A 57671-nucleotide genomic window follows, 5' to 3' on the forward strand; every position below is an offset into this window, starting at 1 on the left:
TTGCTCGCTTTAGTGGCCTTTGATGCCCTCCAGCCATAAAAAGCCTGAAAGACACGCCACTTTAAAATCAGAAAATAATCCCAATCACGGCCAACGGTACTGGTATATACGACTTGCGAGGCATTAGCCGAAGTATGAAGTATATACAGGGTTAGAGATTGTGTATTTTTATTTCATTGTATTCCATCCACCTGTTGACAGACTGAATCCAGAACTTCAGGAATTCTTGGCTTAGAAATTGGTTCGAGAAGTCATTGAACCGTTGAATGTGAATTCCAGTATAATGTAGCCAAATTGCCAAACCACCATATGGAATTAGCCTTTTTTCTTCTTCTGAAATAGATATAATTGACTCATAGCCTTGATAAAAGCTAGCCATTTTAGATTCAAAATTTCCCTTATTCGGCTCATTTCTAAACAGCGTTGTAAGGCTAAATGCAATATCTAAGAACAACCACCCATTCCCACAGTTATCAAAGTCAAAAACCGTGATTTGAGATTCGTTCTTAACTTTCATGTTCTCATACCAAAGGTCAAGATGAACTATGCCGCGCCTTAAGTTATTGGTATCTGCATTGTTGAATTCAGAAGAAATTATAGAATTCGCTCGTTGGAAATACTCCATCTCAATGGATGGTTCTGTAAAATGTTTCTTTGCAGACTGAAATGCCCAATTAACAAGCGTATTTGCGTTGTAATCTTTTCTTTTAACACTTCTATTAATTGTCAGTTGGTGCATTTTTGCCATTGTGACACCCAGACTATAGATAACACCTTCTGATGGAGTTCTAATAGATTCACCTTCGGCGTATGAAAATAAAACGGCAAATCGTTCTCCTTCTAAGGCGGGTATTCGATTGATATACTTCCCGTTGCAATCTTTTATCGGATATGACACTAAAATGTCATTGTCTCTCAGATAGTCTAAGAGCTGTAATTCTTCTATTATCTCACTTTCTTTTCGCCAATCATAATAATATACTCTGAGTACATACTTCTTGTCAGAAGTGGCTATCAAGTAACTGTGGTTGATACCAGTTTTTAATATTCGGCATGTTGTTTTTCCATCGAAACCATAGTGCTTAATAACAAATTCTGCCAGATACTCTGGTGAAAGAATTGAGCTTATTGCTGGAGCGTAGGTCATTTTATATTGTCTCTAACTAGAGTATACTAGGAATAAACATCCCGTTTTTTGTCGATTTCAACAGATAACCGGAATCGGATTACCGAATATACTATATAGTAACTAAACTATACCTATAGCCTTATCCCATGAACAAGGCTATAGGTATAGCACTTAACATTTATGAATTCCTACAAAGCCGCAATGCAGGAAATCTCCACATTCACATCCTTTGGCAGGCGGCTTACCTCCACGGTCTCGCGGGCTGGTGGGTTGGCGGTGAAGTAGCTGCCGTATACCTCGTTTATTTTAGCGAAGTTGCCCAGGTCTTTCACGAAGATGGAGCACTTGAGCACATTGTCGAAGCCCATTCCTGCCTCCTGCAGTATGGCAAACAGGTTCTTCATGACCTGGTGCGTTTCCTCCTCAATGGTGCCGCTTACTAGTTCGCCGCTTTTTGGGTCCAGCGGAATTTGCCCTGAAACATACATGGTGCCATTGTGAAGTGTGGCCTGGCTGTAAGGACCTATAGCGGCTGGTGCATTGGCGGATGTGATGATGTTGTGCGTCATAGTCTGATTAGTTTTAATATGTATCTTTACCAATCAAAAGTACAGAAATATGCACATACTTGTTTTGTCTGGCGATGAAATGGCCGCTGAGTTTAGACAGAAATTTCCGGAAGGAGCAAACAGCAACACCTATACCTTCCTGCACAGCCGCCACCTCACCGACGATCAGCTGAAGCCAGATGATGTGGTGTTTGACTTCCTGCTGCACGAAGAACCGGAGCGTCTGAGCGATTATGCCCCGCACCAAGTCGTATTCTGCCAGGCCGTAACGAAACAACTGGCTGCACTGGTGCACAAGTCGGGTCTGGAAAACACCTGCACGTTGTTCGGCTTCAATGGATTGCCGACTTTGTTCAACCGGCCTGTGCTGGAAGTAAGTGTATACAAGCAAAGTGACGCCGAAAAACTGCACCAGGTATGTGAGCAGTTGGGCTCAGAGTACCAGCTGGTAGCAGATCGCGCAGGTATGGCCACGCCCCGCATCCTGTGCATGATCATCAACGAAGCCTGCTATACCTTGCAGGAAGGCACCGCCTCCATTCAGGACATAGACTTAGGCATGAAGCTCGGCACCAACTACCCGTACGGACCCTTCGAGTGGGCCAATGCCATAGGTATAGCCAACGTATACCACGTGTTGGAGGCCATGTACGAAGATACTAAAGAAGAACGCTATAAAATTTGCCCGCTGCTCAAGACAAAGTACCTGAAAGGGGAGACGTTTGAGCTGTAAACAAAAAATGGGAAGCCGACCGGCTTCCCATTTTCTTTTATACTTATAATCGATTACTCAACCGTTACAGACTTCGCCAGGTTACGCGGCTGGTCTACGTTGCAACCACGCATTACTGCAATGTGGTAAGATAGCAATTGCAGCGGAATAACCGACAGCAACGGCACCAGGTGCTCGCTCGTCTCCGGAATCTCAATCACGTGGTCTGCCATAGCCGGTATAGTCGTGTCGCCTTCCGTTACAACAGCGATGATCTTACCTTTGCGGGCCTTCACCTCCTGTATGTTCGACACGATCTTCTCGTACGAGCTGTCTTTGGTAGCAATTACCACCACTGGCATCTGCGCATCAATCAGGGCGATCGGGCCGTGCTTCATTTCAGCGGCAGGGTACCCCTCAGCGTGGATGTAAGAAATCTCTTTCAGCTTCAGGGCGCCTTCCAATGCAACCGGGAAGTTGTAACCACGACCCAGGTATAGGAAGTTCGTAGCGTCTTTGTACTGCTCAGAGATACGCACGATCTGGTCGTTCAGCTCCAGCGCCTTCTCTACTTTGGCTGGGATACTCTCCAACTCTACCATTAGCTGGCGCAACTTAGTTGTCTCCAGAGTACCACGCTTGCTACCCAGGATCATGGCGATCAGCGACAGCACCGTTACCTGTGCGGTAAAGGCCTTAGTAGACGCTACGCCGATCTCAGGACCAGCGTGAGTATAAGCGCCAGCGTCAGTAGCACGGGCGATAGAAGAACCTACCACGTTGCAGATACCGAAGATGGTAGCGCCCTTTGACTTCGCCAGTTCCAGCGCCGCCAACGTATCGGCAGTCTCACCAGACTGAGAAATCGCCACCACAATGTCGCGCTCGCTCAGGATCGGGTTGCGGTAACGGAACTCAGAAGCGTATTCTACTTCCACAGGTATGCGGGCGAGGTCTTCGATCAGGTATTCGGCTACAAGGCCAGCGTGCCAGGAAGTACCGCATGCCACGATGATAATGCGCTCTGCATTCACAAATTTGTTTTCGAACTCACGGATGCCGCCCATCATCATGTGATCGCTCTCCGCGATCATACGACCGCGCATGCTGTCGAGGATAGAGCGTGGCTGCTCAAAAATTTCCTTCAGCATGAAGTGCGGGTAGCCACCTTTCTCGATCGACTCGAGGGCCATCTCAAGGCGCTGTACGTAAGGTGTTTGCACTACGTCCTCTTTGGTACGGATCTCCAGCTCACCGTTTTTGATCACCACCAATTCGTAGTCGTTCACATACACTACATCGTTGGTGTATTCAATGATAGGTGTTGCATCAGAAGCCAGGAAGTATTCGCCTTCGCCTATACCTACCACCAGCGGGCTGCCTTTGCGGGCGGCGATCAGCTGGTTCTGGTCATCTTTTGAAAGCACAACAATAGCGTAAGCACCTACTACTTCGTGCAGGGCCAGACGCACCGCTTCAGCTAGTGAGCAGTTGCTGTTCTGCTTGATGTCTTCGATCAGGTTGATGAAAACCTCCGAGTCCGTTTCAGACTGGAAAGTATGGCCTTTTTCGATCAGGAGCTGCTTCAGGGAAGCATAGTTCTCGATAATACCATTGTGGATGATGGCAATGTTCTTAGAGCTAGAGTAGTGTGGGTGCGCATTTACATCGTTCGGCTCGCCGTGGGTAGCCCAGCGGGTGTGGCCCATGCCGATGTTGCCGTGCACATCTTTGTCTGCAATAAACTCTTCAAGGTCGCTTACCTTGCCTTTTCTTTTGAAGACGTTCAGTCCTCCGTTCATCAGAGCTATGCCTGCGCTGTCATAGCCTCTGTATTCAAGTCGTTTCAAGCCTTTAAGGACAATAGGGCAAGCTTCTCTGTGCCCTACATATGCTACAATTCCGCACATACAGTATAAAATTTCATTTAAAAAATAAAGGGTACCTGCAAAGGTACCCTTTTCTATAATATGTATAAAACTTCTTACTAATATTTAATACCCGCTTACTGCAACTTTGAATAGTATATGAGCAGCCTAACCGGGTTTGCCTCGTTATTGGTGACAATGGCGCGGTATGGGCGCAATTCGGGGCGAATAGTTACTGTCCTGTCTGAATTAGAGGCGGATGTTACAGCACCCAGCATAAGGCCATTGTTCGACTTCATGCCCATCATTACGCCCTGCAGGTAACTGGTTACGTTCATGGTATAATAATCGATGCCATTTTTGCGGCTGCTAGTCACCAGAGCCGGAAAACTAGCGGCCAGTGGATTAACGCCGTCCTGCTGCACCGCGCGCACCGTGCCTGCAATGTCTCTCAAAAACTGGTTCGCACTATTAGTTTCATACAAAACCAGTTGCGGAGGTCTTGACAGGTTGTTAGACGAAGAAGCTGCTTTAACAGGTATAATCAGTTCTGCCCGGTTGATGATCAGATTACCCGGAAGATCCTTTAGTTTGTCCAGGTAGGGGAAGTCGATCCTGCTGAGCAATTGCGTGCCTGCCTGTACATAAGAGTCGCCACCTGTCTCAGAGGCAGGTGCATAATTTCCGCTGGACTGCAGCGCTTCAACGGCAGTGCCAGTGCGATCAGATGTTAGCTGAGTAAAATAATTGTCCGTACCCAGCAAAAAGTTATGCTGTCTAGCCGTACCATCGGCTGTTGTGTAATGCAGCGCTAGGTTGGAGTTAGTGCTGCTCAGAGTCAAGCCTACTATGCTTGCATTCTCGTCTTCAGGCACCGTTAGCGCAAGCCCTTTGAAAAAGTTCTTAAAGCCAGCCTGATCAGCCAAACCCGCCAGGCCAGATTGGGCCATAAACTCGTTTGCCAACTCGTTGCTCAGTTTTATCTTGAGCAACCTTGTGGTTTTAGTGGTCGCCCCGTTAACTGTCTCGGTATCTATGCGAGGCAAGAAGGTCTTCGAACCAACAGGATCAGAATTATAAGCAAAAGGAGTGGTCGTGAAGTAAGATGTTCTCTCATCAAAAGTCCCTGTAACACGGTGCACGTTTACCTGCATCGCTTTCAGGGTGTCCGCATACTTAAACGAGTAGTCCAGCGTGAGTACCAGCGAGTCTGCTCTGGCGCCTGTGCCAAAGTTCAGGCTGGTTCCGTTCAGCGTTACCTCCGTAATCGTACTGGCACGCACCTTGCCTAGTACCGGGTCAATGTACTGACCCAGCAGGGGCGGCTGCGAACGGAAGGAAGGAATGGAGTCTCCCTGGAATACCGTTCCGGTTTCGATGGTGAGGGTGTCGGTAAACTCTGTGCCTATCAGGTTTTCATCCTGAAGTTCGAGTCCGATGTCTTTTGGGTCTTCGCAGGCTGTAAGAGCGGCAAATGAAAAGAAGAAAAAGAATAATCTTCTAACGGCTGAGTTCATTATATAGGTTGTAGTATGAATCACACAGGTTGTCGTCGGCACTGATGGTATTGATGCATTTGTTTGTTTCTACAAACTCATTGAACAGGGCATTGATGTTCTCACCGAAGTTCTCATTGGTTTTGATCACCGAGTCAGCGTACTCCATGCCCACCTTGATAAAGCTGTCCAGGTCCGCTTCCTGCAAAGAGGCCAGCATGCTGTTGTCGATATCAAGCATTTTTACTTTTTCGAGCAGGTCGCCGTCAAACTTGTGCTTGTACTCGTGGTTGTAAACCGTAAAGATAGACTTCGAGTCCTTAAAGATCGGGTCTTTCTTGTAAGTAGTTTTCAGGTACATTGGGATCAGGCCGGTCATCCAGTCGTTGCAATGCACGATATCCGGCTGCCAACCCAGTTTCTTCACTGTTTCGAGCACGCCCTTACAGAAGAAGATGGCACGCTCGTCGTTGTCTTGGTGGAAGTTGTTGTTCTTATCCACAAAAACGGACTTGCGCTGGAAATAGTCTTCGTTATCGATAAAATATACCTGCAACTTGGCATTCGGGATGGAAGCTACCTTGATAACAAGTGGCTTTTCGTCATCACCCACGGCGATGTTGATGCCCGACAGGCGAACTACCTCATGCAAACGGTTCTTACGCTCGTTTATTATACCAAATTTGGGTACAAAGATGCGGATCTCCATACCTCTTTCCTGCATGCTCTGCGGTAGCGTGTTCAGAAATTCTGCTACTTTAGTGGTTTGAAGGAAAGGAAGGATTTCGGTGGCGGCGTACAGGATTCGCAATTTAGACATGGGTATGTAATTAAAAATTTATTAAGCAACAGTAATGGGACGTGCAAAATTAGCATTTTTTATTCTAATTTTCAATTTAATGTTCTATAACCTACTTTTGCCAGCTTTCAGCAATTGCATCATTTATACCTATTAATATGGAAGTTATAGAGCAGGTGTCAGCCCTCAGGGCCATTGTGACGGCGCTGCGCTGCGGCGGCAAACGCATTGGTTTTGTGCCCACCATGGGCGCCCTGCACGAGGGGCACCTGCAACTCCTGCGCGCCTCGGCCCGGGAGAATGACGTTACGGTCTGTAGTGTGTTCGTGAATCCGACTCAATTCAACAACGCCTCTGATTATAAATTATACCCCCGCACACTCGAGCAGGACATCAGCCTGTTGCAAACGGTTGGTTGCGACTACCTGTTCGCGCCCAATGCGGAGGAGGTATACCCACAACAGTCTGTGTTACAGTTTAGTTTCGGTGCGTTGGAAGCCGTGATGGAGGGCGAGCACCGCCCGGGACACTTTAATGGGGTGGCTACTGTGGTAAGCAAATTGTTTCATATCGTGCAGCCGCACAAGGCCTATTTCGGGCAGAAGGATTTGCAGCAGGTGGCCATCGTGCGGCAACTGGTGCAGTCCCTGAGCTTCGACCTGGAACTGGTATGCTACCCCACGGTGCGCGAAGCCGACGGGCTGGCCATGTCGTCGCGCAACAAGCGCCTGAGCGAGGCGCAGCGGCAGCTGGCCCCGCAGTTGTACAAAGCGCTGCAAACGGCGGCGGCTGACCTGCAGCAGAAGCCTGTCGAAACCATCAAAAACGAAGTGGCACAGCAGTTGCACCAATCAAGCGACATCAGGCTGGAATACTTCGAAGTAGTGGATGCCCTGACTCTGCAGCCACTTAATGATGTTACCGGGCAGGATGAAGTGGCGCTTTGCATTGCCGCTTATGTGGGAGAGGTGCGCCTGATCGACAACATGCTCGTGAATCTAAAATAAGGCTGATTTGTTTAGGAGGATAAAGGCTTAACAAGATGCTGAGAAGCTGGTAGTTTATCTGCAGCTAAATGCATAACTTTGCGCCCTATTACAAAAATAAACCATGTATATTGAGGTTTTAAAATCAAAGATCCACCGTTGTCGGGTTACACAGGCGGAGTTGCACTATGTAGGAAGCATCACCATTGATGAAGACCTGATGGATGCCGCCAACGTAGTGGAGAATGAGAAAGTACAGATCGTCAACATTAACAACGGCGAGCGCTTCGAGACTTATGTGATTAAGGGCGAGCGTGGTACCGGCACGGTTTGCCTCAACGGACCGGCCGCTCGCAAAGTACAAGTGGGCGATATCGTGATCGTGATCTCTTACTGTTCTATTAAGTTCGAAGACGCCAAAAGTCACCAGCCGACGCTCGTGTTCCCGGATCAGCACAATCGATTGGTGTAACGCCATTGCATGAGAAAACTGCTCTCTTTTCTGAAGTACAGCCTGCTTCTGGGGCTTTCCGCATTCCTGATGTGGTATGCCCTCAAAGAACTCGACTTCGAAAAACTATGGGCAGAGCTTCAGAACATCGACTACAGCTGGCTGGCGCTCTCATTAGTCATGGGCCTGGCCGCCTACATGAGCCGGGCATACCGCTGGTACATGCAAATACGGCCTACAGGCTATACCCCTTCCTTTAGAAATACTTACAACGCCATGATGGTGGGCTATGTGGCCAACCTCGTGCTGCCCCGTATGGGCGAGGTGGTGCGCTGCAGCATGCTCCGCCGCAGCGATGGCATACCTGTTAACAAGGCGTTCGGCACGGTCATCGCCGAGCGCATCATCGACATGGTCATGCTGCTCCTTTTCCTGGGGCTCACCTTTCTGCTGGAGGTCAACCGCCTCCGCGATTTCCTCTTCGGTCTTTTCACGGATAAGTACGCCAGTCTGGAGCAGAGCTTCGGGTCGCTATACCTGCTGGTCGCGCTCGTCATGGCGGTCAGCATTGTCTTTCTGGTGCTGGGGTTGCTTTACCTGAACAGGCTGCGCCAAAACACCTTCTTCAGAAAGACCGTCACCTTTGTGCGCGGCATGCTGCAGGGCGTGTTCAGCATCACTAAAATCGAGAACCAGGTCGCCTTTTGGGGCCATACCTTATTTGTGTGGGCTATGTATTATGGCATGAGCCTGGTCGTGTTCTATGCTATACCTGCCACATCCGGGCTGACGCCGGTAGCCGGGCTCTCGGTGCTCGTGATCGGGACGCTGGGAATGGCAGCGCCCGTGCAGGGTGGCGTCGGCGTGTACCACCTGCTGGTGCAAACTGTGCTGCTGCTCTACGGTGTGCCGAAAGAAGCTGGAATGGCCTATGCCCTGGTAGCGCATACTTCGCAAACACTTTTGGTAGTTGCCATGGGAGTGCTTAGTTTTATGACAGGAATGTTGCAAAAGCCAGCCGTAGCAGATGAGCTTGCGGAGGCAAACCCACCTATACATGAACTCGAAAGATAAGATCCTATCCTTGCCCGACCTGCAGGTGCAGGTGCAGGCATGGCACAACCAGGGGCAGAAGATCGTTTTCACCAACGGCTGTTTTGATATCCTGCACCTTGGCCATGTCGACTACCTGGAAAAAGCACGACAACTTGGCGATAAATTGGTGCTCGGACTCAACACGGATGCGTCAATAAGCCGTATAAAAGGTCCAAGTCGCCCGCTACAGGACGAAATGTCACGCGCGCGGGTTATGGCATCTCTTTTGTTCGTGGATGCCGTAGTATTCTTCGATGAAGATACGCCGCTCGAACTGATCAAGGCTGTGCAGCCGGATATTTTGGTGAAGGGCGACGATTACACCATCGAAAATATAGTGGGGCAGGATGTCGTTACAGCAAGAGGAGGCGAGGTGAAAACCGTGCCGCTCGTGAAGGGCTACTCCACCACAAATGTTGTTAAAAAAATAGAGAACCAAAACAAGTTATAATTAGGAGAAAGCTATGGCTGGAATATATTTAATAGGTATCCTCTTCATGGGCCTCAGCATGTGGGTAAGCTGGAGACTGAAGAGCAAGTTTAAGAAGTACTCGGAAATTCCGTTGCAATCGGGCTACACTGGCCGCGAGATTGCCCAAATGATGCTGGCCGATAACGGTATACACGATGTGAAAGTGATATCGGTAGCTGGCCGTCTGACAGACCACTACAACCCGGCTGACAAGACAGTAAACCTGAGTGAGTATGTGTACGAAGCACGCAGCGCGGCTGCGGCAGCGGTAGCAGCGCACGAATGCGGTCACGCCGTGCAGCACGCCAAAGCCTACAGCTTCCTGAAGTTCCGCTCGGCCATGGTGCCGGCGCTGAGCATTGCCTCGCGCTACATGCAGTGGATCATCCTGATCGGTATCCTGATGCTGCAGACGACGCCAATTCCGCTGACGATCGGTGTGGCGCTGTTTGGCCTTACCACTATCTTCAGCTTTGTAACACTGCCTGTTGAGTTTGACGCCAGTAAGCGCGCGCTTGCCTGGATCAGCTCCAATAACATTGTGACGCAGCAAGAGCTGGCCATGTCAAAAGACGCGTTGAAGTGGGCAGCCCTGACCTATGTGGTCGCTGCACTTGGTTCACTGGCTACGCTATTGTACTATGTGTCGCTGCTGATGGGTCGCCGAGACTAAGCTGGTTACGATGCAACTTATCCATTAAATAAAGCGCCATCCGTTCGTTCAGAGCGGATGGCGCTTTTGTGTTATTGCACTAATTAAAACAGCTGCCTAACAAATATTAGTTAGGAGGGTTATATAAATATTACCAAATTTCATAGTTTTGTACTATAGTCTATTAATAGCAGTCCTTTTATATATAAAAGCATGAATTTTCAATTAACTGAAGAACATTTAGCGGTGCAGGCCGCTGCCCGTGAGTTTGCACAAACAGAGTTACTGCCTGGCGTAATCGAGCGTGATGAACACCAGAAGTTCCCTGCTGAGCAGATCAAGAAAATGGGAGAGCTTGGCTTCATGGGTATGATGGTGGACCCGAAATACAATGGTGGTGGCATGGATACCATCTCTTATGTGCTGGCCATGGAAGAGATCTCTAAAGTAGATGCTTCTGCTTCTGTCGTGATGTCAGTGAACAACTCGCTGGTATGCTGGGGCCTGGAGAAATACGGCACGGAAGAGCAAAAGCAAAAATACCTCACCCGTCTGGCAACAGGCGAGATCATCGGTGCTTTCTGTCTTTCTGAGCCAGAGGCCGGTTCTGACGCCACCTCGCAGCGCACCACCGCCGAAGATAAAGGCGACTATTACCTGCTGAACGGCACCAAAAACTGGATCACAAACGGTAGCACGGCTTCTGTATACCTGGTGATCGCACAGACAGACCCAGAGAAGAAACACCGTGGTATCAACGCGTTTATCGTTGAGCGCGGCATGGAAGGCTTCCAGGTAGGCCTGAAGGAAAACAAGCTGGGCATCCGCGGCTCTGACACCCACTCTCTGATGTTCACGGACGTGAAAGTGCCAAAAGAGAACCGCATTGGCGAAGACGGCTTCGGCTTTAAGTTCGCAATGTCCACGCTGGCGGGCGGCCGTATTGGTATCGCTTCGCAGGCATTGGGTATAGCTTCTGGCGCTTACGAGCTGGCGGTGAAGTACTCAAAAGAGCGCAAGGCATTCGGTGTGGAAATTTCGAAGCACCAGGCAATACAGTTCAAGCTGGCTGACATGGCCACCAACATTGAGGCCGCCCGCATGCTTTGCCTAAAGGCTGCTTACCACAAAGATACGCACCAGGATTACGGCATGTCCGGTGCAATGGCGAAGCTGTTCGCATCCAAAGTTGCGATGGATACAACTGTAGAAGCAGTGCAGGTACATGGCGGATACGGTTTCGTGAAAGAGTACCATGTGGAGCGTTTGATGCGTGATGCTAAAATCACACAAATCTATGAGGGTACTTCTGAGATCCAGAAAATAGTAATTTCAAGAGAATTACTAAAGTAATTTGGCACTTAAACCTTTGTTCCTGTGTTATTTAGGCTAAGGATATGGTTTATTGAATTAAAATTAAATATTTAAAATATTTTGAATTTTATAAAGATTAGCCTAGCTTTAGGACAAAATTAAAGGGTTTATAGTATAAAAGTTAGTTGGTAACACACATGGAAGATTACAATAAGATTATTGAGTCGCTTGGGGTGCGATTCATTAAAGCGAAAAATCTGGTGTTGCAGCAGCCGTTCTCGGTTCGCAACTACTACGACGTAGGCAACAACCTGATTCTGCTTCATAAGGGTACAATTTTCTTTGGTGAAGAGGAACAGATGGTAGAAGAGGGCGAACTGCTCTTTATACCGGGTGGACGCAGCACAAAGGTAACCTATGGTTCCACTGACGGCCGCTCCATCACAAATGATGATCTGATCACCAACAGAGAAAAGTTCTTTAAGAGCAACAACGACCTCGACCTGATCGGCGACGCCGAAGAGAGCCACAGCTATGTGAGCTTCGAAGCGAAAGTGTTTGATTCTGTTAACTTCTTTGCATCGCTTGACCTGCCTGCCTTCCTGATCTCAGGAAACAACAAGCTGGCTAACCTGGTGATCAAAGTGGTGGAAGAGAACATCCAGGACCTGCCTGGCAAGGAACGTCTGATCAGCATCTACACCGAGAACATCGTGGTAGAGATTGTTCGCCACATTCTGCGCAACAAAATGTTTGTGGAGCAATTGGCTACGAACAGCACGTACTTCAAAGACCCTCGTCTCATCGACCTGTTCAACTACATTAAGGAGAACCTGGGTGGCGACCTGTCTAACAAAGTGCTTTCCAACGTTGCCAACGTTTCTGAGGACTATGTAGGTCAGTACTTCAAAATGCTGACAGGCATCAACCCACAGGACTACATTGAATACCAGCGTATGGAGCGCGCCGTGTTCCTGCTTCGTACTACGAAGAAGAGCATCCGCGAAATCGGGAAAGACGTGGGTTACAAAGACACAGCTTACTTCTGCCGTCGCTTCAAGATGATGTTCGGTATACCTGCCGGTAAGATGCGCCGTCGCGAATCAGCGATGAACATCTAAGGCTAGATTATAAGAAGCTATTGTATGAGAAACCTCGGCCAGAAAGCCGGGGTTTTTTTCTATGTGGTTGCCAACCACTATCACGTCGGCTCCAGCCTCCAGGGCTGCTTTTGCTTTGGCTGCTGTGTCGATGCCTCCTCCCACAATAATGGGCACCTCTACCGACTGGCGCACCGCTTTGATCATGTCAGCGCTGACAGGTTGCAACGCGCCGCTGCCGCCATCCAGGTATATGTAGCGCAAGCCGAGCAACTCACCGGCCATGGCGGTGCAGGCAGCAATAGCTGGCTTGTCGTAAGGTATAGGCATGGTGCCGCTCATGTATGAAGCGGTGGTCTGACGGCCGGTGTCAACGAGGACGTAGCCGGTTGGGTATACCTGCAGTGCGCTGGCCTTGAGGATAGGAGCCGAAAGCACATGCTGGCCGATCAGGAAGTCAGGGTTGCGGCCCGAGATAAGGGAAAGAAGCAGAATGCCGTCGGCCTGTTTGTCGATGTGCAGGCTGTTGCTTGGGAAAAGGATAACCGGAATGCTGCTGTTCTCTTTGATGAGCCGGATGATACCGGCCTGGTTGTCGGTGGTGATGAGGCTGCCGCCGACAAAGAAAAAATCTACCTGGTGGGTTTCGCTTAAAGAGAGCAGGTTCAGGCAGGAAGCTTCGTCCAGGTTATCGGGGTCGATCAGGACGGCAAAGTGCTTTCTGCCTGGCTCATGCTGCTGTCTGTTACAAAGGTTGTTGAATGGCATCCTCTTCTGGAATGGTATAAGCAATGGTCTCTATTTCAGTCACCTCGATAGGTGCTGCTGCAATATCGCTATTTTTAGAAACAGTGCTTAAGTATTCCTCTACCTTTTTCGTAAGGTATACAAGGAGCAAGGCCATTACCTGCTGACTAATGACATGCATTAGCTCAGAATTAACGAAGCTCCTGGAGATGCCGGTTTGTTGCTGCGGCTTATGCTGCGCATACGGCATGCGCTCAGAAGATAAGGTATACGCATCTTCCTGCTCGTGGACAAAAGAGTCGTATCCGGGCAGGTCTACATTGCTAGCAGTATAGCCGGATTCCTGTTCATACGCATACCTGTTAAAGCCAAGGGCGTCCGTCTGTTTTCTAGCAGCCTTCTTGCTCTTTAGCGTCTTAACTTTTTTTTTACCGCCGCTAAACAGGCTCCTGAGCAGTAGGCCTGCCACCAGTACACCACCCGCAATAGCAAGCTTCTTGCCGATTTGCTGGCCCTGTGTTTTTATCTGGTCCACGTCACCCATTAGCGCCCTTTTATATTCTTCTTTCTGGCGCTCCAGCAGTTCCCGTTCATTGTCGAACAAGGGGTTTGTTATCTCGCTCATATCTGATTTTCTCTTTTATCGGTTTTATAGATGGTATTGTCCAAAGCCTTGTCTGCCATACCTTGAAACACTTTCTTGTCGAGACCTATTAGCAGTATAACAAGCACCACCACATAGAACAGGGCAATAATTCCGAAGCCCCAGAAAGAGCTGTCGAGCAGGTGGTTTAGCAGCAGTCCCAGAAAAATGCTCACAAACAGAAAGCTCATCAGGCCGAAAAAGCCCAGTAACACCCCATGTATAGCACCCACCATGGCTGCCTTCATCTTTTCCTGTATCTCAAGCCGTATAATGTCTATGCGGGTATCGATGTACCCCATCAGGTTCTCGATAAGGTTGGTGCTTTTTTCTCTTGTGCCGTTGTCGTTCATAGTGCCCAGCTTTTTTAGTGCTTTTTCTGTATACGCTAGTATATTAAATTATGTACGGAAGATACAATCCAGTTAAAGTTGTAGTACGGAATTTGCTGTATCTTGTCCGTGTTTACTTAACTTAAGTATTACTTTTTTGTTACATTAGCCTCCTTGGATCATAACTTATATAGCATTCTGGGCGTGAGTCCCATGGCGTCGGCGCAGGAGATCAAACTGGCTTACAAGCAGCTGGCTTTGAAGTATCACCCTGACCGTAACCCGGGCGATGCGCGAGCCGAGGAATTGTTCAAGGTTGTTAACTCTGCTTACCAGACTTTGTCAGATCCGGGCAAACGCGCGCGCTATGACCTGCGCCTGCAGTACCTGCGCGAGCAGCGGCAGGCAATTCGCCAGCACCAGCCCTACCATAATGCCCGCTACCGACAGACCCGGCCGCCTGCTCCCGTATCGGAGCGTCACTACCAGAACATACCCCGCCGCGAAGGCCGCCGCTTTGTGCGCAAGGATCTCTACATCACGCTCGGCTTTTTCGCTTTTATGTTTGTGTTCAGTGTGCTGCTCAAGTCCACCATGGACTACATTACGGGCGAGGACAGGTATAAGACGGCCCTCAGCTACATTGAGCACGGCAAGTATAGCAGTGCGCATAGCCTGCTGAATGATGCCATCTATTTCCGGCCGAAACACGCCGATGCCTACCTGACAAGAGCGAGCATCTCGATGAATGTGTATGAAAATTACCGCGCGGCTGTGGAGGACCTGAACCAGGTGATTGCGCTGCAGGACAGGCCCTCTGCGGAAGTGTTTATGATGCGGGGCAAGAGCCTCGCCAAACTCGAGAAATATCCTGAGGCTGAGAGGGATTTTGGTATAGCCCTTACGCTCGACAGCACACTGCACACGGCGCAGTTGGATAGGGGGGAAGTACGTTTATTTTACCTGCAGAAGTATGAGCCGGCTATAGCCGATTTTACCAGTTTTCTGCGCTATACCTCTAAAGGCGAATCATGGGCAAATGCCTTGACCTTCCGGGGCTTCGGGTACTACAAAACTGGGGACTATGTTGCCTCAGAAGCAGACTATCGAAAGGTACTGCAGGCTGACAACGCCAATGGCCGGGTGTACTACCTGCTCGGTCGCACCGAGCTGGAACAGGCGCAGCCCGACTCCGCCTGCGCACACTTCACCGAGGCCTACCGCCTGGGCTACTCCGCGGCCCTGCTGGAGCTTCGGGTCAATTGTCGCTAGAAGTATTTTAGCAGCTTCTTCTGCATTTTCTCACTGTCCCAGGTCTGCCCTGCCAGGTAAATGTCCTCCACCTCTCCGCGCGGGTTTAATATGTAAGTAGTCGGGTATACCGTTAGTTGCTGATTGGCCAGCGGGGTGTTGGCCTTGAGATAGGTAAAGGCATAAGTCTGTCGGCTACGGAACTTCAACAGTTTCTCCATCTCCTCGTCCGACACGGTAACGACGGCTATCTTATCAGGGTGCAGCTGCTGGAGGCGGTCCATGGAGGGCATTTCTTCGATGCAGGGCTTGCACCAGGTAGCCCACACGTTCAGCAGCAGCACCCTTCCTTTATACTTGTCGATCGATATAGGCTCACCCTGCAGGTTGGTAAGCTGCAGTGCCTGCCAGTTAACACGTTGCGGCACGGTCTGGTTGAGCATGTAAAAGGCAAATACGGCAATAAGGCTCGTTACGGCAAAGCCCACGGCATAGGCAGTCCAAAAGGTTTGGCGGCGGGTCATGGCTTAGACTTGGATATTCTGGATGAAGTACATGTAAATGAGCGCAAGCAGGAGCACGGTACCGATGCCGGCAGACATACCTGCAAAAATAGCGCTCCAGAAAGTTTTTTTCATGGGAGCGAAAGATGTTGTAACAGCTAAGATACTAAAATGCAGGAAGAATTGCAGCCCGAAAACATTTTAGACAACCAGTGGCTTATTATGAAGTATAGTAGGGCAGTAGAAACGAGAAGGGTATAAAAAAGAAAACCCTTACCGGTTAGGGTAAGGGTTTAAGCTGGTGGTGATGATTGGAATCGAACCAACGACACAAGGATTTTCAGTCCTTTGCTCTACCAACTGAGCTACATCACCAGCTCTGTTGTTACCCCGTCTTTCGAAAGAGTATGCAAAAGTAGTAACCAAATTCGAAGACGCAAACTTTCGGGCAAAAATATTTTAAAAAAGTGCCTCTGTATACGTTTGTTCTCACTTTTCTGCTATCTTTATCTATGAATTGGTATGTATAACGAATAATTCACCGTGATTCAACTCGAGAACATTATCTTTCTGATAGTAGCAGCCCTGGGCATTGGCCTGTTTGTGTGGCAGATTCGCAAGATTCGCAAGAACGTTTTGATGGGCCGCGATGTCGACCTGAGCGATAATCCGTCGGAGCGCATCAACAAAACCCTGCTGGTCGCTTTTGGACAGCAGAAGATGTTTAAGCGCATGCTGCCGGCTGTGCTGCACCTTTTCGTGTACGTTGGCTTCCTGGTGATCAACATTGAAGTGATCGAAATCCTGATCGATGGGGTGTTCGGAACGCACCGTGTGCTGGCTTTTCTAGGCCCGCTGTACAGTGCCCTGATGTTCATCAACGAGATACTGGCTGCCTTGGTAATCGTGGCCTGTGTAATATTCCTGTGGCGTCGTAACGTGACCAAACTGCCTCGTCTGGCCACGGGCGTGGAGATGCGCGCCTGGCCAAAGCTGGATGCCAACTTCATTCTGATCACCGAGATCGTGCTGATGCTGGCGCTCTTCACTTTCAACATTGCCGGGCTCAAGCTGGTGCAGCTGGATGGCGGTGAAGTGGCAGGCAGCTACCCGATCAGCCAAATGTTTGTAAACTTCTTCGGTGACAACCCGAACTCGCTGCACATTATAGAGCGTGCCGGCTGGTGGTTCCATATCATCGGTATTCTGGCCTTTATGAACTACCTGCCAAGCTCGAAGCACTTCCACATCATCATGGCCTTCCCGAACGTGTACTACTCCAAGCTGTGGCCGAAGGGTAAGTTCACGACCAACCCGGCCATCACGCACGAGATCAAGGCCATGCTGGACCCAAGCTACCAGCCACCGGCTCCGGAAATGGACGCTGAGGGCAACCCGATCGTGCAGCGCTTCGGCGCCAAGGACGTGGAGGACCTGACTTGGAAGCAGCTGATGGATGCCTATACCTGTACCGAGTGCGGTCGCTGTACCTCGGTGTGCCCGGCCAACATTACCGGTAAGCTCCTGTCGCCACGCAAGATCGTGATGGACACTCGCGACCGCATGGAAGAGAAGGGCGAAAGCCCGGCTATCTTCGCCCCGAACCACTACAAAGAACTGGGCGTGGAGCGCGTGCAAACGACCGATGAGAAAACCTTGCTGCGTGGCTACATCACTCCGGAAGAACTCTGGGCCTGTACCACCTGCAACGCCTGCGTGGAGTCCTGCCCGGTAAACATCGACCAACTGTCCACGATCATGGACCTGCGCCGCTACCTGGTGCTCGAAGAGTCGGCTGCGCCCGCGTCGGTAAATGCCATGTTCACCAACATTGAAAACAATGGCGCACCATGGGCCTTCTCACCATCCGACCGCTTTAACTGGTCGGAAGACCTGTATGTGCCTTCTAAAAACTAATTGCTGAATTGCTAAAAGGTTAAATTGTTGTGCTCACAGGATCTTAACAATTTAACCATTCAACAATTTAGCCATCGAAAATAGCGTAGCAACAGCTACAAAAAATAAGCACTTGAATTACCCTACCAGATGGAAGAAAATAAAAGACTAGTGAAAGTGCCAACCATGGCGGAAATGGCTGCGAACGGTGAAGAGCCGGAAGTGCTGTTCTGGGTTGGTTGTGCCGGTTCGTTTGACGACCGTTACAAGCGCGTAACACGCGCCTTCGTGCAGATATTAGAACATGTAGGCGTGAAGTATGCCGTGCTGGGCACAGAAGAAAGCTGCACGGGCGAACCAGCCAAGCGTGCCGGTAACGAGTTCCTGTTCCAGATGCAGGCGATCACCAACATTGAGGTGCTCAACGCCTATAACATCAAGAAGATCGTGACGGCCTGTCCGCACTGCTTCAACACGATCAAAAACGAATACCCGGACCTGGGCGGTAACTACGAGGTGATTCACCATTCTACGTTCCTGCAGCAACTCATCAACGAGGGCAAGGTGAAGGTACAGGGCGGCGAGGCCTTCAAAGGCAAGCGTATCACCTTCCACGACTCCTGCTACCTGGGCCGGGCCAACGACATCTACGAAGCGCCGCGCGACGTGCTGGCTGCACTCGATGCTGACCTGGTGGAGATGAAGCGCAGCCGCGCCAACGGACTCTGCTGCGGAGCTGGTGGCGCCCAGATGTTCAAAGAGCCGGAGCCGGGTAAAAAAGACATCAACATCGAGCGTACGGAAGAAGCACTGGCAACCCTTGGCACCGGAAACGGTGTGATTGCAACAGCCTGCCCATTCTGCATGGTGATGATGAGCGATGGCGTGAAGAACAAGGAGCAGGAAGAAAGCGTAAAAGTTTTTGACATTGCCGAGCTGATCGCACAGGCAGAGGGGTTGAGTAAGTAAATTGTTACATTGTCAAATTGTTAAATTGTTGTTTTTCATTGGTTGATTGCAGGAACACCTTCTTTTGTTTTGCTAAGCACATCACGTAAGGTATAGCATACAAGCCAATTAACTATTTAACAATTTAGCCATTCAACAATTTAACCATCCAACAATTCAACAATTAAAAAATGTACATTCCTTTTGACCAATTGCCACCGCATGCCCGGCTCTGGATCTACCAGGCTGACAGGGCGTTGACGGCGGCAGAGCAGGAAGAAATAAAGCCAATGCTGGAGCGTTTTGCTACTGAGTGGAGCAGTCATGGTGCGGGCTTGCAGGCGTCGGCCAGTTTGTTGCACGACCGCTTTCTGGTGCTGGCTAACAACGAAGCCGTTACCTCTGCCAGTGGATGTTCTATCGACTCGTCAGTGAGCTTTGTACGGGAGCTGGAGCAGCGCTTTGGCGTTTCTTTCTTCGACCGTACCCGGTTGGCTTTTTTGAAAGACGAGCAGGTGCAGGTGGTGGGTATGAACGAGTTAAAAAATAAAGTGGCCGCCGGCGAGATTGACGGACAGACCTTATATTTTGATACATTGGTAAATAATTATGGAGAGCTGCAGGATGCCTGGCCAAGGCCGGCGCAGCAGAGCTGGCTCTCTAGGTATTTTTAGAACCGCTAATTCAAAACCTACCCTCATGCAGCAGACGCTATCGACCAAGTCAGTGGCCAATTACCTGAAGTTTACAGCAGCCGTTCTGCTGCTGGCAGTGGTGCTCAGCTCCTGCGGCGCAGGCATGTACCTGAGTAAGGCCGACAAGCGCTTCCAGGAAGAGCAGTATGAGCGGGCCATCGAGTTCTACAAGCAGGCACTGAAAGGGGCTAAGAACACCGGCGAGATCAACTACCGCATTGCGGAGTCGTACCGGCTGTCTAACCGACTGGCAGAGGCTGAAACTTACTACAAAGCCGCACTCGACAACAACTATCGCAAGGAAGAGGGCTTCTTCTATTACGGCATGGCCCTGAAGGCCAATGGCAAGTACGAAGCCGCTCTGGGCCAGATGCAGGACTATGCCCGCATCGGCAGCAAGCCGGAGCTCAAGGCTCTCGCCCTGCGCGAAGTAGAGACCCTGAGCCAGTTGAGTGGTATTCTGAAAAAGAACACGGGCTTTGAGATCTATAACCTGGAAGCGCTGAATACCGAGGGCTCTGATTTTGCGCCTTTTGTGCGTGGCAACGAACTGGTTTTCTCGTCCTCCCGCGGACCGGGCAAAACCTACCTGGGCAATGGCGAAGGCTTTCTGAACCTATACGCCACCACGCTCGGCGACACGGCCAACATGGGCGCTGCCGTGCGCAAGCTGGAGGGGGTAAACACCGAAGACCTGCACGATGCGCTGGCTACCTTTGCTGACGAAGGGAACACGATGGTGTTTGCCCGTGGCAACGAAGGCACCAAGAAAGGCCGCCGCAACGTGGACCTGTTCATCTCCTTCTACCGCTCCAACGCCTGGACCGAGCCGAAACTGATTAGCATCAGCGACCCGCGCGCCTGGGATTCTTCTCCGGCTTTCACGCCAGACGGAAGAACACTCTACTTCTCCTCGGATCGCAAAGGGGGACTGGGAGGCAACGACATCTACAAGACCACCATCGATGACAACGGCCGCTTCTCGGCTCCTGAGAATATGGGCCCAAGCATCAACACGCCGGGCAACGAGAGCTATGTGTACGTAGGCCCGGACGGTACGCTCTACATCGCCTCTGATGGTCTGCCAGGGCTGGGCGGACTCGATGTCTTTAAGGTTGAGGATGGCAAACCTGTGAACATGGGTGTGCCGGTTAACTCCAGCGGTGATGATTTCGGCATCTTCTTCCAGGACGCTTTCACGGGGTACATCTCCTCTAACCGCGAAGGTGGCAAAGGAGGCGACGATATCTACGCGATCGCCAGATCGGCGCGCAAACTGGTGAACTTCTTTGTGGACGGTACGGTATACCAGCGCCGCGACAAAGACAAGCAGCAGACGGCGGTACCGAAGACACCGGTGGTGCTGCAGGACAGCAAGGGACAGAAAATAGCCGAAACCAGAGCTGATGCAGAGGGTAAGTTCAGTTTCCCGCTCGACAGCGCAACAGCTTACTCTTTGCTGGCAGAGAAACCCGGCTTCTTCGCTGCCCGGCAGCGCGTGACTACTGTGGGTAAAATGCCACCACAAAACCAGTTGCCGAACGAAGTGAACGAAGTGCGCCTCACCGCTGACCTGCTGCTGACCGAGATCGTGAAAGAGAAGGCCATTGTACTCGAGAACATTTTCTACGACTTCGACAAAGCCGACATCCGACCGGATGCCGCTGAGGAACTCGATAAACTGGTGGAAATACTCGTGGACAACCCGCGCATTTCCATTGAACTGAGCTCACACACCGACTCCCGTGGTGTAGACATCTATAACCAGGACCTGTCGCAGCGCCGTGCCCAGTCTGCCGTGAACTACATCATCTCCAAAGGGATTGATAAGTCGCGCATTACAGCCAAGGGTTATGGCGAGAGCCGCCCGGTAGTGCGCAACGCCAAGACCGAAGACGAGCACCAGCGCAACCGCCGCACCGAATTCAAGGTGGTACGCATACAGGAGTAACAGATAGAAGGCATAGCGTTATACCTTTCCCAAATAAAATCGGCGGCTATAGTCTTGCACTGTAGCCGCCGATACTGTTTCTATACCTGTGCTATACCTAGCGGAAGGTGTATTTCAGGCCTATACTAAGACTACTTACCCGACTAATGTGGTTGTGACTTGGAGCATAAGTCCCGCTGCTGAGCAGCGGTGTGCGATAATCTAGTGAGAGAGCCATTGGCAGCTTTTTGAATTGGTATTCTATACCTACCATCCCGAAAGCAATTGGGCTTATACGGGGTTCGCCCTCATGTTCAAGCGGTGAATTGGTATGGCGCAGTATTCCCGCGCCTGCACCTACATAGGGCCGAAAGCGTTCCGAGAAACCCAGTTTCGGTTGCCAGATATAGCTAAGGGAAGCCAGGTAGTCACGCGAGTAGAAAGGTAGCTTTGTATAGACCTCGAAGGCTGTCTGATCTGTGATGAAGTACTTAGCTGTTAGACCAAGGTCTGTGTAGCCTCCGCCTCCCACTGTGTAACGGAGTCCGATAGTCGCTTTGTAAGATGCTGAAGCTTGTGATTTTGCATCGGGCAAATCCTGTGCATGCACAGCCAGGAAGGTACAAGTGCCGAATAGGGTAAGCAATGTTTTCTTGAGCATAGGTGTGGATTTAGTTTTTGAGCTATTTAAGTTGGAACCGGAGGCCGGTATACCTAGCGGAAGGTGTATTTCAGGCCTATACCTAAATTGCTGGACCTGTAATGGTTCACATAGTTTGGTGTAGTGCGTCCATAGCGCAGGAAGGTCGATCGGTAATCGAGCGAAAGGGCCAGAGGAAGCTTCTTGAAAGAGTATTCAGCGCCGAAAGAAGCAACTCCTACCGGATTAATATAGGAGGCGGGTCCATCGAAGTATGTAGGCGCCGGATTGTTGGTGCGGAGCAAGCCAACACCTATACCTGCATATGGCCTGAGGCGGTTTGATGTAGCGAGTTTTGGCTGCCAGATGTAGCTGAGGGAAGAAAGAAACTGGCGGGATTCAGGATTCACATCGGAGTAAGCCTCTAAGGCAGACTGTTCACCTATGAAATACTTAGCCGTTACGCCCAGGGATAAGCCCGCCGGTCCGGTTGCGTAGCGGAGGCCAACCGCTAGTTTATAAGGTGCCGACACCTGCGGCTTTAACTGCAGCGAATCCTGGGCCTGTACCGATATAAATACGAACAGGCTGAAGCATGAAATCAACAATTTCTTTTTCATATTTTATTTAAGTTTGTTTATATAGAGGAGTCAATATATTGCAGGAAGGTTGCAAGGTATAGGGGTGGCTTTTTCCGAAACGCGCTACTTTATACCTGTTGGATTTGGCTCAGTGAAACGCTGGACCGACCAATAATTGCGGCCACGGCTTTTTTAAAAGCATTTCTTTTTGCCGTATATACAAAGGCCTTTCTTAAATTTGTAAAGCAAGTAAGACCAGCACTATGGAAAATAGATACCTCCGGCGTGGCGTGTCCGCCTCAAAGGAAGACGTGCACAACGCCATCAAGAACATCGACAAAGGACTTTTCCCGAAAGCATTCTGCAAGATCATCCCGGACATCCTCACCGGCGACCCCGAGCACTGCGTGCTCATGCACGCCGACGGCGCGGGCACTAAGTCGGCGCTGGCCTACATGTACTGGAAAGAAACCGGCGACCTGAGCGTGTGGAAAGGTATAGCGCAGGACGCTGTGGTGATGAACACTGACGACCTGCTCTGCGTGGGCGCGATGGATAACATCCTGCTTTCCTCTACCATCGGCCGCAACAAGCACCTGGTTTCGGGCGAGGTGATTGCCGCCATCATCAACGGTACAGAAGAAGTACTGCAAATGCTGCGCGACAACGGCATCGGCATCTACAGCACAGGCGGAGAGACTGCGGACGTGGGCGACCTGGTGCGCACCATCATCGTGGACAGCACCGTGACGGCCCGCATGCGCCGCGACGAAGTGATCTCGAACGACAAAATACAGCCCGGCGACGTGATCGTGGGCTTTGCCTCTTACGGGCAGGCCACTTACGAAGACGAATACAATGGCGGCATGGGCAGCAACGGCCTCACCTCCGCCCGCCACGATGTGTTCCACTCATACCTGTCAGCTTCTTATCCGGAGAGCTACGATCCCGAACTGCCGAAGGACCTGGTGTACTCGGGCAACTACCGCGTGACCGATGTGGAGCCTGAGACAGGTATAGAAGTGGGCAAGCTGGTGCTTTCGCCAACGCGTACCTATGCGCCGATCGTGAAGGAAATCCTCAACCAGCACCGTCCGCACATACACGGCATGGTGCACTGTAGTGGCGGCGCGCAGACCAAAGTGCTGCACTTCACCGACAAGGTACACATCATCAAAGACAACCTCTTCCCGGTACCGCCGCTGTTCCGCATCATTCAGGAGCAGAGCCACACCGACTGGAAAGAGATGTACAAGGTTTTTAACATGGGCCACCGCCTCGAGATCTACCTGCCGGAGCAACACGCCCAAAGCCTGATCGACATTTCGAAGTCCTTCAACGTGGACGCTCAGATTGTTGGCCGCGTAGAAGCCAGCGAACGCAACGAACTCACGATTAAGACGGATAAAGGGGAGTTTTACTACGAAGGATAAGCTTTCGGGTAAGATTTGAAGAGAAACCACAGGTATAGCGCCTGTGGTTTTTTGTTTTACAACGCTAGCGGTAGGTTTCTCATTTAATAGGTTAGAATAAAATTTAGGTATAAGTTAATTCGTTCATAATATAGTTATATATTAAGAATATAATTCTTGTTCTATACTTATATGAAAACAAACATTATCCTTTTATGGAGTTTCTTGCTAGCTCCCTTTTCTGCCATAGCCAGTGAAGGGGATACAGCTAAAGTCAGTTATGATAAACTCTATGGAGGTATAAGCTTTAGCACGGTATCGCATCATATCTATTACAAAGACTCCAAAGCCCAAGATATTATCAGTTCTGGCTACTTTGCTCCACTTTCTTTATACCTGGGCTACAATTTCGGCAGGAACATGCGGGTGCAGGCAGGTTTGGCTTATGGCGGCAGTTCAGAGAAATATACCTTGACGCCAGACAACAAAGTGTTCCATACAGCTTCCTCCCGTACGCATGTTATCGCAATGCCGGTGACGCTGCAACATGTCATGTTTAAATTTTTTAGGCGATTCCCGATGTATGCTACGGGTACACTGATGCCTGCCTACGGTATATCAAAGACAGAATATTCTCAGTCAGAGAACGGAGTCACAGCAGAGGTAAACAAAATTACAGAGAAAGGAATCAACACTTTCGTGACGGCTGGTATTGGGCTTAACTATAAAATAAGCCCGCGCCTTTACGGTCAGGTAGAGTACCATGCCTTGAAGCATAACCTGACTGGTGGAAACTCTTTCTTTCATGACTGGGACCAAGGATTTACAGGGTTTCTGCATTTCTATAAGTCAGTAGGTATAGGTCTGAATTATAAGCTTGGTCTGGAAGATTAATAAACAGCAATCATGAAAACATGCTTAACACTTCTTTTGCCCGTGCTATTCTGTTTCTCAGCTATCGCGCAGCAAGAACCTTCGTACATCGAGAAAGGAAAATTCACTTTAGGGCTTAACCTACAGACAGTCTCCTACCACATCTACTACAAAGAAGGCAAAACGCGGGGACCTGTCCGATCGGGTTATTTCACACCCATTTCTTTAAATACGGGCTATCAGCTTTCAGATAGGGCGAGTGTGCGGATAGGCCTTGGGTTTGGTGGAGACAGAGATAGGCTGACGGAGCAAATACAGGATGTCGAGTACAAGCATGATTCAAGAACTTTTGCCCTCGTAAGCTCGCTTTCCTTTTACCATACCTTCCTTAACCTGTACAGGAAACTGCCGATCTACGGTACTGTCTCGGTTGTGCCGGCCTATGGCTTCACAAGTCTGCAGGCCACCCATAACGGCGCAAATAGCCCTGTTTCGCATACTGTTAAAGAGAATGGCCTCAATGTGTTTGCCATGGCGGGAGTGGGTTTTAACTACCAGATCAGTAACAGGCTATACGGGAATATGGCATACTTCTTTTACAAGAAGAACCTGTCCGGCATGAATTCGTCACATTATGATTGGGACCAAGGGTATGGCTTGAGGAGTATCACCAAGTCATTTGAGCTTGGAGTGAATTATAAACTTGGTGTGGAAAAATAATCAGCTCCTGATGAAAACATACTTGACTTTATTCGCGCTATACCTAACCCTTTCCTTTCCGGCCATAGCTAGTGATGACGACACGGCTAAAGTGAGCGAAAGCAAATTTTACACAGGTATAGGATTAACCACCATCACCTACCACATCTATTACAAAGATTCCTCACCAGCGAGGCACTTGACGTCGGGCTATTTCACCCCCGTTACTTTGCTTGTCGGGTATAAAGTTAATGATAGGGTTCGTTTACAAACAGGAGTAGGCTATGGGGGCAGTAGCGATAAAGCGGAGTGGTCGCGTAATCATCAGGCTACAGATACGGTAAGGTATAGAGCTGCTTCCCGCACCAAGGTGTTGTCTATACCTGTCACGGTTCAGGCAGACCTTTTCAAAGCTTTCAGGCGTGTTCCTTTGTATGGTACGGTGTCAGCTATAACAGCCTACGGGAACACCAAAAGCAGCTTGACGGAAACACTGCATGGAGTGCCCGTCACAGTTTACACAAAGGATAGGGGAGTGAATGTTTTCCTGATGGCGGGCTTAGGAACAAATTTTAAAATAAGTAATCAGTTTAGAGGCTATACAGAGCTATATCTTCTCAAAAGGAACCTGACAGGCAACAACGATTTTGATTATGACTGGGAAGCTTACTCTCCCTGGGGCCGTCGCCTCTTTAAATCGTTTGCTTTTGGGGTGAATTATCAGCTTTAGCTGAGGCAGGCCCTCTTATCAAAAACCACAGCTCCTATTCCTGTGGTTTCTCGTTAATACCTATACCTGCAAACCAAAGAATCCCCGCAGACAAAGCCCGCTCTTCTTTAGTTCCACAAACTGGCACAATAATTGGCTTGGCTGAAGTATACGCTAAAACCTATACTGCCATGAAAAAGCTTCTACTCCCGCTTCTGTTTGTGCTGCTGGCGTTGCCGGCTTTCGCACAACCCACTGTTGTGACCTTTACTACCCACCGGGGCGAACTGTTCCAGATGGCGCTGGATGGGCGCCTGATCAACCGAACGGCTTCCAACTTTGTGCGCATCACGCACCTGCGGCCCGGCAACCACTATGTAGAGTTCCGGATCAGAGGCCGCCATGGCATTTACAGAACAGGTATAAACGTGCTGGCCCGCGCCGGATACGAAACGAATTATTCTGTGCGGGTATCGGGTAGAAAAGTAGCCCTGCATGTGATCAGCGAAATACCGCTGGGCCCGCCACCGGTAGTGGTCGTGCCGCCGCGCTACCCCGACCGCTACGAGCCTGCTCCGCCACGCTATGAGCCAGTGCCGCCGCGCTACGAAGAATCAACCGGTGCCTGCCGCAACCTGCTCGACCGCTATGACGTGGATCGCCTCATCGACGCCATGAAAGGCCGCGACTTCGAGAGCACCCGCCTCACTATTGCCCGCGAGGCAGTGCGCAACAGCAGCATCCTGTCAGAGGACCTGCGCAATGTACTGTTGCAATTTGAGTTCGAAAGCACCCGACTGGAGTTTGCCAAGTTCGCCTACGGCAGCGTGTGCGACAAAGAGCGCTTCTACTACATCTACGACATTTTCAAGTTCGATCACCACGTGCGGGAACTGGAGGAATATACCAGCCGGAGAAGGTGATTTAAGTTAAAAGGTTAGAAAGTTAGAAAGGTAAAAAGTGAAGAGCAGCGTAGGGTAATCCTGCGTTGCTCTTTTATTAGGTATAGCAGGTGTTAAGGTATAGCAAGTAACAGGTATACCGAAGGGCCTTTTGTCCTTTGTCAAAAAATCCTTTGTCAAAAAGCCGTTTACATAAGGCACACGCCTAGGACTTGATCTTCTGAGGCAGGTAGCCGAAGTGTTTCTTGAAAGCCGCCGTGAAGTGGGCGGCGTACTTAAAGCCCAGGGCGCTGGCAATGTCCCCTATTTTCTGATCACCTTCGAGCAGCATTTTGCGGGCCTGCTCCATGCGGTAATTGTTCAGGTAGCCAAACACTGTGGTGCCGAAAACCTGCTTGAAGTGCTTTTTGAGGTAGTACTCATTCGTGCCGACCATGTGGGCCAGGTCGATCAGCGAGCAGGGGCACTCCATGTTCTGAAGGATCAGGTCGCGGGCGTGGAGCATCTTTTCGATATCCGTCTGCTTTAGCCCGTTTGTGCTCGGCGCTTCATTCTGTTCGCATAACTCAAACTGTAGCATCAGCAGCTCAATCACCTTCGCCTGCACAAACATGCGCTTGCTGTAGCCTGTGTAGGTGCAGTTGAGCAACTCGTGCAGCACCGCTGTGATCTTGGGCGTAATGGGCAAATTCCCTTTTCTAAGCCGTGCGGGCTTGCCTGCCAGGATATGCTCCCGCAACTCTGAAAAAGGGCTTCCTGCTTCAGGGAGATAGTGCAGCAGAAAGTCCGAGGGGATGTATATTGTCATCATCTCCACCTGCGGGTCGGGCTTTATCTCTTGCTGTGCCTGGGCGTCGGAGAAGAACAGGAGGTTGTGCTGGTGGGCGTCAAAGCTGGCAAATGGCTTCGGGCTATCCCCGACTCTAAAAGAGCTCTTTCCCCGCATCGAAAAGTATAGCTGTGCAAAGTCCTCGCTGTTAAAGCACCCTACCATCTTCTTTGTGGACAGGCTAATAGCGGTATGGCTGAAGTGAATTTCGCCGGATGGAAAGCGCATGTTGGCCTCGGCGGTAGCACGTGCATCCTGGCCCTGGCAGGCGCAGAAGGTGGGCCGGTTCTGCTCAACCAGCTGCTGGCTGGTGCAGTCCCGCTCACTGATTCCCGGTTCGCTCACGTCTTGCTCCATGTTTTCCCTCATTTGATAAAAGTATTCCCTTACCCGTTACTGAAATAGCTTTGTAAGCTATACTTTTGCGCAAGTTAAGTTTATTTAGACTATATCTAAATAGCATGCAAGATAAAAAAAGGCAATGCCTTCTTCAGAATTGCCTTGAAGCCAAATACTATACCTTATAAAGATATGTTCAAACATTTACTGGCGTCGGCTTTCCTTATGCTTATGGCGCTTGGAGTTTCAGCGCAGGACCTGGCTGTTACGGGGCAGGTGATAGAGCAGACTACTGGCACGGCACTACCCGGTGTTACGGTCAGAGTAAAAGAAACAAACAACGGCACTACAACAAACCCGGACGGTGCTTTTCAGATTCGTGCAAAAGAGGGGGAGGTGCTGGTTTTCTCATACATCGGCTATGCCTCTCAGGAAGTGCCGGTAAACGGAAACGCTGGCTCATTGCAAGTGGAGCTTCAGCCCGGCAATACACAGCTATCCGAAGTGGTGGTAACAGGCGCACTCGGTATTAAGCGGCCCGCCCGCGAACTGGGAACAGCCAGTGCCCAGCTTAACACCGCCGAACTGAACCAGGGCAAAGTGGTGAACCCTGTTCTTGGGCTGGCCAGCAAGGTGTCGGGCCTACGCATCAACATGTTCGACAGCAAGGTAGACCCGGATGTGCAGGTGAACCTGCGCGGCATACGCTCCCACACCGGCAACAACGCCCCGCTTTACGTGGTGGACGGTGTGCCTATACCTGACATCAACCGCCTCAACCCGAACGATATCGAAAGCATCAACGTGCTGAAAGGCGCCAACGCCGCGGCTGTGTATGGTTCTGACGGTGTGAACGGTGTGCTAATGATCACAACAAAGAAAGGCCGTGCAGGAGCGCAGCGCATCAACTTCTCGAACACAACTACTTTTGATAAAATAAGCCGCCTGCCGGAGCAGCAGACAGAGTTCGGGCAGGGACTGAACGGCGTATACGACCCGCTGCAGTACCAGTCGTGGGGACCGCGCTTTGACGAGGAGGTGCGCCCGGTGGGACCTGTGCTGCCCGACGGCAGCCAGTGGCAACTGCCCTACAGCCCGCACCCGGACGGCAGAAAAGCGTTCTTCAACACCGGCTTCACCACCCAGAACGACCTGAACTTTTCAGGTGGCGACGAGAAATCGACTTACTATTTCTCGCTGCAGGATGTGGTGACCAAAGGCATCATTGAGGGCGACAAAAACAGACGTTCCGGTGCCCGTTTCAATGGCTCCCGTTCGTTCGGCAAACTGAGCACCAGCTATAACCTCAACTACGTGTTCAACAAAAGCGACGTGACGCAGAGCGAGCCTTGGTCCACGGTATACCGCCTGCCGGTCAGCCTGCCTTTTGCCGACCTGAAAGACTGGGAAAACACGCCGCATGCCAACCCGAACTACTGGTTCAGCACCAACCAGCCCAACCCATACTTCAACGCCGACAACCAGCGCACGGTAAACGAGCAGCAAACCCTGACCGGAAACATCGAGCTCAACTACGAGATCGCTCCCTGGATAAACGCCATCTACCGCCTTGGCCTTTACAGCCGCAACACCGACACGCGCACCACCGTGGGTAAGTTTACTTACACCACGCCGGGCCGCACCAATATCCCGGGCAGCGTGAACGACGCGACCAACAACTTCCGCCGCATCAACAGCGACTTCATCCTGGACATGCACAAGGACTTCGGTAAGTTCAGCACACGCCTGTTGCTGGGCAACAACCTGCGCACCGACGACAGCAAGACAACCAACCTGAGCGCCTCGGCGCTGGTAGTGCCCGGCCTGTTTAACCAGGACAACCGCCTGGGGCAGTTGGGTGGTCAGTCCGCTATCAGACAGAGAAGACAGGTGGCGGTGTTCGGGGAACTGACAGCCGGCTACAACAACTACCTGTTCCTGACCTTTACCGGTCGCCAAGAGGCCGTGTCGGTGCTGAGTCCGGAGAACCGCAGCTACTTTTACCCAGGCGTGAGTTCGTCTTTCGTGTTCAGCGATGCCATCGATGCCCTGAAAAACAACAGTACCCTGTCTTACGGTAAGGTATACGCTTCCTACAACAAGACCGGCAACGTGGTAGTGGAGCCTTACCAACTGCAGAACGTGTATAGCCAGAGCAACGGCTTTCCTTACGGCAACCTGCCGGGCTTTAGCCTGGGCACCTCGGATGCCAACCCGAACCTGAAGCCTGAATTTGTGACCTCACTGGAGGTGGGTACGCAGCTGAGCTTCTTCCAGAACCGCCTGAACCTGGAAGCCGCCTACGTAGATGCCAAAACCACAGACGGTACCATCCTGGCTGACATCTCTGCCGGTTCCGGCTTCACATCGGCTTGGGTTAATGCGTTTAAGGCGAGCAACAAGATCATTGAGTTGAACATCAACGGCGATGTGATCCAGCGCGGCGACCTGGTGTGGAACGTGGGCGCGAACCTCACGCACATCAAGAGCAAAGTAGACGAGATCTACGGTGGTATCGATCAGCTGTTCCACTTCCGCCAGAATTACCTGATCGTGGGCAAGCCTTACAACAGCTACTTGTTCACCGATTACAAGCGCGATCCGCAAGGTCGGGTGATCGTGGACCCAAAAACTGGCAACCCGGTAAGTGGTTCTGAACTCTACTATGGCGGCACCGGCACACCGCCATATCAACTGGGCCTCAACACCTCACTGCACTACAAAGGCTTGCAACTGGGCGCGCAGTTTGATTGGCGCATGGGCGCCGTGGTATACACCGAGGCAGCAGCTCGTATGATTTCGGACGGTACCAGCCCGCTCACCACGCAGTATGGCCGAGAGCCGTTCGTGATCCCGAACTCCGTGATCGAGACTTCTCCGGGTGTGTTCACACCCAACACCGAGATACAGACCAAAGGCGACCGCAACTACTTTGCGAACCACTATGCCACCGTGCAGTCGAACTACGCCGTGAGCGCCGACTTCTTCAAACTGCGAGAACTGAGCCTGAGCTATACCTTGCCAATGGAATGGCTGGATGGTCAGAACCTGGTGAAAGAGGCGACCATTGGCTTTGTGGGCCGCAACCTGTTCTCTATCTGGGCAAAAGATAACATTTACAACGATCCGGAGTTTGTGTACGCCGGCGGAAGCAGCGAGGGCTACATGAGTTGGAGACACCTGCCACCAACCCGTACGTTTGGTTTCAATGTAAATGTGGCATTCTAAATAAGATCATTCTGCAGACTTAGCGATATGAAAAAGTTATTATCCCTTATCCTGATCGCACTGATAGGCACCGCTTTTACCGCCTGCGATAGCTTCCTGGATACAAACGTGAACCCCAATGCGCCGACCGATGTGCCGGTAGAACAAAAATTACCTACTGCACTTGTCAAGACAGTGAACCTCGAAACGGGTGCTCTGAACCAACTGGGCGCTGTGTGGGCAGGCTACTGGGCCAAAGCAACGGACGGCCCGGTAAACACCTCGCTTTTCAGACTGGAGGAAACCTATGGCGTAGAGGCCATGTCATTTGACCGCGACGGTCGTCCGATCTGGGAAGACAGCTATACCACGCTGGTGAACTACAAAGACATCGAGAACAGCGCCTCCGCCACTGGCGACCTGGCTTATGTAGGTATAGCGAAGATCATGCAGGGCTGGCACTTTATGCGGCTTGTAGATCTTTACAACAACGTGCCTTTCTCAGATGCGCTGCAGGGCAGCAAAAACGTAACGCCGAAGTACGAAGACGGACAGGTGGTATATGACGGTGCTATCAATCTGATCACAGCAGGTATAGAGGACATCAAAGCAGCTCCTGCCTTGTCTAAAAAGCCGGTGACCGACGATGTGATTTTCAAAGGCAACCTGACACTCTGGATTAAGTTCGCCAATACCATTAAGCTGAGAGCTTTGCTTCGCCAGTCTGAAGCCGGAAGAGAAGGCTATATCAACGACGAGTTGGCCAAGATCAAGCAGGAGGGAAGCGGTTTTCTGGGTGCCGGTGAGAGTGCCCTGGTGAATCCGGGCTACCAGATTACGGCCGGTCTGCAAAATCCTTTCTGGGATACCTACTACCGCAACCAGGCCGGAGCGCTTACCACGGGCTACAACACCCTGCGCCCCACGGCATACCTGGTGCAGCAGTACAAAGAGCGCAACGACCCGCGCCTGCCCAAACTCTACCGCAGCGTGAATGGTGACTACGTGGGCGTACCGCTTGGAGCAACCAGTGCTGACTTTACCATGGCAAAAACATCGGCTTTGCTGGGACCGAACGAGAACGGCAACCAACCGGCAGGCCTGTTGAAAAGTGCGCAACAACCATCCGTATTGCTGTCTTCTTTCGAGAGCTTGTTTTTGCAGGCCGAGGCAGCCGAGCGAGGCTGGTTGAGCGGAGCAGAGCAACTTTATGAGGAGGCTATCAAAGAGTCGTTCAAATACACGACGGTGCCGGCAGGAGAATTTGTGGCGTATAATGCGCAGCCATCTGTTAACTTTGCACTTGCCCCGAACAAAATAGAGCGCATCATCGAGCAGAAGTGGCTGGCGCTGAACAGCATCAGCAGCATCGAGGTCTGGAACGACTCCAGGAGATTGGGCTACCTGAGCAGGTTGCCACAGTCGCTGCAGAGCCCGTCGGCTGACCCGGATTTCAGGCCACGAAGATTGACTTACCGTCAGTCGGAGGTATACACCAACAGCGAAGAAGTAGCAAGGCAGGGGGCCATAGACCCATTCCGTTCGCGGGTGTTCTGGAACAAGTAAAAGAAAATAGTAATACAAAATACCTTCCCTTCCTTGCCGGCAAAAGCAAGGAAGGGATTTTAGCTAAACATCACCACCATGAAGCAAAAACAAAAATCGACCTGGCAAAAGGTGCGCAAGCTGTTCAATGACCTCCACCTGTGGATGGGTATAGCGAGCGGCCTTATCCTGTTTGTAGTCTGCCTGAGCGGCACGATCTATACCTTCAATACCGAGGTGCAGGAGTTTATGGAGCCGGAGAAGTTTACCGTGCAGGTAGAGCAGGGGACTGAGCCCATGGCAGCAGAGGCGATTATTGCTAAAGTGGCAGCCGAGACGGGCGGTAAGGTCAGCGCTATTACCATACCTGCCGACGCCAATCGCACCTATACCCTGAATGTAAAGAAGGAAGATAAAGGGGTTGAAGGAAAAGGTGGTGAAGCCCGTGGCGGTGAAAGAGGCGGTCGTGATAAGGGCGGTGAAGGTAAAAAAGGTCCGGAAGGTGCCGTGGCCAAAGGCGGACCGTCTGGCGGACCTGGCGGCAAAGGCGGCCGGGGTACTAACTACCTTGTGAACCCCTACACAGCTGAAGTAATTGGCACAACCGAAAGCCCGACCTCAGAGTTTTTCATGACCATGTTCCGTCTGCACCGCTGGCTGCTGCTCGATACCGAAGTAGGCCGTCCGATTGTGGGCTGGGCAACCGTCATCTTCACGCTGATCGTGATCAGTGGCCTGGTGATCTGGATTCCGCAGAAAGTGAAGAACTGGCGACAAGGCCTTAAAATAAAGTGGAGCGGCAACTGGAAGCGCGTGAATCATGACCTGCATAACTCGCTTGGTTTCTATTCGTCTTTCCTGTTGCTGGTGATGTCGCTTACCGGCCTTACCTGGTCGTTTGAGTGGTACAAAGAAGGCTTCTTTAAAGTGCTGGGCGTAGAGCAGCCGAAAGATCGCAAGGAAGAACCGCTTTTTTCAAAAGTGCCAGCTGACCTGTCTCAGGCCGCTACGCTTACGATTGCAGACTACGTGAAGGCAGCCGATGCCGCACTGCCTTACAAAGGCGATTACCGCATTTCATTGTCAACAGACTCAGCCGCTACTGTTTCGATCAACAAAAACAAAGTAGGCTTTTTCGCGCCTGCGGCTTCAGACAAACTGCAGCTTGACCAGTACAGCGGCGAGGTGCTGAAAGCAGATATATTTGCTGATAAGCCGTTCAATGAGAAAATCACATCATCCATCAAGCCACTCCATGTGGGCAATGTGTATGGTACTTTCTCCAAGATCCTGTACTTCATCGCCTGCCTTGTGGCGACTAGCTTACCCATAACAGGCACCATCATCTGGATCAACAAGCTGCGCAAGAAGTCAAAGAAGGGTGCTATACCTGTGGCGAGAAAAGCGACAGCTTAAGGGAAGTAGCATTGGAAAATTTTGTCATTTCGAACGCCAGTGAGAAATCTGGGGGTTCACTGGTCCTGTAGCGTTTCAGATTTCGCACTGGCGTTCGAAATGACAGACGTGATGTTTAAACAAAAAAGGCTTCCCCGGTAAGGAGAAGCCTTTTTTGTTGCGGCTTGCTATACCTTATCGCAGCCTGTCTACAGAGCGAACCAGGTCTTCGTCTCTCTTAATGAAACGGTTAGCCAGGGCATTGAGCAGGAGTGCCAGGATGGGCATGTAAAAACCAGCTTCGTAGCTGCCTTCGTTGCCGGCAGCCATTGCGTTACCTACATAATTGGCATAGTAAAACGACGTGCCAAACAGCGCGATCAATACCAGTGAGTTGATGAGGCCAAACTTCATTTGAGTGAGGCGGCTCTTGTACTGGAAAATTTCATACAGAGCCACACCTGCAGCCACGATAGCCAATATGCCAATCGCGATGGTGCTTGTACCTGTCTGTGCGCCCGCCTGCACGGCCTCGCCTTGCTCGTTCACGGTCTGGAAAAACAGGTTCCAGGCGGTCAGCACAACTTCTTCTCCGGTAGTAATATCTACTTTAGACCAGAGCGGCAAAAACAGCAGCGACACCATGGCCACCACGATGAGGGCCAGAAATACGGTTTGAATTCTTTGTATCATAAGGGGGTTAATTTAACTTGCAAAGAGATGCAAAATTAGACAAAGACCTGTAAAACAAAAATTGATGAGCACAGCTTATATAATTGATATCGTCAGAACACCCGTTGGCAAGTTTACCGGCGCCCTCAGCAGCGTGCGGCCAGACGACATGGCGGCTTTTATTTTGAAGGAGCTAATGGCTCGCAATCCGCAGATAGACCCAAGTCTGATCGAGGATGTGGTGCTGGGCGCTGCCAACCAGGCTGGCGAAGACAACCGCAACGTGGCCCGTATGGCGCTGCTGCTGGCTGGTCTGCCGCACGAGATTGGTGGCGTGACCGTGAACCGGCTTTGTGCTTCGGGCTTGCAGTCTATTATCGATGCAGGCCGTGCTATTACCTGCGGCGATGGTGCCGTATACCTGGCCGGTGGCGTGGAGAGCATGACGCGTGCCCCTTTCGTGATGGCCAAAGCCGAAACCGCTTTCGCCCGCACCCCTGAAATCTACGACACCACCATCGGCTGGCGTTTCGTGAACAACACGCTTTCGTCGATGCACTACCCGCATACCATGGGGGAGACGGCCGAGAATGTGGCTGAGCGCTACGGTGTTTCACGTGAAGCGCAGGATGAGTTCGCCCACAGTTCGCAGCTCAAGTATAAGGCGGCTGCCGAGGCTGGCAAGTTCAAAGATGAGATCGCACCTATACCTGTTCCGCAGCGCAAAGGCGACCCGATCATCTTCGACACCGACGAGCACCCACGACTTTCTTCCGTGGAAAAACTGGGTACGCTGGGCGCGGCCTTTAAAAAAGGCGGCACTGTAACGGCAGGCAACGCCTCCGGCATAAACGACGGCGCAGCGGCATCGTTGGTCGTGAGTGAGGAAATCGTAAAGCGCTTTAACCTGAAGCCAATGGCCCGTATTGTGTCAGCGGCCGTGGCAGGGGTAGAGCCCGCTTATATGGGGATGGGCCCAGTGCCGGCTACCCTGAAAGCCCTGAAAAGAGCGGGTCTCACCATCAACGACATTGGCCTGGCAGAGATAAACGAGGCATTTGCAGCACAGGCTATACCTTGTGTGCAGGAACTCGGCATCAACCCGGAGATCGTAAACGTGAACGGCGGCTCTATTGCGATTGGTCACCCACTGGGGGCAAGCGGTACCCGCATCTCGGCTACGTTGCTGCATGAGATGAAGCGCCGCGACAACGTGCGTTACGGGCTGGCCACCATGTGTGTGGGTGTTGGACAGGGGGCAGCGATTATCTACGAGAAACTGTAATCAGGTATATACCTTCTTAAAAAAGCCATTTTGTGCAAGCAGAGTGGCTTTTTCGTTTTTACACATCAAAACAGAAAATATTAGCGACACCTATATAGCCTTTTGGCATATACTTTGATTTGAATGTTTTCGGACTAAAATTTAAGTGTATGAAAAAGGTATTGACGATTGTGCTGATGACCATGCTGATGGTTGTTGGAGGAGAGGCCGCTATAGCGAAAGATCATGACCACCGAAAGTGTAAAGACAGACACCACTCCAAAGGGAAGGTGGTATATGTAGATAAGAAATACCGCGGCCACGATGACTGCAAGCACTGCAAGAGTCACCGCGATAAGCGCTACGCCAGCAAAAGCTGTTGCTCGCACCACGATGACAGGTATAGCCGGAACGACCGCAGATGGGAGCGGGACCGGGATTATGACCGTGACCACCGAGGCAGGGTAGAAGACCGCCGCCATATCCCAACCAGCCGTGAGGCGCGTGATCGGGCCCTTGCAAAAGTTATCTTGGAAGAACGGCACAGAAGCCAAAACAAAAGATAGAGAGCATTGTTTGTTTGCTATCAGCCACTTGCTGAGCAAAGAAAAAAAGAAGAAGACTACTACCCTAGTTTGGAGGCTGCCTGTACACAGGCAGCCTTTTTTGCTATCTTTGCCCATGCGCTACTTTCTGGAAATAGCCTATGACGGCACCCGTTTTCATGGTTGGCAGGTACAGCCCAACGCCCTCTCTGTGCAGGAGGTACTCGATGATTGCCTGAGCAAAGTGCTGCGGCAGCCCATTAACTCCACAGGCAGCGGCCGTACCGACACGGGCGTGCATGCAAGTCAGCAGTTCGTGCACTTTGATGTGGAGCAGGAACTGGAACCCGAGCAAGCGGTCTATCGCATCAACCGCCTCTTGCCGGCTGACATTGTAGCGAAGAACCTATACCTGGTCACCGACGAGGCCCATGCCCGTTTCGACGCGTTTGAGCGCACCTACCACTACCACATCATCTTAGCCAAAGACCCCTTCAAAAGATACTACGCTACCTACCTGCCGCGTTCCGTGGATGTAGGGAAAATGAATGAAGCGGCTGCGGTTTTGCTTCGTTACGAGGATTTTACGACCTTTAGCAAAGTCAAAGGCGACACCAAACACTACCGCTGCAACATGTACGAGGCCGTGTGGCAACAGCAAGGCGACGAGCTGGTCTTCACGATCCGGGCAAATCGCTTCTTGCGGGGCATGGTGCGATTGGTGGTAGGCACCTTGCTGGATGTAGGCCGGAGAAAGCTCTCTGTGGCCGATTTTGAGCGGATTATCGCCAGTCAGGACCGCAGCAAGGCCAGTGGAGCAGCGCCTTCCGAGGGGCTATACCTAGCCCAGGTGTTGTATCCGGAGCATATTTTCAAGACTTCACCCAAAACAAACCCTTTATAGCATGCAATTACCAGAAGACCAGAACGGTCCCCATCTAAACGGCAAACACCTGCGCCCTGAAAGCTTGATGATGAGCTACGGGTATAACCCGGAGTGGTCAGAAATGGCCGTCAAGGCGCCGATTTACCAGACTTCTACTTTCGTTTTCAAGAACGCGGAAGAGGGCAAGGCATTTTTTGAACTAGCGTATGGCCTGCGTGAGAAGCACGCCGAAGAGCAGCTCGGCCTGATCTACAGTCGCCTCAACAACCCCGACCTTGAGATACTCGAGAACCGCCTGCGTTTCTGGGACGGTGCCGAAGAAGCGGCCGTGTTTGCCAGTGGTATGGCCGCGATCAGCACCACGCTTTTGGCCTTGCTCAAGCCTGGCGACCTGATTCTGCATAGCGAACCCATCTACGGCGGGTCTGACTACTACATTAAAAACATCCTGCCGAAGTTCGGCGTGAAGAGCATGGGCTTCCGGGCTAACACCCCGATAGAGGAAGTAGAGCAAATGCTCGAGGAGTCCGGTATGGCCGATAAATTGGCGATGGTATACCTGGAGACTCCAGCCAACCCAACCAACCACCTGGTAGACATTGAAGCATGTGCTGCCATGGCCAGAAAGCACTCAACTGCCGACAAAAAAGTAGTAGTAGCCGTGGACAACACCTTCCTGGGCCCCGTGTTCTCACACCCGCTCAAGCACGGCGCTGATTTGGTGCTCTACTCTGCTACCAAGTACATCGGCGGTCACTCCGACCTGATCGCAGGCGCCTGCGCTGGCCCGGCTGATCTGATGAAACAAGTGAAAGGTATGCGTACCTTCATGGGTTCCATGGCGAGTCCGTGGACAGGCTGGATGCTGATGCGCAGCCTGGAGACGCTGAAAATCCGGATGGAGTGCCAGGCACGCGGCGCAGAAGTGGTAGCCGCTTACCTGAAAGAGCATCCGAAAGTAGACAAGATTTACTTCCTCGGCTATCTGCAGGACAATCCGCAGCAGCAGGCCATTTACGACAAGCAGTGCAAGGCAGCGGGTTCCATGATCTCGTTCGACATCAAAGGTGGTGAGAAAGAAGCCTTCACCTTCCTGAACAACCTGAAGTTGATCAAGCTGGCCGTAAGCTTAGGTGGCACCGAATCGCTGGCCGAGCACCCTGCCTCTATGACCCACTCCGATATTTGTCTGGCCGACCGTGCCGTAATGGGTATAGGCGAGGGCATGATCCGCATCTCGGTAGGTGTGGAGCATCCTGAGGATATTATCTCTGACATCGCGCAGGCGCTCGAGAAAGTAACTGTGCCTGCGGAAGCGGAGGTATAGGTATAAGACTTAATCTGATCGAAGCCCTTCCTTGGTTTTCAGGGGAGGGCTTTTTTGTGTCCTCACGGGTAAACGCTATACCTGATAAATCCCGAAAATCCTGATGCAAAAACCATTAACTTTGCAAGCGGTTAGCATGTAGTATCCGTAAGGGTATAGCTACGGCTGGTTTATGGCGCGAGTGTCTGGTATGGTGGGATCGCTGACCCGGGTATAGGTATAGGTATAGGTATAGCCTACTTTGCACTGTGGCTAATGCTTTTTGCAGGTATAGCAACTAGTACTGTTTTATAGCTTCGCCTGTGCGGCGGGCACTTCCTTTTTGTCTTGACACAAAAAGGAAGCAAAAAAGTCAAGACGCTCCAAACTCGCTGAACGCTCAAACAGTGGAGCGCCGAAAGGTGCACCTGGCTAATGCTATAACTTCGTAGTTTCAGTGCAAGTTAGTCTTGCTATATCTGCCAGTGGACTGTGCTACAGGGCTTATAGCTTCGAACTGGCAGTAGCAGAAGCTCCCCTTCTTGGATAAGGAGGGGTAGGGGTGGTTGGACCCGGTAAAGCAAAGGAATTATTGCAGCTACAGGGTTTATACTTCCGAGCTTGTAATACCTGAAGTCCCCCTTTGGAGGAGGCTGGGGGAGGACATTCTTATTCAGAAAACTGAGGCAACGATGCCTATACTTGTAAAATGGCAGCAGCTAGTTCCCCTCTTGAGAGGGGCAGGGGTGTGTTCATCGTGCGCAAACTTAAACCAGCTACTGAGCCATTCCTGTGAACTAGCCGTGGAGGAAAATTCCCTGCCTTAGACAAGGAGGGGCTAGGGGTGGTTGGATACAGGATCTGCGAGAATCCTGATTCAGACAACAGGAAAGGGATAGGGGCTTCAAACCCCGAAAACAAACAAAACCTGAAAGAACAAATTTGGAAGATAAACCACAAAATACAGGCAAGGTATTCGATGCAGACGTCATCCGGCGGCTCTTCACGTTTGTGACGCCCTACATCCGGATCTTCTACTTCATTGTGTTCCTGACGTTTGCTTCAGCTATTTTAGCTGCGGTGCGCCCTTTCCTGATTCAGTATACCGTTGATAACGAGATTCTGCAGAACGACTGGGAGGGGCTGAACAAGATGTTCGTGATACTTGCGGTGCTCCTGGTGGGGCACGCCATTGTGCAGTACCTCCATACCTATTTTGCGGGTTGGCTCGGGCAGCACGTCGTGCGCGACATCCGGGTGCAGCTTTACCGCCACATCCTGAACCTGCGCCTCAAGTTCTTCGACCGCACGCCCATCGGTACACTCGTGACCCGCAATGTCTCGGATGTGGAAACACTCTCCGATGTGTTTAGTGAGGGACTAGCTGCCATGATCGGCGATATCCTGCAGCTGGTGTTTATCCTCGGCTTCATGTTCTACATCGATTGGGAGCTGGCGCTGGTGAGTTTGTCTACTTTCCCGATCATGCTCGTCAGTACTTACATTTTCAAAGAAAAGATCAAAGACACTTTCCAGGATGTGCGTACGGCCGTGGCGCGACTCAACTCGTTTGTGCAGGAGCATATCACAGGTATGAGCATTGTGCAGATCTTCAACAATGAGAAGCGCGAGATGGAGAAGTTCAAGGAGATCAACAAGGAACACACCCGCGCCAATGTTCGCTCAGTGCTTTACTACTCGGTCTATTTTCCTGTGGCTGAGATCATCGGAGCGGCGGGTTTGGGTTTGCTGGTGTGGTATGGCGCCCATGGCGTGATTGACAACGACGTGTCGCTGGGTACGCTGATGGCTTTTATCCTCTACATCCAGATGTTCTTCCGCCCGATTCGCATGATCGCCGACCGCTTCAATACCCTACAACTGGGCGTAGTGAGTACCGAGCGCCTCATGCGCCTCCTCGACAGCAAAGAGATGATACCGGATAATGGAAATTATAAACCGGAGAAGATAAAAGGCAATGTGGCGTTCAAGGATGTGTGGTTTGCTTACAAAGACGAAGACTGGGTGCTGCGCAATATCTCGCTGGATGTGAAGGCGGGCGAGTCGGTGGCGTTTGTGGGAGCCACGGGTGCGGGCAAAACCTCGGTAATCAACCTGCTCAACCGGTTCTACGAAATAAACAGCGGCCAAATCCTGATCGACGGACACGACATCAAAGAATATAACCTGGATGTGCTGCGCCATCACATCGGCGTGGTGCTGCAGGATGTGTTCCTTTTCTCGGGCACCATCGCCGATAACATCAGTTTGGGTAACAAAGCCATTACCGAAGAGCAAATGTGGCACGCCGCCGACCTGGTGGGTGCCCGCAAGTTCATCGAACGCCTGCCGGGCGGGTTGCACTACCAGGTAATGGAGCGCGGAGCCACGTTATCGGTAGGCCAGCGCCAGCTCATTTCCTTTGTGCGGGCTATGGTCTACAACCCTGAGATCATTATCCTCGACGAGGCCACTTCCAGTGTCGATTCCGAAACGGAGGAGCTCATACAGTACGCCATCGACCAACTCATGCACGGGCGTACGTCCATCGTCATCGCTCACCGTTTGTCCACCATCCAAAAGGCTGATAAGATCATTGTGATGGACCGGGGCGAGATAAAAGAAATGGGTAACCACGAGGAATTGCTGCGCCGCGACGGTTACTATGCCCAACTCTACCACATGCAGTACAAAAACATGATCGACTTATGAACAAGAAATTCTTGTTAGTGATGCTCGTGCTATCGGCCATCGTAGCGGCTTTTTATGCCTATCTGGGAGGTTTCAGCTCTGCAAAAGTATCGGAAGTAAACTCAGAGCAACTGTACATAGCGGGCCGTGCTTTCAAAGGTTCTGTAACAGATAATCTTCTCAACGACAACTTCCGCAGGGCTGCAGAGGTGCTCGACAAGAACGAGCTGGAAGGCGGCATGCTGGGCAACATCTACTACAATAACCCGGAAGGGCGGGCTGACAGTGTAAATGCTTTTATCGGCGTGATCATACCAGATAGCTCGGTGCAGTTGCCGGCCGACTATGAGCTGCGGGTGGTGCCGGGTGGCCGGCGTGCCCTGCGCGGCGAAGTGAACGCCCACTACATGCTGGCACCCAACAAACTCTACGAGGCCATTTTTGACTACGCCAAAGAGAAGAACCTAGAGTTGGAGACTTTCTACGTAGAGTGGTTCCCCGAAGACCACCAAGGTATAGTGGAGGTTCCGATAAAGGAGTAGCTTGCAGGTATAGATTATCTCCCTATATTTGATGAAAGGGGAGTGGCAACACCTTTCCCCGTGGAACGCTAGCAAAAGATCAAATTGGGCAAAAAGGCAGAGGCAAAAAAAGAGCTGATACTGGAGGCAGCCAAGTCGGTGTTCGGTAAACTGGGTTACAGCAAAGCTACGCTGGACGACATAGCCCATGCTATTGGCCTCAAAAAGCCGACGCTCTACTACTATTACAAAAGTAAAGAGGTCCTCTTTATCGAGGCTTTTTCACAAGAGTGGAAAGACAGCCTGTACCGGATCAAGAAAATAGCCGAACAGGAAAAAGACCCACGCGAACGCCTGTTGCGTTACATCCGCTCCTCACTTCGGTATTATCAGGAAATCGTAACGCAGCACACCATTTCCATCCAGGTGCTCATCGAGACGCGCATTATGTTTCAGGAGCTGTTCAAGGAATCGCGCGCCAAGGAGACGAATTTCTATGCCTCTGTTATCAAAGAAGGTATAGCCAACGGCACCTTCATCAATTGCGAAGCTGAGCGGGTGGGCTATTCTATTATGGTGGTCAAAGACCTGATTCAGTTCGAAGAGTTCCAGCGCGCCCAGTTCCACAACCTGCCTTCCATCGATTTCGAGAAAATAGAAAGCGAAGTGCTGTTTACCGTGAACCTGATTCTGGAAGGTATACGGGTTAAGTAGACGGCCTGAACTTTCGAAATAGAAATGCCCCAACCTAAGCAAGCCGCTTAATTTGGGGCATCGTTATACCTGGCCTGTTCGGGCGTAAGACTTCGTTAAGTAAGATAGTGGGCTTGGGCGATGGGTGGCCCGGAGATGCAGGAGCCTAACCCTGCGGGTGACTGGCCTTATATTCATCTAGTTTCGCCTTTAGCGCGTCCACATCGGCGTGGTGGCCTTTGGCAACTTCGGCGGCGTCGAGCTCAATGAGCATGTTCTGCATTTGCTTCAGGTAGGCGGCTTTGTCTTTTTTGAGGCACCCTTTGTGATTGTCTTTGCAGGTGCCATTCTCATCCATGGGTTTGAACATACTGCCCTCGCCATAAATAAGCCACTGTGTGTTCAGGTCAGGGAAATTCTTCACGATGGCTACTAATTCATCAAGAAGGTAGTTTTTACCTGATAGTATGTTCGAAAGCACCGATTCGTCGCTGCCTGTCATCTCGAGGAGCTGTGGCATTTCCAACTCTTTAATGCTGGTATAAAAACGGAATCTTTTGCCGATTTGCTGTATGTCAATAGCCATAGATAGAGATTTAGGAGGTCATATAAACTTGCTATACGTACCTATAACAGTTTCTGTATCAAAAAATTCCCAAGCCTCTAATGGCGTGTTGTTAAATAGTTGACTTTCAGGAGGTAACCAGACAGGGTGTTTGTGGCTATTGTGAGTCCTCGGCCTGCAGTTGGCGCTCGTAAAGCACTTTATACAAGCCCTGTTGCTGTATCAACTCTTCATGCGTGCCGTGCTGCACAATCTCCCCGTCATCAAGTACCAGAATCTTATCTGCCAACTTAACAGAAGACACCCTGTGTGAAATAATGATGGAGGTGCGGTTCGCCATGATGCGGCGCAGGCTGTTGAGGATGGCGTTTTCCGTTTTCGTGTCCACGGCCGAAAGCGAGTCGTCGAGGATGAGGATGCTTGGCTCACGCACCAGCGCTCTGGCAATGGAAACCCGCTGCTTCTGGCCGCCGGAGAGGGTGATGCCGCGCTCGCCTAATTTGGTGTCGAACTGCTCGGGGAAGCGCATGATGTTCTCGTATACGTCGGCATCTTTGGCGGACTGCACCATTTGCTCCTCCGTGATGCTTGGCAAACCGAAACCGATGTTGTTGCGGATGGTGTCGGAGAAGAGGAACACGTCCTGCGGTACATAGCCAATCTGGCTGCGGAGACTCTCCAGGTTATAATCACGCACATCCACACCGTCGATAAGAATGCGGCCGCTGGTGATGTCATACATGCGGGGCAGCAGGGTAGCGATAGTACTCTTGCCCGAGCCGGTGTTACCAATCACGGCCAGTGTCTCGCCGTGGTTGATGCGGAACGAAATGTTCTTCAGCGCATGGATGTTCGTGTCAGGATACACAAAGTCCACGTTCTCGAACACGATATCACCCTCAATTGGCTTACTGATGTTCTCGCGCGACACGATATCGTTCTTAGTATTCAGGAACTCATTAATGCGGGCCTGAGAGGCAGCTGCACGCTGCACCAAACTGGCCGTCCAGCCGAGCGAGGTAACGGGCCAGGTGAGCATGTTCACGTAGATGATGAACTCAGCAATGTTACCGGTCGTGATGCTGCCGTTCATCACCTCCTGGCCGCCAATGTATATGGTTATGATCGTGCTCAAACCCACCAGAAACAGCACCAATGGGAAAAAAAGCGAGTTTACGAAGTTCAGTTCCAGCGACTTGTCCTTGTAGTTGTTGCTGGCTTTGGTGAAGTTGTTGTGCGAATCGTCTTCCCGGACAAAGGATTTGAGCACCCGTATACCCGAAAAAGCCTCCTGTACAAAAGTGGTGATGCCGGAGAGGCTGCGCTGTATCTCATCAGACTTGCGCTCAATGATGTTGTTGACGTAGTAGATGCTAATAGCCAAAATCGGCAGCGGAATCAAGGTATAGAGCGTGAGCTTTACGTTCACCGACAGCATATAGGGGATTACCATCAGGAAGAGGATGACCAGGTTGAGGCCATACATAATGGCCGGGCCAAGGTACATGCGCACGCGGCTCACATCTTCAGAGATGCGCGACATCAGGTCGCCGGTGTTGTTTTTGCGGTAGAAGCTGAGTGGCAGGCTCTGGTAGTGCTCGTAAATCTCGTTCTTGAGGTCGTTTTCGATCAGGCGACTCATCACGATAATTGTCTGACGCACGAAAAACAGGAAGAGCCCACGCAGCAAAGCCATCACCAGAATGATGACCCCATACACCAGAATACTGCTGGCAAAGGTCTCGTATACCGTTTCCTGCTGCGCCATGCCCTCAAACAGGTTGTGCAGGTTGATGCCCTCCTTGATCAAATTAAAGGCGTGGCGCACCACCTGGGCAGGCAGAATCTGGAAAAAGTTAGATATGATGATGAATACCAGGCCCCAAAGAAGACGGTATTTATACTTGAGTAAATATTTGTTGAGGTAACGGAGTGATTTCACAGCAAGAATATGAAGCTCAGAGGCTTTTACGTAGACTTATCAGGTTCAAATTGAATTAATCAAAAAAAGAATTAATTTTGCAGCACGAAAAACGGGGTATCTGTTGCCTCGCTTCTACAAAGATAGAATAACCCTTAATCAAAATCATAAATGGTCGAACTAAAAGAAGTTGAGCTGAAGAAAGATAAGTCGGTCTTCGGTCAGATATCAGAGCATAACCATGAGAAAGTAGTTTTCTGCCACGACAAAGAAACTGGCCTGAAAGCGATCATCGGTATCCACAATACTGTACTTGGCCCAGCGCTGGGTGGTACACGTATGTGGTCGTATGCTTCTGAGGCTGAGGCGTTGGACGATGTACTGCGTCTTTCAAGAGGTATGACTTACAAGGCCGCTATCTCTGGTCTGAACCTGGGTGGTGGTAAAGCCGTGATCATCGGCGATGCCAAAAAAGACAAAAGCGAGGCTTTGCTTCGTCGTTTCGGCCGTTTCGTGAAAAACCTGAACGGTGCTTACATCACAGCTGAAGACGTGGGGATGACCACCAAAGACATGGAGTACATCCGCATGGAAACAGAGCACGTGTCTGGCCTGCCTGAGTCGATGGGCGGTGGCGGTGACCCATCTCCGGTAACGGCTTACGGTACCTACATGGGTATGAAAGCCGCTGCCAAAAAAGCTTTTGGTTCTGACTCACTGAATGGCAAAAAGATTTCTGTACAGGGTGTTGGTCACGTAGGTGGCTACCTGGTAGAGCTGCTTGCCAAAGAAAACGCTCAAATCTTCATTACCGACATCTACGAAGACCGTCTGCGTGAGGTGTCTGCCAAGTACAACGCCAAGGTGGTAGGCATGGACGAGATCTACGATCTTGACGTGGACATCTACTCTCCGTGCGCGCTGGGTGGCACGATCAACGACAACACACTGGGCCGACTGAAGAGTAAGGTGATTGCCGGCTGCGCCAACAACCAGCTGCGCGACGAGACGGTGCATGGTCCTGCTTTGACAGAGAAAGGCATTCTGCACGCACCTGACTTCCTGATCAATGCCGGTGGCCTGATCAACGTATACTCTGAGCTGCAGGGCTATAACCGCGAAAGCGCCTATGCCCAGACAGAGCGTATCTACGGTTTTACACTCGATATTTTCGACAAGGCCGAGCAAGAAGGCATCTATACGCAGCTGGCTGCTACTAAAATGGCAGAGCAGCGTATCAACAGCATCAGCAAAGTAAGGTCTACTTACTAAGCACTGCCTTCCTGATCATATTCAAAACAAAAGTGCTGCATTAATCTGTGGCACTTTTGTTTTACTACAGTCCATTTTTATTAGCGCGCAGGTTCGCCTTTGCGTATACCTTTACCAGCGGCAGCTATACCTGTCTGCTGCTTTTGGTGCCAGTGCACCAACCATAGTAAAAACACATATCAACCAACACGTTCTTTAAAATACCATTATGCTCAACCGCAGAACACTTCGAATCAAGGCTATGCAAGCCATTTATGCCTACAAACAGGCCGAAGGTTCGGATTACCAGCTGGCACTCGACCAGATAGCAGAAGACTTCGCACCGGACCTGAATTCTATGGAAGTGCAGGACCGCAAGCTGCTTGAAGGCCGTAAGCAAATTGCGCAGCTGCTCTTTAAGGAATGGCACGAAACGGGCCAGTTCGAAACAGAAGAGACCGACAAAGAGATAATTGAAGCGGTAAACAGAGCTATAGTAGCCTATAAGAATCTCACCAAAAAAGACTACAAGCAATACAGCAGCCAGATGATGAGCGCCGTGGAGCGCATCTATGACCATTACCTGGGCACCCTGCAGATTCTCGAGCTGATCAACGAGCTGGTAAAAGATGAGGAGGAGAAAAAGGAGAAACGTTTTACGGCCGCCACTGGGCCCGATGTGAAGCGCTTTCTGAACAACCGGGTGGCGCAGCGCATCCTCACCAACAAATCGTACCAGCAGCACATCATTCGTCGCAACATCAGTTGGGGCTCCGACATCAGTGAGATTCGCCTCGTTTATAAGAATATCCTGAAGCAGGATGAAGTGTTTCTGAACTACCTGGCGCTGCCTGAGCCTACGCTTGAGGAGGACCTGGAGGTGGTGAAACATATTTTCAAAAACATTATTTTTAAAGAAAAAAACTTACAATCTTTGTTTGAAGAGCAGGATTTGAACTGGGTGGAGAACAAATCCATCGTAAAAAGCCTGGTTAACAAGACTGTCAAGATGTTTGGCGAAGAGACCGAAGAAGAGCCCGTATTGTTGGATCTTTCGGCTAACTGGGAAGACGACAAAGTCTTCTTTGAGGAGCTCTATCACCAGACCCTGCAGGATGATGAAAAGTACGAGGCCATGATTGCCGCAAGCGTGAAGAACTGGGATGTGGAGCGTGTGGCCCTGCTTGACAAGATCATCCTGAAGTTGGCGCTTTGCGAAATGCACATCTTCCGAAGCATACCCGTAAAGGTGACCATCAACGAATACATTGAGATTTCGAAGCTGTACAGCACGCCTAAGAGCAAGCAGTTTGTGAACGGTGTGCTGGACAAGATGGCACAAGAGCTGACCACCAGTGGCGACATACGCAAGTCGGGCCGTGGTCTGATTGACAACAAATAAGGTATAGTACGTCTTTGAGCCCCGATATGCCGTAATAAGGGGAAAGACATACCTAATATATAAGTATAGAGATAATCTTATGAGTAAGACGACGAGCAATATACTGTTTTTCGTGTCAGGTGCCGCAGTTGGAGCCGTAGCTGGCATCCTGTTCGCACCAGAGAAGGGCAGAGAAACACGCAGCTGGCTAAGCTACCGCCTTGAAAAGTACCGCGACACCCTCTCAGACCTGCTGGAGGAATTAGTGGAAGATCGTAACCGCGTAACTTCAAGCGCAAAGTCTGAGGGACAGCGTGTGATACAGGACGCAAAAGACAAAGCCGAGAAACTTTTGGGCGATGTCGATTCACTTATCAACGAGATAAACAGCAGGAAAGAAATATAAACATGAGAGAGATTACACTGATTCCCGGCGACGGGATAGGACCAGAGATTACAGAAGCCGTTAAAGCCGTTTTCAGCGCTGCCAAAGTGCCTGTAACCTGGGAAGAGGAAAATGCAGGACAGACCACTTTCGATTCGATTGGTGAACTGATACCTTCTACACTGATTGCCTCGCTTAAGAAGAACAAAGTGGCCCTGAAAGGCCCAATCACAACGCCGGTAGGCAAAGGCTTCAAAAGCATCAATGTGCAGCTGCGCCAGATGTTCGATCTGTACTCGAATGTGCGTCCTGCCAAAACCACGCCTGGCGTAAATACCCGCTTCGATAATGTAAACCTGGTGCTGTTCCGCGAGAACACCGAAGGCCTGTACTCAGGACTGGAGATGTTCGATGAGCGCCTTCAGATCTCTGATTCTGTCGCCCGCCTGACGCGAGTTGGCTGCCGCAAGATCATCCGTGCCGCGTTTGAGTATGCCAACAAGCACAACTGCAAGAAGGTAACGGCGGTGCACAAAGCCAACATCCTTAAAAGCGCCGGCGCCCTGTTCCTGAGCGAAGCCAGCGAAATAGCGAAAGAGTATCCACACATCCAGTACGATGACAAGATCATCGACAACATGTGCATGCAGCTGGTGATCAAGCCAGAGCAGTTCGACGTGATCGTGACCACCAACCTGTTCGGTGATATCCTGTCTGACCTGTGCGCGGGTCTGGTAGGCGGCCTGGGCGTGGTGTCCGGTGCTAACATCGGCAACGACATGGCTATTTTCGAAGCCGTACACGGCTCTGCACCTGATATTGCGGGCCAGGGAAAGGCAAACCCAACCGCGCTGCTGCGCTCGGCCATCATGATGCTGCACCACATTGATCTGAAAGATGAGGCGAACCGCATTGAGACCGCTTTGGACGCAACGCTTGCCAACAGAGAGCAGTGCACAGGTGACCTCGGTGGCAAAGCTGGCACCATGGAGTTTGCACAACACATCATTTCGAAACTATAATCAAGCAAAAAGCTGTTTAACTGATATGAAAAAGAACTTCTTATTAGCCCTAGCGCTTGGCACTGCCATGACAGTGACCAGCTGCGATCAGAACAACACCACAGAATCGGAGGCAACTACTGCCGAAGCAACTTCATCTGTAGAACAGCCACAGGTGGTTGACAACCCGAACGTGGTGCCAACCAGCCAGACAGCCAGCACAGAAAACATGGCTGTGATGAGTTTCGCCTCAACCGAGTATGATTTCGGTACGATTAAAGAAGGTGAAGTGGTGGAGCATACCTTCAAGTTCACGAACACAGGCAAGTCGCCGTTGGTAATCGAGAGTGCGTCTGCTTCTTGTGGTTGCACCGCTCCTGATTGGACGAAAACTCCTGTTGCCCCAGGCGAAGAAGGTGAAGTGAAGGTACGTTTCGATAGCCGCAACAAGCCAGGCCAGCAGTCTCCGACTGTAACGGTTCGTGCCAATACAGAGCCTAACATCGTTCGTGTGTTCATGAAAGGCAATGTGACTTCATCCAGCATGCCAACTGCCGGCGCAGACGGTCCTGTAAGACTTAATTAATAAACCCGCTCTGAACGAGCACAACCTGTTTTATGCAAACGATATTCCTACAAGCCGCTCCAGACGGAGGCATGCTGCCTCAGTTGCTGATGTTCGGCGCTATTATCCTTGTTTTCTATTTTTTCATGATCCGTCCGCAGCAGAAAAAAGCGAAGGACCAGAAAAAATTTCGTGAAGAGCTGACCAAAGGTATGCAGGTCGTGACAATAGGCGGACTGCATGGTCGTTTAACAGCCGTAAACGATGACACCGTAGAGATAGAAGTAGACAAAGGTGTACGCCTTGTGTTTGAAAAATCTGCTATCTCGCTGGAAGCCACTGCCAAAGTGAAATAAGGATAAGACACCTTGTCGTTTGAGAAAGCCCGAAATATCATTCTATGGTTTGTAAGGCCATTTAAGCCCCAAACAGAGCACTACTGGCGTATTGTAGTGCTCTGTTTTGTGGCAGCCTCTACTTTCTGGCTGCTCAACGCCCTTAACAAAAGCTACTCTACCCAGACCACCTATCCGGTGCGCTTTGTGTACAACGACCAGCGCCTGGTTCCAATCAGCCCGCTGCCTGAAGAGGTAGCGGTAAATGTTACCGGCCGGGGATGGAAACTCCTCCGTAAAGCACTTAGGGTAGAAGTACAGCCCGCAGAGGTCTACATCCGTAGCCTCCCACGCAACAATTATCTGCTTGGCTCTGCCCTAAGACCCGCCCTGGTGAATGCCATGGACGGTCTGCAGCTCAACTTTGTTGTAACCGATACCCTTTTCTTTAACTTCAATGAGACGGTGACGCGCCGCATCGCACTGCAGCTCGACCCTACCCAAAAAGTAACAGGCGAACGACACGCCATGCTGCGCCCTGTTCGCATTGATCCGGATACCATTACCTTTCGTGGGCCATCCTCTATGGTCGATAGTTTGCCCAGCCCTTTTATACTGCGACTGCCGATCACCAACCTGACCGAGTCTGCGAAGATCGTGGTGCCAATCGAGTATGATAATAAGTCGCTGGTGAAGGCAGATATAACAGAAGCCACTGTTTCGGCAAGGATAAGGCCATTACAACAGCGTGAGCACCAGGTTGTGCCAGAAATGGTGAATGTGCCGTTAAATACCGAGGTAGCCCTGCGACCGCAGGTAGTGCTGATACGCTACCTCGCCCTCGAAGATTCATCAGCCGTTATTAATTCCGAAGCATTCAAGGCCATTGTAGACTTCTCCAGGTATAGTCGCTCCGATTCCACTGTGATTCCTGAACTTGTACAGAAGCCTGCCGGCGCCCGTAACATCACGCTTTGGCCCGAGCGCATCAAAGCTGTCTTAAAAAAATAACGGAATGCTCAGAATAGGTATAACCGGTGGAATAGGCGTAGGCAAAACCATTGTGTGCCGCGTTTTCCAAGTGCTGGGTATACCTGTGTATGATGCTGATACCCGCGCCAAATGGGTGATGCAACATGATACTGCATTGAAGCAGGAATTGCAGGCAGCCTTTGGGCAGGAAACCTATACCTTAGAGGGGCAGTTGAACCGTGCTTACCTGGCATCGGTTGTCTTCAACAACCAAGAACGGCTTGAGAAGCTAAATGCCCTGGTACATCCGCACGTAGGACTAGACTTTGAGCGTTGGGCTGAGGCCAATGCAAGCGCCCCTTATCTGATCAAGGAAGCTGCTCTGATGTTTGAGTCTGGATCGTGGCGTCAGATGGACGAGATCATTGTCGTGACCGCCCCATTGGATGTGCGCCTCAAACGTCTGCTCAAACGCGATCCACACCGCACGGAAGCCGATATAAAAACGATTATCAGTAAACAGCTGAGCGAAGATGAGAAGATAGCCCGGGCACAGCATGTTGTCTATAACGATGATCAGCAACTGATCATACCCCAAGTATTGGCGCTACACGATCGTTTCCTTTCCAAGTCAGGTATAAAGTCTGATATTGCTAGATAGTATCTCTAAGATTGCCCCTCTGCAGGTATAAAGTCAGTTATAGGTAAGTAGAATCTGTAAGCTCACCTCTATTCTGCCTGCATAGCTGCGTCCATAGCTTAACATTTAAAATGAAGAAAGCCTTCGAGAGAACAGAGGCGTTTCATTCTGCTATTTAGTTATCCTGAAAGGTTTCTGTCGTAAGTAATGCCAAAGAATGAAAAGTATTCTCCTTGTATACCTGTTTGTTGTATCAACCTTGGTATCGTCTGCCCAAGCGAACGAGGGCAATGAAATTTATTCAGAAGCCCTGAATCAGTACACCCTTCAATTAGATTCCCTGTATGCTGGCAACAGAAATCATGAAGGTAATACAATCTATTTGGAGATACCTGATTTTGTAAATGGTATACCAAATATGGTAAATGGATACCAGATTACTGTTCTGACACGAGAAAACATAAAGCAGGTATACAAGGCCAATAATAACAGCCTGATTCATACAAAGTTGTTCCCAATGAAAGTTGAAGGAGGAAGAATGGTAGTCAGTTTTATACCCTATAGCGGACTAAGAAAATGGAATGGGAACCTGCATCTGTCGCTTGGTAGTGGGGTGCAAATTCACTTTAAGTATGACTGCCAGAAAGAAAGCTTCGAATATGAAAGAGTAGTCAGTTGGGGAATATGACTTCTAAAGAATCTATTCATAATTCAGGCTTGGCATACCTTGTTCTCTGTTGGATAGCCTGTTCGAATGCAGGGTACGAGTTTTAGAACCTTCTCAGTAAATGTATATTATATTCGGTATCAGGTCGTTATTCAAGAGACTGATAGCGGAGTCAGGCTACTGAAACACACAAATTCAGAAAAGTATAGACATAAAAAAAGGACAACTTTGTAGTTGTCCTTTTGTGGGGCGTACTGGATTCGAACCAGTGACCCCCTGCTTGTAAGGCAGGTGCTCTGAACCAGCTGAGCTAACACCCCGTTTTTTCGTTTTAGAGACCTGTTGTCCCCGTTTGATGATGCAAATATGGGGTGTTTTTTTGGAACTGCAAAACATCTGATAAAAAAATCTTAAAAATTTTTTTCGAGCCATAACGCCTCTTGTGCACGTGTGAATACTGCAGTACCTTTAGCTTTTGTAAGATGCTTAAAATCTGAACTTTCTCTTGGGACGAAATCGTGTTGTGAAAAAAGTGCTATTTTATGTCGCCCTGGCAGCAGTGGCGATTACTGGCATTTCGGTAGGTCTGGTGTATGCGTATCAAGATAAAATAATCGGCCTTTTTGTAGCCGAAGCCAACAAACACATCACGACGAAGGTAGACGTCGGCAAAATTTCACTTTCTCTCTTCGAAAAATTTCCGCAGGTGGCCGTGGCGCTGGAGCATGTAAACGTACGCGAAGGTATAGCAGAGAGTGACTCCTCGCTGGCACGGGCCGAGAAGCTGTATTTTACGTTCAGCGTTTTCGATATCATCCGGGGTAGGTATGATGTAAAGCAGCTATACCTGGAGAACGGCTCCATACATGTGCGTGTGCTCAAGAACGGACAGGTCAACTACCATGTCATTGCAACTGATTCAAGTAACTCTTCCGGGGATTTTGCCTTCAATCTGGAGAAGATCAACCTGAGCCAAGTCGTTATACGCTACACCGACCAGCAGCTAAACCACTACATCGAAGCCGACGCGCAGCAACTGGTAGCCGCCATGGCGATCACAAACGATAACATAGCCCTCGAAACGAAGGGAGTCGCCAAAGTGGGCACTATCCGGATAGGTGAGAGCGAGTACTTCAGGGAGAAGTCTGTTGCGCTGCATACAGCCCTAACCATAGACCGGGCAGCGCGAACCATTGCTTTGCAGCCTTCGGTTGTGCAGGTAGAAGGTGCTGCCTATGAAGTTGGGGGAAAGATCGCTTACGGCGGCACAACAGAGCTTGACTTGCAGTTGCAAGGTAAAGAAACCAACATACAGTCGCTGCTCTCATTACTGCCCCAACATATTACGCGTGAGTATAGCCAGTATCGCAGCGAAGGAGACGTTTTCTTTAAAGGTACTGTAAAAGGCAAGGCGTCCGGCAAGCATAATCCAGAAGTTGCTTTTGAGTTTGGCGCCCGGGATGCTTCCTTCTTTCACCCTGACATAAAGCAGAAGATTGCGGGCCTGCATTTGGACGGATACTTCACAAATGGCAGCAGCAAGAGCGCTGCAACCTCGCTGTTGGAGCTAAAGAACCTGAGAGGTGTTCTGAACAAGCGCCCTTTTGAGGGAAGCCTGACTTACCGTAATTTTGAAAACCCCTACCTGGCCTTTAGTGCCAAAGGTATGCTGGATGTGAGCTATGTGGTTAGCCTGCTGCAGCTCGACGAAGTAAAAAGCGGAGGAGGCCTGGCAGATGTGCACATCGCCTTTGCAGGCAACCTAAAAGAGTTCAAGGCTAAGCCGGGCAACAGCACGCTCAATACCAGCGGCGATATTACGCTGCATAACGTAATGCTGAACCTCAAAGAAATGCCGATGCCGCTGAAAGGTTTGAATGGCAACTTCATTTTCAAAAAGAATGATGTGGCCGTGTCGGATTTCAAGGGCCAGTTGGGCGACTCAGACTTTGTGCTGAATGGGATGTTTCGCAACGTCATGGCCTGGCTGCTACTGGATAAGCAGCGCCTGCTCGTAGAGGCCGACTTCAGTAGCCAATACCTTAACTTTAACCAGCTGCTGAGCGAAGAGCTGAACACCCCGGCCGATGCCAGGCAGACTGGCAGTGCTTCCTACAAGTTTAACATCTCACCCGATATTGCCTTTGATCTGGTCGCCACCATCCGGCAAGCCAGGTTCAGGCGTTTCAGAGCAGAACACATCAAGGGTGAAGTGAAGCTGAGAAACCAAATCGTATCGACACCCAACATCTCTTTCAACGCCATTGGGGGCAACTTCGCCGTGCGGGGTAACCTGGATGCCCGCAACCGCGACCACATCAAGGTGAGCACGGCCACCAAGCTAAGCAACATGAGCGTCGACAGTCTGTTCTATGTGTTTGAGAACTTCGGACAGAGCTTTATCTCTGATAAGCAATTGCGGGGCAGACTTACAGCCAATATTGTATCGGACGTATACTTCGATAGCCAGCTCAATACCAAAACGGACCTGATGCAGGCCGAGATTGCCGCTACGGTGCGCGATGGCCAGCTGATCAACTTCGCCCCGATGCAGAAAATGTCGGCTTTCGTGAAGCGTTCGGAGCTGGCGAACATGAAATTTGCAGAACTCAGCAATAATTTCTGGATACAGCAGCGCACCATCTTCATCCCGGAGATGGACATTCGCTCCAATCTATCAGCTATACCTTCGGTATCTATTTCGGGCACCCATACCTTCGACCAGGACATGGACTACCGCATTAAGCTACCCCTTTCCAAGGGTGCCCGACCTGATCGTGACAGCGTTTATGGCGTTGTGGCCGAGGACACAGACGCGGGAAACAGCTCGCTTTTCCTGACTCTGCGCGGCAAGGAGAGTGACTTTAAACTGGCGTATGACAACGAGCGGGTACGTGAGAAAATCAAAACCGACCTGAAGCAGGAAGGCCAGGAGTTGAAAGAGCTGCTGCGTGGCAAAAAACCAGCAAAGCAAGAGAAGAAAGTGGAGCTGCAAGAAGGTGAATACTTCGATTTTGATTAGTCTAGGGAAGGGTAGGTCTAGCACAGCTATACCTGTTAAATGTAGGACGTCAGGCAGATATAGGTAGGGGGTGAGGATGGTAACGTGGGTTGTATTGTAAAAATTATATTTTGCTTACATCCTTTGTTAATGATCGTTTACAGTTCAAAAGTACGTGTTGGTTAAAAAAATGCTGTTTATTGTATAACCTGAGCGGCAATTGGTCGTTAGATAAAACAAAATTACAATAGTGGCGTGCACATATTTTTAAGATAGAAATAAAATTTACTGTAAGGCTCCTTGGTAAGGTCCAATCTTGTTAAGTAAGGCACTGCAGTTTGAAAATATAAGGGTGAAAAAAAAGCCGGAGTTTCTCCGGCTTTTTTATTTATCCCTGGGCCACAGAGGCGCTTATGTCGGGCTATAGCAGTTGGCTAAGAGCCAATTCAAAAGAGGCCTTAGCTATCTCTGTTTTTGACTGATTTTTAGTGTGTGTCTTTTCCAATGCCTCACGGATAACACGGGAGATGTCGTGGAAGATGGCATCGTCTGTAATCTCCACCTCGTTCTCCATCAGATAAGCAAACACGCGTGCCATGCCGCAGTTGGCGACAAAGTCAGGTATAACGGATATGTTTTGGTCGGCAAACTCGCCGGTAGGACCAAAAAAGATCTCCGGATCCTGGAATGGCACATTGGCCCCGCTGGATATAACCTCCAGGCCGCTGGTGATCATTTGCTCGAGTTGTCCGCGTGTTACCAGGCGCGATGCGGCGGCAGGTATAAATATTTCGGCTGGGAGTGACCAGATGCGGTTGTTCATCTCTTCGAACGGGATCAGGTTGTCAGCATAAAGCGTGTTGCCCTGACGGCCCAGGAAAAGCTCCCTGATCTCTTCAAAAGAGAAGCCTTCTTCTTTGATCAAGCCACCTGTGCGATCGATGATGCCTACAATCTTAACGCCCTTGCCAGCCAGGTAAAAGGCAGCGGCGGCGCCAACATTTCCCCAGCCTTGTATAATGGCGCGCTTGCCCTCATACGAGCCGCCCCAGATGGTATAGTAGTGGCAAACAGCCTCGGCCACGCCATAGCCGGTAATCATATCGGCCACGGTATACTTGCGAGCTGCAGCCGGGGTATAGGCTGGGTCTTCAATCACTTTGATCACGCCTTGGCGCAACTGACCTATCTTATTTATCTTTTGGGGTTCGGTGGCATTGAAGTGGCCGCTAACAACGCCTTCCTGCGGGTGCCACAAGCCATAGTCTTCTGTAATCGGTATCACTTCGTGTATCTCGTCCACATTGAGGTCGCCGCCAGTGCCGTAGTAGCTCTTTAGTAGCGGAATAACGGCCTTGTACCAGCGCTCCAGCACACCGCGCTTGCGAGGGTCGGCCGGATCGAAGTTTATACCTGACTTGGCTCCGCCGATGGCTGGGCCAGATACAGTAAACTTCACTTCCATCGTTTTAGCCAATGACTCTACCTCGCGTTTGTCCAAACCTTTGCGCATACGGGTGCCACCACCAGCTGCGCCGCCGCGCAGCGAGTTGATCACCACCCAGCCTTCGGCTTCGGTTTCAGCGTCTTTCCACTCAAATACTATTTCAGGGCGTTTATTCTCAAATTTTTCGAGAAGCTCTTTCATGGGTTTGTTTACAGTTAAGGGTTTACAGACCCCAAAGGTACA

General features: G+C 50.6%; 54 protein-coding genes and 2 tRNA genes. 38 read left to right on the plus strand and 18 right to left on the minus strand.

The window, feature by feature from the left end; all coding sequences use genetic code 11:
- Positions 1 to 151: 151 nt before the first annotated feature.
- On the minus strand, positions 152 to 1147 hold the full coding sequence (locus tag C8E01_RS18850) for a phosphotransferase (protein ID WP_116545013.1): 996 nt from the start codon (positions 1145 to 1147) through the stop codon (positions 152 to 154).
- Between the two features lie 170 nt (positions 1148 to 1317).
- Positions 1318 to 1698, minus strand: a complete 381-nt coding sequence (locus tag C8E01_RS18855; RefSeq protein ID WP_116545014.1) for a RidA family protein — start codon at positions 1696 to 1698, stop codon at positions 1318 to 1320.
- A gap of 49 nt (positions 1699 to 1747) precedes the next feature.
- Between C8E01_RS18855 and C8E01_RS18860 the strand changes: the two genes are divergently transcribed.
- The gene (locus tag C8E01_RS18860) at positions 1748 to 2431 is read left to right on the plus strand and encodes a 3-hydroxyacyl-CoA dehydrogenase family protein (protein WP_116545015.1); all 684 of its coding nucleotides are present in this window, start codon (positions 1748 to 1750) and stop codon (positions 2429 to 2431) included.
- A 53-nt stretch (positions 2432 to 2484) separates the two neighbouring features.
- Here C8E01_RS18860 and glmS read toward each other — a convergent pair whose 3' ends face one another.
- The 3 genes from glmS to C8E01_RS18875 all read right to left on the minus strand — a co-directional run bounded on the left by glmS (position 2485) and on the right by C8E01_RS18875 (position 6594).
- Entirely contained in the window at positions 2485 to 4320 is a 1836-nt protein-coding gene (gene glmS / locus C8E01_RS18865) for a glutamine--fructose-6-phosphate transaminase (isomerizing) (RefSeq protein WP_116545016.1), read from the minus strand.
- Positions 4321 to 4415: 95 nt separating this feature from the next.
- On the minus strand, positions 4416 to 5795 hold the full coding sequence (locus tag C8E01_RS18870) for a DUF4270 family protein (protein ID WP_116545017.1): 1380 nt from the start codon (positions 5793 to 5795) through the stop codon (positions 4416 to 4418).
- Entirely contained in the window at positions 5779 to 6594 is an 816-nt protein-coding gene (locus C8E01_RS18875; protein ID WP_116545018.1) for a glycogen/starch synthase, read from the minus strand. Before C8E01_RS18875 ends, C8E01_RS18870 begins: the two co-directional genes overlap by 17 nt.
- A gap of 137 nt (positions 6595 to 6731) precedes the next feature.
- Between C8E01_RS18875 and panC the strand changes: the two genes are divergently transcribed.
- From panC to C8E01_RS18910, 7 genes are all read left to right on the plus strand, one after another.
- Positions 6732 to 7580 carry a pantoate--beta-alanine ligase gene (panC, locus tag C8E01_RS18880; protein ID WP_116545019.1) on the plus strand — a complete coding sequence of 283 codons (849 nt, stop codon included), beginning with the start codon at positions 6732 to 6734 and terminating at the stop codon, positions 7578 to 7580.
- Positions 7581 to 7683: 103 nt separating this feature from the next.
- Entirely contained in the window at positions 7684 to 8031 is a 348-nt protein-coding gene (gene panD, locus C8E01_RS18885; RefSeq protein WP_116545020.1) for an aspartate 1-decarboxylase, read from the plus strand.
- A 9-nt stretch (positions 8032 to 8040) separates the two neighbouring features.
- Positions 8041 to 9084, plus strand: a complete 1044-nt coding sequence (locus C8E01_RS18890; RefSeq protein WP_116545021.1) for a lysylphosphatidylglycerol synthase transmembrane domain-containing protein — start codon at positions 8041 to 8043, stop codon at positions 9082 to 9084.
- The gene (gene rfaE2 / locus C8E01_RS18895; RefSeq protein WP_116545022.1) at positions 9068 to 9556 is read left to right on the plus strand and encodes a D-glycero-beta-D-manno-heptose 1-phosphate adenylyltransferase; all 489 of its coding nucleotides are present in this window, start codon (positions 9068 to 9070) and stop codon (positions 9554 to 9556) included. Before C8E01_RS18890 ends, rfaE2 begins: the two co-directional genes overlap by 17 nt.
- A gap of 13 nt (positions 9557 to 9569) precedes the next feature.
- Complete coding sequence (locus tag C8E01_RS18900; protein WP_116545023.1) at positions 9570 to 10250, plus strand: zinc metallopeptidase; 681 nt, start codon at positions 9570 to 9572, stop codon at positions 10248 to 10250.
- 192 nt (positions 10251 to 10442) lie between these two features.
- A complete protein-coding gene (locus C8E01_RS18905) occupies positions 10443 to 11582 on the plus strand; it encodes an acyl-CoA dehydrogenase (RefSeq protein WP_116545024.1) in 1140 nt (379 codons plus the stop codon).
- Between the two features lie 158 nt (positions 11583 to 11740).
- Entirely contained in the window at positions 11741 to 12664 is a 924-nt protein-coding gene (locus tag C8E01_RS18910) for a helix-turn-helix domain-containing protein (RefSeq protein WP_116545025.1), read from the plus strand.
- Here C8E01_RS18910 and C8E01_RS18915 read toward each other — a convergent pair.
- From C8E01_RS18915 to C8E01_RS18925, 3 genes are read right to left on the minus strand one after another with little or no spacing between them, the layout of a single operon-like run.
- Complete coding sequence (locus tag C8E01_RS18915; RefSeq protein ID WP_116545026.1) at positions 12647 to 13411, minus strand: geranylgeranylglyceryl/heptaprenylglyceryl phosphate synthase; 765 nt, start codon at positions 13409 to 13411, stop codon at positions 12647 to 12649. The two genes, C8E01_RS18910 and C8E01_RS18915, sit on opposite strands and share 18 nt — an antisense overlap.
- A complete protein-coding gene (locus C8E01_RS18920) occupies positions 13389 to 14015 on the minus strand; it encodes a hypothetical protein (protein WP_116545027.1) in 627 nt (208 codons plus the stop codon). The genes C8E01_RS18915 and C8E01_RS18920 overlap by 23 nt, the downstream gene beginning before the upstream one ends.
- Positions 14012 to 14386 (minus strand): phage holin family protein, encoded by a 375-nt coding sequence (locus tag C8E01_RS18925; RefSeq protein ID WP_116545028.1) that lies wholly within the window; start codon positions 14384 to 14386, stop codon positions 14012 to 14014. The genes C8E01_RS18920 and C8E01_RS18925 overlap by 4 nt, the downstream gene beginning before the upstream one ends.
- A gap of 153 nt (positions 14387 to 14539) precedes the next feature.
- Here C8E01_RS18925 and C8E01_RS18930 point away from each other — a divergent pair, with 153 nt between their 5' ends.
- The gene (locus C8E01_RS18930) at positions 14540 to 15637 is read left to right on the plus strand and encodes a J domain-containing protein (RefSeq protein WP_116545029.1); all 1098 of its coding nucleotides are present in this window, start codon (positions 14540 to 14542) and stop codon (positions 15635 to 15637) included.
- On the opposite strand, the gene C8E01_RS18935 is transcribed toward C8E01_RS18930, so the two are convergent.
- Both C8E01_RS18935 and C8E01_RS18940 read right to left on the minus strand, forming a co-directional pair.
- Positions 15634 to 16140, minus strand: a complete 507-nt coding sequence (locus C8E01_RS18935) for a TlpA family protein disulfide reductase (protein WP_116545030.1) — start codon at positions 16138 to 16140, stop codon at positions 15634 to 15636. The genes C8E01_RS18930 and C8E01_RS18935 overlap by 4 nt on opposite strands.
- 278 nt (positions 16141 to 16418) lie before the next feature.
- Positions 16419 to 16494, minus strand: a tRNA-Phe gene (locus C8E01_RS18940).
- Positions 16495 to 16662: 168 nt separating this feature from the next.
- On the opposite strand from C8E01_RS18940, the gene C8E01_RS18945 reads away from it, so the two are divergent.
- From C8E01_RS18945 to C8E01_RS18960, 4 genes are all read left to right on the plus strand, one after another.
- Positions 16663 to 18036, plus strand: coding sequence for a (Fe-S)-binding protein (locus C8E01_RS18945; protein ID WP_116545031.1), 1374 nt, complete (start codon positions 16663 to 16665; stop codon positions 18034 to 18036).
- A gap of 129 nt (positions 18037 to 18165) precedes the next feature.
- A complete protein-coding gene (locus tag C8E01_RS18950) occupies positions 18166 to 18984 on the plus strand; it encodes a (Fe-S)-binding protein (RefSeq protein ID WP_243409704.1) in 819 nt (272 codons plus the stop codon).
- 170 nt (positions 18985 to 19154) lie between these two features.
- Positions 19155 to 19637, plus strand: coding sequence for a hypothetical protein (locus C8E01_RS18955; protein ID WP_116545032.1), 483 nt, complete (start codon positions 19155 to 19157; stop codon positions 19635 to 19637).
- A gap of 25 nt (positions 19638 to 19662) precedes the next feature.
- Entirely contained in the window at positions 19663 to 21609 is a 1947-nt protein-coding gene (locus tag C8E01_RS18960; protein ID WP_116545033.1) for an OmpA family protein, read from the plus strand.
- A gap of 97 nt (positions 21610 to 21706) precedes the next feature.
- Here C8E01_RS18960 and C8E01_RS18965 read toward each other — a convergent pair whose 3' ends face one another.
- The gene (locus C8E01_RS18965; RefSeq protein ID WP_116545034.1) at positions 21707 to 22249 is read right to left on the minus strand and encodes a porin family protein; all 543 of its coding nucleotides are present in this window, start codon (positions 22247 to 22249) and stop codon (positions 21707 to 21709) included.
- Between the two features lie 53 nt (positions 22250 to 22302).
- Complete coding sequence (locus tag C8E01_RS18970) at positions 22303 to 22848, minus strand: hypothetical protein (protein WP_116545035.1); 546 nt, start codon at positions 22846 to 22848, stop codon at positions 22303 to 22305.
- A 224-nt stretch (positions 22849 to 23072) separates the two neighbouring features.
- On the opposite strand from C8E01_RS18970, the gene C8E01_RS18975 reads away from it, so the two are divergent.
- From C8E01_RS18975 to C8E01_RS18995, 5 genes are all read left to right on the plus strand, one after another.
- Positions 23073 to 24242 (plus strand): AIR synthase related protein, encoded by a 1170-nt coding sequence (locus C8E01_RS18975; RefSeq protein ID WP_116545036.1) that lies wholly within the window; start codon positions 23073 to 23075, stop codon positions 24240 to 24242.
- A gap of 171 nt (positions 24243 to 24413) precedes the next feature.
- Positions 24414 to 25115 (plus strand): outer membrane beta-barrel protein, encoded by a 702-nt coding sequence (locus C8E01_RS18980; protein WP_116545037.1) that lies wholly within the window; start codon positions 24414 to 24416, stop codon positions 25113 to 25115.
- A gap of 12 nt (positions 25116 to 25127) precedes the next feature.
- Positions 25128 to 25814, plus strand: a complete 687-nt coding sequence (locus C8E01_RS18985; RefSeq protein WP_116545038.1) for an outer membrane beta-barrel protein — start codon at positions 25128 to 25130, stop codon at positions 25812 to 25814.
- A 10-nt stretch (positions 25815 to 25824) separates the two neighbouring features.
- A complete protein-coding gene (locus C8E01_RS18990) occupies positions 25825 to 26523 on the plus strand; it encodes an outer membrane beta-barrel protein (protein ID WP_133242796.1) in 699 nt (232 codons plus the stop codon).
- A gap of 170 nt (positions 26524 to 26693) precedes the next feature.
- Positions 26694 to 27425: a DUF4476 domain-containing protein gene (locus C8E01_RS18995; protein ID WP_116545040.1), complete on the plus strand. Its 732-nt coding sequence runs from the start codon at positions 26694 to 26696 to the stop codon at positions 27423 to 27425.
- A 184-nt stretch (positions 27426 to 27609) separates the two neighbouring features.
- Here C8E01_RS18995 and C8E01_RS19000 read toward each other — a convergent pair whose 3' ends face one another.
- Positions 27610 to 28602: a helix-turn-helix domain-containing protein gene (locus tag C8E01_RS19000; protein WP_243409706.1), complete on the minus strand. Its 993-nt coding sequence runs from the start codon at positions 28600 to 28602 to the stop codon at positions 27610 to 27612.
- A gap of 162 nt (positions 28603 to 28764) precedes the next feature.
- On the opposite strand from C8E01_RS19000, the gene C8E01_RS19005 reads away from it, so the two are divergent.
- The 3 genes from C8E01_RS19005 to C8E01_RS19015 all read left to right on the plus strand — a co-directional run bounded on the left by C8E01_RS19005 (position 28765) and on the right by C8E01_RS19015 (position 34740).
- The gene (locus tag C8E01_RS19005; protein ID WP_116545041.1) at positions 28765 to 31800 is read left to right on the plus strand and encodes a SusC/RagA family TonB-linked outer membrane protein; all 3036 of its coding nucleotides are present in this window, start codon (positions 28765 to 28767) and stop codon (positions 31798 to 31800) included.
- A gap of 27 nt (positions 31801 to 31827) precedes the next feature.
- Entirely contained in the window at positions 31828 to 33345 is a 1518-nt protein-coding gene (locus tag C8E01_RS19010; protein ID WP_116545042.1) for a SusD/RagB family nutrient-binding outer membrane lipoprotein, read from the plus strand.
- A gap of 78 nt (positions 33346 to 33423) precedes the next feature.
- Positions 33424 to 34740: a PepSY-associated TM helix domain-containing protein gene (locus C8E01_RS19015; RefSeq protein ID WP_116545043.1), complete on the plus strand. Its 1317-nt coding sequence runs from the start codon at positions 33424 to 33426 to the stop codon at positions 34738 to 34740.
- Positions 34741 to 34914: 174 nt separating this feature from the next.
- On the opposite strand, the gene C8E01_RS19020 is transcribed toward C8E01_RS19015, so the two are convergent.
- Positions 34915 to 35412, minus strand: coding sequence for a DUF4293 domain-containing protein (locus C8E01_RS19020; RefSeq protein ID WP_116545044.1), 498 nt, complete (start codon positions 35410 to 35412; stop codon positions 34915 to 34917).
- 64 nt (positions 35413 to 35476) lie between these two features.
- Here C8E01_RS19020 and C8E01_RS19025 point away from each other — a divergent pair, with 64 nt between their 5' ends.
- The 7 genes from C8E01_RS19025 to C8E01_RS19055 all read left to right on the plus strand — a co-directional run bounded on the left by C8E01_RS19025 (position 35477) and on the right by C8E01_RS19055 (position 43318).
- A complete protein-coding gene (locus tag C8E01_RS19025; protein ID WP_116545045.1) occupies positions 35477 to 36676 on the plus strand; it encodes an acetyl-CoA C-acyltransferase in 1200 nt (399 codons plus the stop codon).
- Positions 36677 to 36825: 149 nt separating this feature from the next.
- Positions 36826 to 37221 carry a hypothetical protein gene (locus C8E01_RS21490; RefSeq protein WP_133242797.1) on the plus strand — a complete coding sequence of 132 codons (396 nt, stop codon included), beginning with the start codon at positions 36826 to 36828 and terminating at the stop codon, positions 37219 to 37221.
- Positions 37222 to 37336: 115 nt separating this feature from the next.
- A complete protein-coding gene (truA, locus tag C8E01_RS19035; protein ID WP_116545047.1) occupies positions 37337 to 38104 on the plus strand; it encodes a tRNA pseudouridine(38-40) synthase TruA in 768 nt (255 codons plus the stop codon).
- Position 38105: 1 nt separating this feature from the next.
- Complete coding sequence (locus tag C8E01_RS19040) at positions 38106 to 39413, plus strand: cystathionine gamma-synthase family protein (protein ID WP_116545048.1); 1308 nt, start codon at positions 38106 to 38108, stop codon at positions 39411 to 39413.
- Positions 39414 to 40334: 921 nt separating this feature from the next.
- Positions 40335 to 42104 (plus strand): ABC transporter ATP-binding protein, encoded by a 1770-nt coding sequence (locus tag C8E01_RS19045; protein ID WP_116545049.1) that lies wholly within the window; start codon positions 40335 to 40337, stop codon positions 42102 to 42104.
- Complete coding sequence (locus tag C8E01_RS19050) at positions 42101 to 42625, plus strand: GyrI-like domain-containing protein (RefSeq protein WP_116545050.1); 525 nt, start codon at positions 42101 to 42103, stop codon at positions 42623 to 42625. The genes C8E01_RS19045 and C8E01_RS19050 overlap by 4 nt, the downstream gene beginning before the upstream one ends.
- Positions 42626 to 42709: 84 nt before the next feature.
- On the plus strand, positions 42710 to 43318 hold the full coding sequence (locus C8E01_RS19055; RefSeq protein WP_116545051.1) for a TetR/AcrR family transcriptional regulator: 609 nt from the start codon (positions 42710 to 42712) through the stop codon (positions 43316 to 43318).
- A gap of 145 nt (positions 43319 to 43463) precedes the next feature.
- Here the strand turns inward: C8E01_RS19055 and C8E01_RS19060 are convergent, their stop codons facing one another.
- A complete protein-coding gene (locus tag C8E01_RS19060; RefSeq protein ID WP_116545052.1) occupies positions 43464 to 43883 on the minus strand; it encodes a helix-turn-helix domain-containing protein in 420 nt (139 codons plus the stop codon).
- A gap of 136 nt (positions 43884 to 44019) precedes the next feature.
- Complete coding sequence (locus tag C8E01_RS19065) at positions 44020 to 45804, minus strand: ABC transporter ATP-binding protein (RefSeq protein ID WP_116545053.1); 1785 nt, start codon at positions 45802 to 45804, stop codon at positions 44020 to 44022.
- A 150-nt stretch (positions 45805 to 45954) separates the two neighbouring features.
- Here C8E01_RS19065 and C8E01_RS19070 point away from each other — a divergent pair, with 150 nt between their 5' ends.
- The 9 genes from C8E01_RS19070 to C8E01_RS19110 all read left to right on the plus strand — a co-directional run bounded on the left by C8E01_RS19070 (position 45955) and on the right by C8E01_RS19110 (position 53001).
- Positions 45955 to 47055: a Glu/Leu/Phe/Val family dehydrogenase gene (locus C8E01_RS19070; RefSeq protein WP_116545054.1), complete on the plus strand. Its 1101-nt coding sequence runs from the start codon at positions 45955 to 45957 to the stop codon at positions 47053 to 47055.
- A gap of 208 nt (positions 47056 to 47263) precedes the next feature.
- On the plus strand, positions 47264 to 48436 hold the full coding sequence (nusB, locus tag C8E01_RS19075; protein ID WP_116545055.1) for a transcription antitermination factor NusB: 1173 nt from the start codon (positions 47264 to 47266) through the stop codon (positions 48434 to 48436).
- A 79-nt stretch (positions 48437 to 48515) separates the two neighbouring features.
- Positions 48516 to 48821 (plus strand): YtxH domain-containing protein, encoded by a 306-nt coding sequence (locus tag C8E01_RS19080; protein ID WP_116545056.1) that lies wholly within the window; start codon positions 48516 to 48518, stop codon positions 48819 to 48821.
- A gap of 2 nt (positions 48822 to 48823) precedes the next feature.
- Positions 48824 to 49822 (plus strand): isocitrate/isopropylmalate dehydrogenase family protein, encoded by a 999-nt coding sequence (locus C8E01_RS19085; protein WP_116545057.1) that lies wholly within the window; start codon positions 48824 to 48826, stop codon positions 49820 to 49822.
- 25 nt (positions 49823 to 49847) lie between these two features.
- Positions 49848 to 50387 (plus strand): DUF1573 domain-containing protein, encoded by a 540-nt coding sequence (locus C8E01_RS19090; RefSeq protein WP_116545058.1) that lies wholly within the window; start codon positions 49848 to 49850, stop codon positions 50385 to 50387.
- 32 nt (positions 50388 to 50419) lie between these two features.
- Complete coding sequence (gene yajC, locus C8E01_RS19095) at positions 50420 to 50722, plus strand: preprotein translocase subunit YajC (RefSeq protein WP_007655023.1); 303 nt, start codon at positions 50420 to 50422, stop codon at positions 50720 to 50722.
- 12 nt (positions 50723 to 50734) lie between these two features.
- Positions 50735 to 51712 (plus strand): YbbR-like domain-containing protein, encoded by a 978-nt coding sequence (locus tag C8E01_RS19100; RefSeq protein ID WP_116545059.1) that lies wholly within the window; start codon positions 50735 to 50737, stop codon positions 51710 to 51712.
- A gap of 4 nt (positions 51713 to 51716) precedes the next feature.
- Complete coding sequence (gene coaE, locus C8E01_RS19105) at positions 51717 to 52334, plus strand: dephospho-CoA kinase (protein ID WP_116545060.1); 618 nt, start codon at positions 51717 to 51719, stop codon at positions 52332 to 52334.
- 196 nt (positions 52335 to 52530) lie between these two features.
- Entirely contained in the window at positions 52531 to 53001 is a 471-nt protein-coding gene (locus tag C8E01_RS19110) for a hypothetical protein (RefSeq protein ID WP_133242798.1), read from the plus strand.
- Positions 53002 to 53225: 224 nt separating this feature from the next.
- On the opposite strand, the gene C8E01_RS19115 is transcribed toward C8E01_RS19110, so the two are convergent.
- Positions 53226 to 53300 (minus strand) — tRNA-Val (locus C8E01_RS19115).
- A 203-nt stretch (positions 53301 to 53503) separates the two neighbouring features.
- Here C8E01_RS19115 and C8E01_RS19120 point away from each other — a divergent pair.
- Entirely contained in the window at positions 53504 to 56002 is a 2499-nt protein-coding gene (locus C8E01_RS19120) for an AsmA-like C-terminal region-containing protein (RefSeq protein WP_116545062.1), read from the plus strand.
- Positions 56003 to 56402: 400 nt separating this feature from the next.
- On the opposite strand, the gene C8E01_RS19125 is transcribed toward C8E01_RS19120, so the two are convergent.
- A complete protein-coding gene (locus C8E01_RS19125) occupies positions 56403 to 57629 on the minus strand; it encodes a Glu/Leu/Phe/Val dehydrogenase dimerization domain-containing protein (protein ID WP_116545063.1) in 1227 nt (408 codons plus the stop codon).
- Positions 57630 to 57671 lie beyond the last annotated feature (42 nt).

This window comes from Pontibacter virosus (genome assembly GCF_003096355.1).
Classification (GTDB): domain Bacteria; phylum Bacteroidota; class Bacteroidia; order Cytophagales; family Hymenobacteraceae; genus Pontibacter; species Pontibacter virosus.

What these genes read in the sequence shown, in the direction of transcription:
- C8E01_RS18850 (WP_116545013.1), bottom strand. Translation starts at nt 1,147, where the DNA reads ATGACCTACGCTCCAGCAATAAGCTCAATTCTTTCACCAGAGTATCTG.
- C8E01_RS18855 (WP_116545014.1), bottom strand. Translation starts at nt 1,698, where the DNA reads ATGACGCACAACATCATCACATCCGCCAATGCACCAGCCGCTATAGGT.
- C8E01_RS18860 (WP_116545015.1), top strand. Translation starts at nt 1,748, where the DNA reads ATGCACATACTTGTTTTGTCTGGCGATGAAATGGCCGCTGAGTTTAGA.
- glmS (WP_116545016.1), bottom strand. Translation starts at nt 4,320, where the DNA reads ATGTGCGGAATTGTAGCATATGTAGGGCACAGAGAAGCTTGCCCTATT.
- C8E01_RS18870 (WP_116545017.1), bottom strand. Translation starts at nt 5,795, where the DNA reads ATGAACTCAGCCGTTAGAAGATTATTCTTTTTCTTCTTTTCATTTGCC.
- C8E01_RS18875 (WP_116545018.1), bottom strand. Translation starts at nt 6,594, where the DNA reads ATGTCTAAATTGCGAATCCTGTACGCCGCCACCGAAATCCTTCCTTTC.
- panC (WP_116545019.1), top strand. Translation starts at nt 6,732, where the DNA reads ATGGAAGTTATAGAGCAGGTGTCAGCCCTCAGGGCCATTGTGACGGCG.
- panD (WP_116545020.1), top strand. Translation starts at nt 7,684, where the DNA reads ATGTATATTGAGGTTTTAAAATCAAAGATCCACCGTTGTCGGGTTACA.
- C8E01_RS18890 (WP_116545021.1), top strand. Translation starts at nt 8,041, where the DNA reads ATGAGAAAACTGCTCTCTTTTCTGAAGTACAGCCTGCTTCTGGGGCTT.
- rfaE2 (WP_116545022.1), top strand. Translation starts at nt 9,068, where the DNA reads ATGAACTCGAAAGATAAGATCCTATCCTTGCCCGACCTGCAGGTGCAG.
- C8E01_RS18900 (WP_116545023.1), top strand. Translation starts at nt 9,570, where the DNA reads ATGGCTGGAATATATTTAATAGGTATCCTCTTCATGGGCCTCAGCATG.
- C8E01_RS18905 (WP_116545024.1), top strand. Translation starts at nt 10,443, where the DNA reads ATGAATTTTCAATTAACTGAAGAACATTTAGCGGTGCAGGCCGCTGCC.
- C8E01_RS18910 (WP_116545025.1), top strand. Translation starts at nt 11,741, where the DNA reads ATGGAAGATTACAATAAGATTATTGAGTCGCTTGGGGTGCGATTCATT.
- C8E01_RS18915 (WP_116545026.1), bottom strand. Translation starts at nt 13,411, where the DNA reads ATGCCATTCAACAACCTTTGTAACAGACAGCAGCATGAGCCAGGCAGA.
- C8E01_RS18920 (WP_116545027.1), bottom strand. Translation starts at nt 14,015, where the DNA reads ATGAGCGAGATAACAAACCCCTTGTTCGACAATGAACGGGAACTGCTG.
- C8E01_RS18925 (WP_116545028.1), bottom strand. Translation starts at nt 14,386, where the DNA reads ATGAACGACAACGGCACAAGAGAAAAAAGCACCAACCTTATCGAGAAC.
- C8E01_RS18935 (WP_116545030.1), bottom strand. Translation starts at nt 16,140, where the DNA reads ATGACCCGCCGCCAAACCTTTTGGACTGCCTATGCCGTGGGCTTTGCC.
- C8E01_RS18950 (WP_243409704.1), top strand. Translation starts at nt 18,166, where the DNA reads ATGGAAGAAAATAAAAGACTAGTGAAAGTGCCAACCATGGCGGAAATG.
- C8E01_RS18955 (WP_116545032.1), top strand. Translation starts at nt 19,155, where the DNA reads ATGTACATTCCTTTTGACCAATTGCCACCGCATGCCCGGCTCTGGATC.
- C8E01_RS18960 (WP_116545033.1), top strand. Translation starts at nt 19,663, where the DNA reads ATGCAGCAGACGCTATCGACCAAGTCAGTGGCCAATTACCTGAAGTTT.
- C8E01_RS18965 (WP_116545034.1), bottom strand. Translation starts at nt 22,249, where the DNA reads ATGCTCAAGAAAACATTGCTTACCCTATTCGGCACTTGTACCTTCCTG.
- C8E01_RS18970 (WP_116545035.1), bottom strand. Translation starts at nt 22,848, where the DNA reads ATGAAAAAGAAATTGTTGATTTCATGCTTCAGCCTGTTCGTATTTATA.
- C8E01_RS18975 (WP_116545036.1), top strand. Translation starts at nt 23,073, where the DNA reads ATGGAAAATAGATACCTCCGGCGTGGCGTGTCCGCCTCAAAGGAAGAC.
- C8E01_RS18980 (WP_116545037.1), top strand. Translation starts at nt 24,414, where the DNA reads ATGAAAACAAACATTATCCTTTTATGGAGTTTCTTGCTAGCTCCCTTT.
- C8E01_RS18985 (WP_116545038.1), top strand. Translation starts at nt 25,128, where the DNA reads ATGAAAACATGCTTAACACTTCTTTTGCCCGTGCTATTCTGTTTCTCA.
- C8E01_RS18990 (WP_133242796.1), top strand. Translation starts at nt 25,825, where the DNA reads ATGAAAACATACTTGACTTTATTCGCGCTATACCTAACCCTTTCCTTT.
- C8E01_RS18995 (WP_116545040.1), top strand. Translation starts at nt 26,694, where the DNA reads ATGAAAAAGCTTCTACTCCCGCTTCTGTTTGTGCTGCTGGCGTTGCCG.
- C8E01_RS19000 (WP_243409706.1), bottom strand. Translation starts at nt 28,602, where the DNA reads ATGAGGGAAAACATGGAGCAAGACGTGAGCGAACCGGGAATCAGTGAG.
- C8E01_RS19005 (WP_116545041.1), top strand. Translation starts at nt 28,765, where the DNA reads ATGTTCAAACATTTACTGGCGTCGGCTTTCCTTATGCTTATGGCGCTT.
- C8E01_RS19010 (WP_116545042.1), top strand. Translation starts at nt 31,828, where the DNA reads ATGAAAAAGTTATTATCCCTTATCCTGATCGCACTGATAGGCACCGCT.
- C8E01_RS19015 (WP_116545043.1), top strand. Translation starts at nt 33,424, where the DNA reads ATGAAGCAAAAACAAAAATCGACCTGGCAAAAGGTGCGCAAGCTGTTC.
- C8E01_RS19020 (WP_116545044.1), bottom strand. Translation starts at nt 35,412, where the DNA reads ATGATACAAAGAATTCAAACCGTATTTCTGGCCCTCATCGTGGTGGCC.
- C8E01_RS19025 (WP_116545045.1), top strand. Translation starts at nt 35,477, where the DNA reads ATGAGCACAGCTTATATAATTGATATCGTCAGAACACCCGTTGGCAAG.
- C8E01_RS21490 (WP_133242797.1), top strand. Translation starts at nt 36,826, where the DNA reads ATGAAAAAGGTATTGACGATTGTGCTGATGACCATGCTGATGGTTGTT.
- truA (WP_116545047.1), top strand. Translation starts at nt 37,337, where the DNA reads ATGCGCTACTTTCTGGAAATAGCCTATGACGGCACCCGTTTTCATGGT.
- C8E01_RS19040 (WP_116545048.1), top strand. Translation starts at nt 38,106, where the DNA reads ATGCAATTACCAGAAGACCAGAACGGTCCCCATCTAAACGGCAAACAC.
- C8E01_RS19050 (WP_116545050.1), top strand. Translation starts at nt 42,101, where the DNA reads ATGAACAAGAAATTCTTGTTAGTGATGCTCGTGCTATCGGCCATCGTA.
- C8E01_RS19060 (WP_116545052.1), bottom strand. Translation starts at nt 43,883, where the DNA reads ATGGCTATTGACATACAGCAAATCGGCAAAAGATTCCGTTTTTATACC.
- C8E01_RS19070 (WP_116545054.1), top strand. Translation starts at nt 45,955, where the DNA reads ATGGTCGAACTAAAAGAAGTTGAGCTGAAGAAAGATAAGTCGGTCTTC.
- nusB (WP_116545055.1), top strand. Translation starts at nt 47,264, where the DNA reads ATGCTCAACCGCAGAACACTTCGAATCAAGGCTATGCAAGCCATTTAT.
- C8E01_RS19080 (WP_116545056.1), top strand. Translation starts at nt 48,516, where the DNA reads ATGAGTAAGACGACGAGCAATATACTGTTTTTCGTGTCAGGTGCCGCA.
- C8E01_RS19085 (WP_116545057.1), top strand. Translation starts at nt 48,824, where the DNA reads ATGAGAGAGATTACACTGATTCCCGGCGACGGGATAGGACCAGAGATT.
- C8E01_RS19090 (WP_116545058.1), top strand. Translation starts at nt 49,848, where the DNA reads ATGAAAAAGAACTTCTTATTAGCCCTAGCGCTTGGCACTGCCATGACA.
- yajC (WP_007655023.1), top strand. Translation starts at nt 50,420, where the DNA reads ATGCAAACGATATTCCTACAAGCCGCTCCAGACGGAGGCATGCTGCCT.
- coaE (WP_116545060.1), top strand. Translation starts at nt 51,717, where the DNA reads ATGCTCAGAATAGGTATAACCGGTGGAATAGGCGTAGGCAAAACCATT.
- C8E01_RS19110 (WP_133242798.1), top strand. Translation starts at nt 52,531, where the DNA reads ATGAAAAGTATTCTCCTTGTATACCTGTTTGTTGTATCAACCTTGGTA.
- C8E01_RS19125 (WP_116545063.1), bottom strand. Translation starts at nt 57,629, where the DNA reads ATGAAAGAGCTTCTCGAAAAATTTGAGAATAAACGCCCTGAAATAGTA.